At 70.9% G+C, this 52,969-nt stretch carries 60 protein-coding genes and 1 pseudogene (2 of these 61 cut by a window edge); 34 read left to right on the forward strand and 27 right to left on the reverse strand.

Features of this window, described 5'->3' with window-relative positions; translation table 11 throughout:
* From sdhA to VFE82_RS17995, 4 genes are all read right to left on the reverse strand, one after another.
* Positions 1-1,789 carry the 5' portion of a succinate dehydrogenase flavoprotein subunit gene (gene sdhA / locus VFE82_RS17980; RefSeq protein ID WP_325001707.1) on the reverse strand. Its footprint begins 20 nt before the window's first position, so the window shows 1,789 of its 1,809 coding nt (coding positions 1-1,789); its start codon is at positions 1,787-1,789; the stop codon falls past the left edge of the window.
* Between the two features lie 13 nt (positions 1,790-1,802).
* A complete protein-coding gene (gene sdhD, locus VFE82_RS17985) occupies positions 1,803-2,189 on the reverse strand; it encodes a succinate dehydrogenase, hydrophobic membrane anchor protein (RefSeq protein ID WP_325001708.1) in 387 nt (128 codons plus the stop codon).
* An 18-nt stretch (positions 2,190-2,207) separates the two neighbouring features.
* Positions 2,208-2,639 carry a succinate dehydrogenase, cytochrome b556 subunit gene (gene sdhC / locus VFE82_RS17990; RefSeq protein WP_325001709.1) on the reverse strand — a complete coding sequence of 144 codons (432 nt, stop codon included), beginning with the start codon at positions 2,637-2,639 and terminating at the stop codon, positions 2,208-2,210.
* Between the two features lie 132 nt (positions 2,640-2,771).
* Positions 2,772-3,554 carry a GntR family transcriptional regulator gene (locus VFE82_RS17995; RefSeq protein ID WP_325001711.1) on the reverse strand — a complete coding sequence of 261 codons (783 nt, stop codon included), beginning with the start codon at positions 3,552-3,554 and terminating at the stop codon, positions 2,772-2,774.
* A gap of 186 nt (positions 3,555-3,740) precedes the next feature.
* On the opposite strand from VFE82_RS17995, the gene VFE82_RS18000 reads away from it, so the two are divergent.
* The 4 genes from VFE82_RS18000 to acnB are packed head-to-tail and all read left to right on the forward strand — an operon-like array spanning position 3,741 to position 9,090.
* The gene (locus VFE82_RS18000) at positions 3,741-4,727 is read left to right on the forward strand and encodes a malate dehydrogenase (RefSeq protein WP_325001712.1); all 987 of its coding nucleotides are present in this window, start codon (positions 3,741-3,743) and stop codon (positions 4,725-4,727) included.
* A 13-nt stretch (positions 4,728-4,740) separates the two neighbouring features.
* Positions 4,741-5,727 (forward strand): HpcH/HpaI aldolase/citrate lyase family protein, encoded by a 987-nt coding sequence (locus VFE82_RS18005; protein WP_325001713.1) that lies wholly within the window; start codon positions 4,741-4,743, stop codon positions 5,725-5,727.
* Between the two features lie 17 nt (positions 5,728-5,744).
* Positions 5,745-6,470, forward strand: coding sequence for a hypothetical protein (locus VFE82_RS18010; RefSeq protein WP_325001714.1), 726 nt, complete (start codon positions 5,745-5,747; stop codon positions 6,468-6,470).
* Positions 6,471-6,504: 34 nt separating this feature from the next.
* Positions 6,505-9,090: a bifunctional aconitate hydratase 2/2-methylisocitrate dehydratase gene (gene acnB, locus VFE82_RS18015; protein ID WP_325001715.1), complete on the forward strand. Its 2,586-nt coding sequence runs from the start codon at positions 6,505-6,507 to the stop codon at positions 9,088-9,090.
* Between the two features lie 86 nt (positions 9,091-9,176).
* Here acnB and VFE82_RS18020 read toward each other — a convergent pair whose 3' ends face one another.
* Positions 9,177-9,674 (reverse strand): pyridoxamine 5'-phosphate oxidase family protein, encoded by a 498-nt coding sequence (locus VFE82_RS18020; RefSeq protein WP_325001716.1) that lies wholly within the window; start codon positions 9,672-9,674, stop codon positions 9,177-9,179.
* 159 nt (positions 9,675-9,833) lie between these two features.
* On the opposite strand from VFE82_RS18020, the gene sbmA reads away from it, so the two are divergent.
* Together sbmA and VFE82_RS18030 are read left to right on the forward strand one after the other, a co-directional pair.
* Positions 9,834-10,844 carry a peptide antibiotic transporter SbmA gene (gene sbmA / locus VFE82_RS18025; protein ID WP_325001717.1) on the forward strand — a complete coding sequence of 337 codons (1,011 nt, stop codon included), beginning with the start codon at positions 9,834-9,836 and terminating at the stop codon, positions 10,842-10,844.
* Positions 10,845-10,940: 96 nt separating this feature from the next.
* Complete coding sequence (locus VFE82_RS18030) at positions 10,941-11,420, forward strand: hypothetical protein (protein ID WP_325001718.1); 480 nt, start codon at positions 10,941-10,943, stop codon at positions 11,418-11,420.
* Here VFE82_RS18030 and VFE82_RS18035 read toward each other — a convergent pair.
* The gene (locus tag VFE82_RS18035; protein ID WP_325001719.1) at positions 11,417-12,244 is read right to left on the reverse strand and encodes a helix-turn-helix transcriptional regulator; all 828 of its coding nucleotides are present in this window, start codon (positions 12,242-12,244) and stop codon (positions 11,417-11,419) included. The genes VFE82_RS18030 and VFE82_RS18035 overlap by 4 nt on opposite strands.
* Before the next feature lie 108 nt (positions 12,245-12,352).
* Here VFE82_RS18035 and VFE82_RS18040 point away from each other — a divergent pair, with 108 nt between their 5' ends.
* The 4 genes from VFE82_RS18040 (at position 12,353) to VFE82_RS18055 (ending at position 18,197) form a co-directional block, all read left to right on the forward strand.
* Complete coding sequence (locus VFE82_RS18040; RefSeq protein ID WP_325001720.1) at positions 12,353-12,763, forward strand: hypothetical protein; 411 nt, start codon at positions 12,353-12,355, stop codon at positions 12,761-12,763.
* A gap of 111 nt (positions 12,764-12,874) precedes the next feature.
* Positions 12,875-13,957 (forward strand): 3-phosphoserine/phosphohydroxythreonine transaminase, encoded by a 1,083-nt coding sequence (serC, locus tag VFE82_RS18045; RefSeq protein WP_325001721.1) that lies wholly within the window; start codon positions 12,875-12,877, stop codon positions 13,955-13,957.
* 123 nt (positions 13,958-14,080) lie between these two features.
* Entirely contained in the window at positions 14,081-16,951 is a 2,871-nt protein-coding gene (locus VFE82_RS18050; protein ID WP_325001722.1) for an aconitate hydratase, read from the forward strand.
* 70 nt (positions 16,952-17,021) lie between these two features.
* On the forward strand, positions 17,022-18,197 hold the full coding sequence (locus tag VFE82_RS18055) for an FAD-dependent monooxygenase (RefSeq protein ID WP_325001723.1): 1,176 nt from the start codon (positions 17,022-17,024) through the stop codon (positions 18,195-18,197).
* A gap of 9 nt (positions 18,198-18,206) precedes the next feature.
* Here the strand turns inward: VFE82_RS18055 and kynA are convergent, their stop codons facing one another.
* From kynA to VFE82_RS18085, 6 genes are all read right to left on the reverse strand, one after another.
* Positions 18,207-19,052: a tryptophan 2,3-dioxygenase gene (gene kynA / locus VFE82_RS18060; protein WP_325001724.1), complete on the reverse strand. Its 846-nt coding sequence runs from the start codon at positions 19,050-19,052 to the stop codon at positions 18,207-18,209.
* Complete coding sequence (gene kynU / locus VFE82_RS18065) at positions 19,049-20,311, reverse strand: kynureninase (RefSeq protein WP_325001725.1); 1,263 nt, start codon at positions 20,309-20,311, stop codon at positions 19,049-19,051. Before kynU ends, kynA begins: the two co-directional genes overlap by 4 nt.
* Positions 20,308-20,958 (reverse strand): arylformamidase, encoded by a 651-nt coding sequence (kynB, locus tag VFE82_RS18070; RefSeq protein WP_325001726.1) that lies wholly within the window; start codon positions 20,956-20,958, stop codon positions 20,308-20,310. The genes kynU and kynB overlap by 4 nt, the downstream gene beginning before the upstream one ends.
* A 64-nt stretch (positions 20,959-21,022) precedes the next feature.
* The gene (locus tag VFE82_RS18075) at positions 21,023-21,400 is read right to left on the reverse strand and encodes a YkgJ family cysteine cluster protein (protein ID WP_325001727.1); all 378 of its coding nucleotides are present in this window, start codon (positions 21,398-21,400) and stop codon (positions 21,023-21,025) included.
* A gap of 138 nt (positions 21,401-21,538) precedes the next feature.
* Positions 21,539-22,459: an ornithine carbamoyltransferase gene (gene argF / locus VFE82_RS18080; RefSeq protein WP_325001728.1), complete on the reverse strand. Its 921-nt coding sequence runs from the start codon at positions 22,457-22,459 to the stop codon at positions 21,539-21,541.
* 2 nt (positions 22,460-22,461) lie between these two features.
* On the reverse strand, positions 22,462-23,655 hold the full coding sequence (locus VFE82_RS18085) for an aspartate aminotransferase family protein (protein WP_325001729.1): 1,194 nt from the start codon (positions 23,653-23,655) through the stop codon (positions 22,462-22,464).
* Positions 23,656-23,902: 247 nt separating this feature from the next.
* Between VFE82_RS18085 and VFE82_RS18090 the strand changes: the two genes are divergently transcribed.
* A complete protein-coding gene (locus tag VFE82_RS18090; protein ID WP_325001730.1) occupies positions 23,903-24,235 on the forward strand; it encodes a DUF3579 domain-containing protein in 333 nt (110 codons plus the stop codon).
* Between the two features lie 219 nt (positions 24,236-24,454).
* Here VFE82_RS18090 and rpsT read toward each other — a convergent pair whose 3' ends face one another.
* Positions 24,455-24,763 (reverse strand): 30S ribosomal protein S20, encoded by a 309-nt coding sequence (gene rpsT / locus VFE82_RS18095; protein WP_325001731.1) that lies wholly within the window; start codon positions 24,761-24,763, stop codon positions 24,455-24,457.
* A 97-nt stretch (positions 24,764-24,860) separates the two neighbouring features.
* On the opposite strand from rpsT, the gene murJ reads away from it, so the two are divergent.
* Together murJ and VFE82_RS18105 are read left to right on the forward strand one after the other, a co-directional pair.
* Positions 24,861-26,426, forward strand: coding sequence for a murein biosynthesis integral membrane protein MurJ (murJ, locus tag VFE82_RS18100; protein WP_325001732.1), 1,566 nt, complete (start codon positions 24,861-24,863; stop codon positions 26,424-26,426).
* A gap of 56 nt (positions 26,427-26,482) precedes the next feature.
* Positions 26,483-27,337, forward strand: coding sequence for a SirB1 family protein (locus VFE82_RS18105; RefSeq protein ID WP_325001733.1), 855 nt, complete (start codon positions 26,483-26,485; stop codon positions 27,335-27,337).
* 19 nt (positions 27,338-27,356) lie between these two features.
* Here VFE82_RS18105 and VFE82_RS18110 read toward each other — a convergent pair whose 3' ends face one another.
* Positions 27,357-28,217 (reverse strand): ParA family protein, encoded by an 861-nt coding sequence (locus VFE82_RS18110; RefSeq protein WP_325001734.1) that lies wholly within the window; start codon positions 28,215-28,217, stop codon positions 27,357-27,359.
* A gap of 556 nt (positions 28,218-28,773) precedes the next feature.
* Positions 28,774-29,805 carry a phosphoribosylformylglycinamidine cyclo-ligase gene (gene purM / locus VFE82_RS18115; RefSeq protein WP_325001735.1) on the reverse strand — a complete coding sequence of 344 codons (1,032 nt, stop codon included), beginning with the start codon at positions 29,803-29,805 and terminating at the stop codon, positions 28,774-28,776.
* Positions 29,806-29,904: 99 nt separating this feature from the next.
* Between purM and VFE82_RS18120 the strand changes: the two genes are divergently transcribed.
* The 7 genes from VFE82_RS18120 to atpE are packed head-to-tail and all read left to right on the forward strand — an operon-like array spanning position 29,905 to position 35,183.
* Positions 29,905-30,978 carry an AI-2E family transporter gene (locus tag VFE82_RS18120; RefSeq protein ID WP_325001736.1) on the forward strand — a complete coding sequence of 358 codons (1,074 nt, stop codon included), beginning with the start codon at positions 29,905-29,907 and terminating at the stop codon, positions 30,976-30,978.
* The gene (gene hda / locus VFE82_RS18125) at positions 30,975-31,649 is read left to right on the forward strand and encodes a DnaA regulatory inactivator Hda (protein ID WP_325001737.1); all 675 of its coding nucleotides are present in this window, start codon (positions 30,975-30,977) and stop codon (positions 31,647-31,649) included. Before VFE82_RS18120 ends, hda begins: the two co-directional genes overlap by 4 nt.
* Positions 31,646-32,332: an HAD family hydrolase gene (locus VFE82_RS18130; RefSeq protein ID WP_325001738.1), complete on the forward strand. Its 687-nt coding sequence runs from the start codon at positions 31,646-31,648 to the stop codon at positions 32,330-32,332. The genes hda and VFE82_RS18130 overlap by 4 nt, the downstream gene beginning before the upstream one ends.
* Positions 32,329-33,936, forward strand: coding sequence for a polynucleotide adenylyltransferase PcnB (pcnB, locus tag VFE82_RS18135; RefSeq protein ID WP_325001739.1), 1,608 nt, complete (start codon positions 32,329-32,331; stop codon positions 33,934-33,936). The genes VFE82_RS18130 and pcnB overlap by 4 nt, the downstream gene beginning before the upstream one ends.
* Positions 33,937-33,973: 37 nt before the next feature.
* Positions 33,974-34,438 carry a glutaredoxin domain-containing protein gene (locus VFE82_RS18140; RefSeq protein WP_325001740.1) on the forward strand — a complete coding sequence of 155 codons (465 nt, stop codon included), beginning with the start codon at positions 33,974-33,976 and terminating at the stop codon, positions 34,436-34,438.
* Entirely contained in the window at positions 34,435-34,902 is a 468-nt protein-coding gene (gene folK / locus VFE82_RS18145; protein WP_325001741.1) for a 2-amino-4-hydroxy-6-hydroxymethyldihydropteridine diphosphokinase, read from the forward strand. The genes VFE82_RS18140 and folK overlap by 4 nt, the downstream gene beginning before the upstream one ends.
* Before the next feature lie 38 nt (positions 34,903-34,940).
* Entirely contained in the window at positions 34,941-35,183 is a 243-nt protein-coding gene (gene atpE / locus VFE82_RS18150) for a F0F1 ATP synthase subunit C (protein ID WP_325001742.1), read from the forward strand.
* A 13-nt stretch (positions 35,184-35,196) separates the two neighbouring features.
* On the opposite strand, the gene VFE82_RS18155 is transcribed toward atpE, so the two are convergent.
* Positions 35,197-36,477 carry a cytochrome c gene (locus VFE82_RS18155; RefSeq protein WP_325001743.1) on the reverse strand — a complete coding sequence of 427 codons (1,281 nt, stop codon included), beginning with the start codon at positions 36,475-36,477 and terminating at the stop codon, positions 35,197-35,199.
* On the reverse strand, positions 36,474-37,106 hold the full coding sequence (locus VFE82_RS18160; protein WP_414708785.1) for a c-type cytochrome: 633 nt from the start codon (positions 37,104-37,106) through the stop codon (positions 36,474-36,476). Before VFE82_RS18160 ends, VFE82_RS18155 begins: the two co-directional genes overlap by 4 nt.
* A 195-nt stretch (positions 37,107-37,301) precedes the next feature.
* Here VFE82_RS18160 and VFE82_RS18165 point away from each other — a divergent pair, with 195 nt between their 5' ends.
* Positions 37,302-37,481, forward strand: a complete 180-nt coding sequence (locus tag VFE82_RS18165) for a hypothetical protein (RefSeq protein ID WP_325001744.1) — start codon at positions 37,302-37,304, stop codon at positions 37,479-37,481.
* Here VFE82_RS18165 and VFE82_RS18170 read toward each other — a convergent pair.
* Positions 37,460-37,795 (reverse strand): 2Fe-2S iron-sulfur cluster-binding protein, encoded by a 336-nt coding sequence (locus tag VFE82_RS18170; protein WP_325001745.1) that lies wholly within the window; start codon positions 37,793-37,795, stop codon positions 37,460-37,462. The two genes, VFE82_RS18165 and VFE82_RS18170, sit on opposite strands and share 22 nt — an antisense overlap.
* 42 nt (positions 37,796-37,837) lie before the next feature.
* Here VFE82_RS18170 and VFE82_RS18175 point away from each other — a divergent pair, with 42 nt between their 5' ends.
* The 3 genes from VFE82_RS18175 to VFE82_RS18185 all read left to right on the forward strand — a co-directional run bounded on the left by VFE82_RS18175 (position 37,838) and on the right by VFE82_RS18185 (position 39,401).
* Positions 37,838-38,752 carry a DUF808 domain-containing protein gene (locus tag VFE82_RS18175; protein WP_325001746.1) on the forward strand — a complete coding sequence of 305 codons (915 nt, stop codon included), beginning with the start codon at positions 37,838-37,840 and terminating at the stop codon, positions 38,750-38,752.
* 75 nt (positions 38,753-38,827) lie between these two features.
* The gene (locus VFE82_RS18180; RefSeq protein WP_325001747.1) at positions 38,828-39,109 is read left to right on the forward strand and encodes a hypothetical protein; all 282 of its coding nucleotides are present in this window, start codon (positions 38,828-38,830) and stop codon (positions 39,107-39,109) included.
* A gap of 106 nt (positions 39,110-39,215) precedes the next feature.
* Entirely contained in the window at positions 39,216-39,401 is a 186-nt protein-coding gene (locus VFE82_RS18185) for a hypothetical protein (protein WP_325001748.1), read from the forward strand.
* A 202-nt stretch (positions 39,402-39,603) separates the two neighbouring features.
* Here VFE82_RS18185 and VFE82_RS18190 read toward each other — a convergent pair whose 3' ends face one another.
* Complete coding sequence (locus VFE82_RS18190; protein ID WP_325001749.1) at positions 39,604-40,035, reverse strand: hypothetical protein; 432 nt, start codon at positions 40,033-40,035, stop codon at positions 39,604-39,606.
* 124 nt (positions 40,036-40,159) lie between these two features.
* Here VFE82_RS18190 and VFE82_RS18195 point away from each other — a divergent pair, with 124 nt between their 5' ends.
* Positions 40,160-40,987, forward strand: coding sequence for a hypothetical protein (locus tag VFE82_RS18195; RefSeq protein WP_325001750.1), 828 nt, complete (start codon positions 40,160-40,162; stop codon positions 40,985-40,987).
* Positions 40,988-41,133: 146 nt separating this feature from the next.
* On the forward strand, positions 41,134-41,766 hold the full coding sequence (locus VFE82_RS18200) for a L,D-transpeptidase (protein WP_325001751.1): 633 nt from the start codon (positions 41,134-41,136) through the stop codon (positions 41,764-41,766).
* Between the two features lie 18 nt (positions 41,767-41,784).
* Here VFE82_RS18200 and VFE82_RS18205 read toward each other — a convergent pair whose 3' ends face one another.
* From VFE82_RS18205 to VFE82_RS18215, 3 genes are all read right to left on the reverse strand, one after another.
* Positions 41,785-42,228 carry a DUF4864 domain-containing protein gene (locus VFE82_RS18205; RefSeq protein WP_325001752.1) on the reverse strand — a complete coding sequence of 148 codons (444 nt, stop codon included), beginning with the start codon at positions 42,226-42,228 and terminating at the stop codon, positions 41,785-41,787.
* Positions 42,229-42,560: 332 nt separating this feature from the next.
* Entirely contained in the window at positions 42,561-43,577 is a 1,017-nt protein-coding gene (locus tag VFE82_RS18210; RefSeq protein WP_325001753.1) for a PA2778 family cysteine peptidase, read from the reverse strand.
* Between the two features lie 16 nt (positions 43,578-43,593).
* Positions 43,594-43,935: a PA2779 family protein gene (locus tag VFE82_RS18215; protein ID WP_325001754.1), complete on the reverse strand. Its 342-nt coding sequence runs from the start codon at positions 43,933-43,935 to the stop codon at positions 43,594-43,596.
* Between the two features lie 231 nt (positions 43,936-44,166).
* On the opposite strand from VFE82_RS18215, the gene VFE82_RS18220 reads away from it, so the two are divergent.
* Positions 44,167-44,343 carry a hypothetical protein gene (locus VFE82_RS18220; RefSeq protein ID WP_325001967.1) on the forward strand — a complete coding sequence of 59 codons (177 nt, stop codon included), beginning with the start codon at positions 44,167-44,169 and terminating at the stop codon, positions 44,341-44,343.
* Positions 44,344-44,358: 15 nt separating this feature from the next.
* Here VFE82_RS18220 and VFE82_RS18225 read toward each other — a convergent pair.
* Together VFE82_RS18225 and VFE82_RS18230 are read right to left on the reverse strand one after the other, a co-directional pair.
* A pseudogene (locus tag VFE82_RS18225) lies at positions 44,359-44,520 on the reverse strand (TIGR00266 family protein); the annotation flags it as partial.
* Positions 44,521-44,744: 224 nt separating this feature from the next.
* Positions 44,745-45,110, reverse strand: coding sequence for an HPF/RaiA family ribosome-associated protein (locus tag VFE82_RS18230; protein WP_325001755.1), 366 nt, complete (start codon positions 45,108-45,110; stop codon positions 44,745-44,747).
* 105 nt (positions 45,111-45,215) lie between these two features.
* Between VFE82_RS18230 and VFE82_RS18235 the strand changes: the two genes are divergently transcribed.
* From VFE82_RS18235 to VFE82_RS18250, 4 genes are all read left to right on the forward strand, one after another.
* Entirely contained in the window at positions 45,216-45,887 is a 672-nt protein-coding gene (locus tag VFE82_RS18235; protein ID WP_325001756.1) for an alpha/beta hydrolase, read from the forward strand.
* Between the two features lie 131 nt (positions 45,888-46,018).
* On the forward strand, positions 46,019-47,572 hold the full coding sequence (gshA, locus tag VFE82_RS18240; protein ID WP_325001757.1) for a glutamate--cysteine ligase: 1,554 nt from the start codon (positions 46,019-46,021) through the stop codon (positions 47,570-47,572).
* A gap of 116 nt (positions 47,573-47,688) precedes the next feature.
* A complete protein-coding gene (locus tag VFE82_RS18245) occupies positions 47,689-48,189 on the forward strand; it encodes a hypothetical protein (RefSeq protein ID WP_325001758.1) in 501 nt (166 codons plus the stop codon).
* Positions 48,190-48,334: 145 nt separating this feature from the next.
* The gene (locus VFE82_RS18250; protein ID WP_325001759.1) at positions 48,335-49,237 is read left to right on the forward strand and encodes an SDR family NAD(P)-dependent oxidoreductase; all 903 of its coding nucleotides are present in this window, start codon (positions 48,335-48,337) and stop codon (positions 49,235-49,237) included.
* A gap of 3 nt (positions 49,238-49,240) precedes the next feature.
* Here VFE82_RS18250 and VFE82_RS18255 read toward each other — a convergent pair whose 3' ends face one another.
* The 3 genes from VFE82_RS18255 to VFE82_RS18265 form a co-directional block, all read right to left on the reverse strand.
* Positions 49,241-49,564, reverse strand: coding sequence for a hypothetical protein (locus VFE82_RS18255; RefSeq protein WP_325001760.1), 324 nt, complete (start codon positions 49,562-49,564; stop codon positions 49,241-49,243).
* A gap of 121 nt (positions 49,565-49,685) precedes the next feature.
* On the reverse strand, positions 49,686-50,630 hold the full coding sequence (locus VFE82_RS18260) for a DMT family transporter (RefSeq protein WP_325001761.1): 945 nt from the start codon (positions 50,628-50,630) through the stop codon (positions 49,686-49,688).
* A 33-nt stretch (positions 50,631-50,663) separates the two neighbouring features.
* Positions 50,664-51,143 carry a hypothetical protein gene (locus tag VFE82_RS18265; RefSeq protein ID WP_325001762.1) on the reverse strand — a complete coding sequence of 160 codons (480 nt, stop codon included), beginning with the start codon at positions 51,141-51,143 and terminating at the stop codon, positions 50,664-50,666.
* 234 nt (positions 51,144-51,377) lie between these two features.
* On the opposite strand from VFE82_RS18265, the gene VFE82_RS18270 reads away from it, so the two are divergent.
* The 3 genes from VFE82_RS18270 to VFE82_RS18280 all read left to right on the forward strand — a co-directional run.
* Positions 51,378-51,944 (forward strand): DUF4142 domain-containing protein, encoded by a 567-nt coding sequence (locus VFE82_RS18270; RefSeq protein WP_325001763.1) that lies wholly within the window; start codon positions 51,378-51,380, stop codon positions 51,942-51,944.
* Between the two features lie 128 nt (positions 51,945-52,072).
* Positions 52,073-52,270, forward strand: coding sequence for a hypothetical protein (locus tag VFE82_RS18275; protein WP_325001764.1), 198 nt, complete (start codon positions 52,073-52,075; stop codon positions 52,268-52,270).
* Positions 52,271-52,416: 146 nt separating this feature from the next.
* Positions 52,417-52,969 carry the 5' portion of a tyrosine-protein phosphatase gene (locus VFE82_RS18280; protein WP_325001765.1) on the forward strand. 194 nt of this gene lie beyond the right edge of the window, so only the first 553 of its 747 coding nucleotides appear in the window; its start codon is at positions 52,417-52,419; its stop codon lies beyond the right edge, outside the window.

The raw sequence follows: 52,969 nt of genomic DNA on the forward strand, positions 1-52,969 counted from the left end.
GCGGCACCGACTCGACCGTCATCGGCTTGAGGTTGACCGGCTTGTAGGTCAGGCTGTTGCTGCGGCTGTGCCACAGCGTGTGCTTCATCCAGTTGGCGTCGTCGCGGCCGAGCGGCGCCACCGGATCGTCGGCCGGCTTCTCGTAGTCGCTCACGGTGTGGGCGCCACGGCATTCCTTGCGCGCAGCGGCCGACACCATGGTGGCCTGGGCGCATTCGATCAGGTTCTCGACTTCCAGCGCCTCGATGCGGGCGGTGTTGAAGACCATCGACTTGTCCTTGAGCGCGATGCCCTTGACCCGGTCGCGGATGGCGGCGATCTTGCTCACGCCTTCGTCCATGCTGGCCTGGGTGCGGAACACGCCCGCGTGCTTCTGCATGGTCGCGCGGATGTCGTTGGCGACGTCCTGGGCGTACTCGCCGTTGCTGGCGGCATCCAGGCGGGCCAGCCGCTCCAGCGTCTGGTCGGCGGCATTGGCCGGCAGCGCCTTGTGGCTCTTGGTGCGGCTGGCGAAGTCGACGATGTGGTTGCCGGCCGCGCGGCCGAACACCAGCAGGTCGAGCAGCGAGTTGGTGCCCAGACGGTTGGCGCCGTGCACGCTCACGCAGGAGCACTCGCCCACCGCGTAGAGGCCGTTGACGACCTGCGCATGGCTGTCGGCCGTCTGCACCACGACCTGGCCATGGACGTTGGTCGGGATGCCGCCCATCTGGTAGTGGATGGTCGGCACCACCGGGATCGGCTCCTTGGTGATGTCGACGTTGGCGAAGTTCACGCCGATCTCGTAGACCGAGGGCAGGCGCTTGTGGATCGTGTCGGCGCCCAGGTGGTCGAGCTTGAGCAGCACGTAGTCCTTGTTCGGACCGCAGCCGCGACCTTCCTTGATCTCCTGGTCCATCGAGCGGGAGACGAAGTCGCGCGGCGCCAGGTCCTTGAGCGTCGGGGCGTAGCGCTCCATGAAACGCTCGCCGTTGCTGTTCAGCAGGATCGCGCCTTCGCCGCGGCAGCCCTCGGTCAGCAGCACGCCGGCACCGGCCACGCCGGTGGGGTGGAACTGCCAGAACTCCATGTCCTCGAGCGGGATGCCCGCGCGCGCCGCCATGCCCAGGCCGTCGCCGGTGTTGATGAAGGCGTTGGTGGAGGCGGCGAAGATGCGGCCCGCACCGCCGGTGGCCAGCAGCGTGGTCTTGGCTTCCAGGATGTGCAGGTCGCCGGTTTCCATCTCGATCGCGGTGACGCCGACCACGTCGCCCTCGGCGTCGCGGATCAGGTCGAGCGCCATCCACTCGACGAAGAAGCTGGTGCGCGCCTTGACGTTCTGCTGGTACAGGGTGTGCAGCATCGCGTGGCCGGTGCGGTCGGCCGCCGCGCAGGCGCGCTGGACCGGCTTCTCGCCGTAGTTGGCCGTGTGGCCACCGAAGGGGCGCTGGTAGATGGTGCCGTCGGGGTTGCGGTCGAACGGCATGCCCATGTGCTCGAGGTCGTACACGACCTTCGGCGCTTCACGGCACATGAACTCGATCGCGTCCTGGTCGCCGAGCCAGTCGGAGCCCTTGACGGTGTCGTAGAAATGGTAGTGCCAGTTGTCCTCGGACATGTTGCCGAGCGAGGCGCCGATGCCGCCCTGCGCCGCCACGGTGTGCGAGCGGGTGGGGAAGACCTTCGAGAGCACGGCCACGTTCAGGCCGGCGCGCGCCAGCTGGAGCGAGGCCCGCATGCCGGAGCCGCCCGCGCCGACGATGACGACGTCGAAGCGGCGCCGCGTGATGTTCTTGCTGCTGTATGCCATTGCGATCAGATCCTCAAACCCGCCAGAGCACCTGGACGGCCCAGCCGGCGCACCCGGTGAGCCAGACGATGACGAACACCTGCAGCGCGAGCCGCAGGAAGACCGGCTTGACGTAGTCCATCAGGACGTCGCGCATGCCGACCCAGACGTGCCAGAGCAGGCCTGCGATGACGGAGAAGGTCAGCACCTTCATCCACTGGGCGGCGAAGATGCCGGCCCACTTGTCGTAGCCGATCGGGCCGCGGCTGAAGATCACCTGCACCAGGACCACCACCGTGAACAGGGCCATCAGCACGGCGGTGACCCGCTGGCTGAGCCAGTCGCGCATGCCGTAGTGGGCGCCGACGACGGTGCGGTTGGACCCGTAGCTGACCGGGCCTTGTCTTTTGGGAACGCTCATCGTGATGCTCTCGTCGAATCAGTACAGGCCGAACAGCTTGGCGCCCAGCACCACCGTCAGGACGATGGCCAGCGTGAGCGTGACCTTCGCCGACTTGCCGCCGAACTGCTTGTTGGTCGCGGTGTGGCTGACGTCCATCCAGAGGTGTCGCACGCCGGCGATGAAGTGGTGCAGGTAGGCCCAGATGAGGGCCAGTGCCACCAGCTTGATGAACCAGCCCGGAACAAAACCAAGGCCGCTGTTGAAAGCGGCCCTGAAGCGTGCGAAGGAGAGTTCGGAGGAGACGGAGGTGTCGAACATCCAGATGATGAACGGCATCAGCACGAACATCAGGACGCCGCTCACGCGGTGCAGGATGGAGACCCAGCCGGGCGCCGGCAGGCGGTAGGTGGGAAGGTCCCTCAGGGCATTGATGTTGCGGAATTCCGGCCGCTTCTGGGCTGTGTGCATGGGGTGGTGGCTTTCCTCTGGATGGCTGCCCGCGGACGGCTGGTGCGCACGCGGGCAACCCAAAATTCTATCGCGATGCAACAACCTGACACGCAGGTTGCAAGGTACCCGACAGCCGTGCCGGGGTGCGGGTCAGCTCAGTTCGTTGCGGTAGTGGCGCTTGTCCGTCCGGTAGAGGCCGCGCCGCAGTTCCATCGGCACGTCGTTGTAGGTGAAGGCCAGGCGCTCGACGCTGAGCAGCGGGGAGCCCGCCGGCACGGCCAGCAGTCGTGCCTGGCCCGGGTCGGCGGCGACCGCCCGCAGCTTCTCCTCGGCGCGCACCATGCGCACGCCGAACTCGAGCTCGAACATCGCGTAGGTGGCGCCCTGGTAGCCGGCCATCTGCTCGGCGGTCAATCCCTTGAACGCGGTGCCCGGCAGCCACAGGTCCTCCAGGATGGTGGGCTCGCCCGCGAACGCCAGCACGCGCCGGACCTGGACCACGGCGTCGCCCGGGCGCAGGCGCAGCGTCCGCGCGACCTCGGCCGGCGCGCGGACACGCCGGCACTCCAGGATGTTGCGTTCGGCGGGGTCGGCTGTCTCCCGGTCGCCGGTGTCGGGCACGAGCTTGAGGAACCGGTACTGCACGTGCTGCTCGGCGTGCGTGGCGACGAAGGTCCCCTTGCCCTGCCGGCGCACCAGCAGGTTCTCCGCGGCCAGTTCGTCGATGGCCTTGCGCACCGTGCCCTGGCTCACGCGGAACCGCGCGGCCAGGTCGATCTCGCTCGGGATGGCCTCGCCTGGCTTCCATTCGCCAGCCTCCAGGCTCTGCAGGATCAGGCCCTTGATCTGCTGGTACAGCGGGCTGAACGCCGGGGCCGCGGGGGCTTGCGCCTCGGCGGCGGGCGTGTCGTCCGGCAGGGGAGTGGAGGGCATGGCGGGTGTCGCGGAACTGCGCCATCATATCTTATATAAGACATAAGACAAATTGACCGGCGCTTGCGTTCGCGGGTACACTCCGCGCCTGTCCCGCGAGGGCCTCGCCCCGGTTCTGCCGCGCTCCGACGCCGGCCCGCCCCCAGGCTTCCGCGCCGTTTCGCAACCTTCTTTCGGAGATTTCCCATGAGCAAGAAGCCCGTCCGCGTCGCCGTCACCGGCGCCGCCGGCCAGATCGGTTACGCCCTCCTGTTCCGCATCGCCTCCGGCGAGATGCTGGGCAAGGACCAGCCGGTGATCCTGCAGCTGCTGGAGATCCCCGACGAGAAGGCGCAGAAGGCCCTCAAGGGCGTGATGATGGAGCTGGAGGACTGCGCGTTCCCGCTGCTGGCCGGCATGGAAGCCCACAGCGACCCGATGACGGCCTTCAAGGACACCGACTACGCACTGCTCGTCGGCGCCCGCCCGCGCGGCCCGGGCATGGAGCGTGCCGACCTGCTGGCTGCCAATGCGCAGATCTTCACTGCCCAGGGCAAGGCCCTGGACAAGGTGGCCAGCCGCAACGTCAAGGTGCTGGTGGTCGGCAATCCGGCCAACACCAACGCCTACATCGCCATGAAGAGCGCGCCCAGCCTGCCGCGCGAGAACTTCACCGCCATGCTGCGCCTGGACCACAACCGCGCCGCCTCGCAGATCGCCGCCAAGACCGGCACCAAGGTCGGCGACATCGAGAAGCTGACCGTGTGGGGCAACCACTCGCCCACCATGTATGCCGACTACCGCTTCGCCACCGTGGGCGGCAAGGCCGTCAAGGACCTGATCAACGACCAGGTCTGGAATGCCGACGTGTTCCTGCCCACCGTGGGCAAGCGCGGCGCCGCCATCATCGAGGCGCGCGGCCTGTCGTCGGCCGCCTCGGCCGCCAACGCGGCGATCGACCACATGCGCGACTGGGCCCTGGGCTCCAACGGCAAGTGGGTCACCATGGGCGTGCCCTCCAACGGCGAGTACGGCATCCCGAAGGACGTGATGTTCGGCTTCCCGGTGACCACCAAGGACGGCAAGTACGAGATCGTCAAGGGCCTGGAGATCGACGCATTCAGCCAGGAGCGCATCAACAAGACCCTGAAGGAACTGCAGGACGAGCAGGCGGGCGTCGCCCACCTGCTGTGATCCCGCCGGCGCAGTGAAGCAGCACCCGCGAGCCATTCTCCTCGGCGCCCAGGCGCGCACCGGCATCCTGCCGGTGTGCGACCACTACTCCGGGGTGGAGGCGCGGATGCGCAAGAGCCTGCAGCTGCAGGCCGAGATGACGCAGGAGTTCGGCGCCTGCGTCTTCGACGTCACCCTCGATTGTGAGGACGGTGCGCCGGTTGGCGGCGAGGCGGCGCATGCCGACCTGGTCACGGAACTGGCGCTGCAGGCGCCCGCCGCCGCCCGTGTCGCCGTGCGCGTGCATCCGGTCGACCACCCGGTGTTCGATGCGGATGTGCAGTCCATCGTCGGCCGCGCCGGTGGCCGGCTGTGCCACGTGATGATTCCCAAGGTCGAGTCGGTCCGCGACGTCGAGGCAGCCGTCCGCGCCATCGATGCCGCCGGTGCCACGGCGCTGCCGCTGCACGTGCTGATCGAGTCACCGGCGGCCGTGCACCGCGCCTTCGACATCGCCGCGCACCCGCGCGTGCAGTCCCTCAGCTTCGGCCTGATGGACTTCGTTTCCGCCCATGCAGGCGCCATCCCGGAAGCGGGCATGGGCGTGCAGGGCCAGTTCACGCATCCCCTGGTGGTGCGCGCCAAGCTCGAGATCGCTTCGGCCTGCCACGCGCATGGCAAGGTGCCGTCGCATTGCGTCGTCACCGAGTTCAAGGACCGCGCCGCGATGGCTGCGGCCGCGCGCCGGGCCGCAGCCGAGTTCGGCTACACCCGGATGTGGAGCATCCACCCCGACCAGATCCGGCCCATCCTCGAGGCGCTGTCGCCCACGCAGGGCGAGATCGAGCAGGCGACGCGCCTGCTCGAAGCCGCCGAGCGCGCCGACTGGGCCCCCATCAGTTTCGAAGGCAAGTTGCACGATCGCGCGAGCTACCGGTTCTTCTGGCAGGTGCTCGAGCGCGCCCACCAGACCGGCAGCCGCCTTCCCGCCGAGGCGCAAGCCTGGTTCCCGTCCCACTAAGCAGTACCCGAGACGACATGCAGATCCGAATCGCCGCCACCCTGTTCGCCGCAACCCTCGTCGCCGTGGCTCCCCTGAGCCATGCGCAGACGGCCCCCAAGGCCAAGCCGGCGCAGCCGGCGACCGCCAAGGCGGGTGCCAAGGCCGCCGGCAGCAAGCTAGCCCCCTCCGCCCGCAAGGCCGTGGAGGAGGTGACGCCCATCGACGACGATCCGGCCGTCCAGCTCACCGACGCCGACCTCGAGGTCGCCAAGCAGGTGTTCGTGGGCGAGATCAAGTGCGAGCTGGGCGCCTCGGTGCGCGTGCGTGCCGCGCGCCGCACCGGCCTGTTCGTGGTCACCACCCGCAACTACCGGTTCCTGATGCACCCGGTGGAAAGCCGCACCGGCGCGATCCGCCTGGAGGACGCCAAGCGTGGCGCCATGTGGCTGCAGCTGGGCAACAAGTCGATGCTCATGAGCCAGAAACTGGGCCAGCGCCTGGCCGACGAGTGCCAGAGCCCGGAGCAGCTCACCTTCGCGGAAGAACTGAAGAAGAATCCGCGGCCCAGCATTCTGGAGCCCATGGCGGCCACGGGCGGCGGCATGAACGCCGGCGCGCGCGCAGACGTCAGCCCCGCAGGCCCGCAGGGCGGCACCACGCCCTCCGGCGCCCCCATGGCCGGCCAGCCGTCCACGCCATCGGCACCCGGCGCAGCGGCCGCGCAGCCGGGCGCACCCGCGGCCGCGCCGGCCCAGAACTGACACCAACAACACACGCACCCTGTACGGAGAACCCATGTTGCAAGCCTACGTGTCCCACGTCGCCGAACGCGCCGCGCTCGGCATTCCGCCGCTGCCGCTGACCGCGCAGCAGACGGGCGAGCTGATCGAGCTGCTGAAGAATCCCTCGACGCAAGAGGCCGACTTCCTGCTGGACCTGATCACGAACCGCGTGCCCGCTGGCGTGGACGATGCCGCCAAGGTCAAGGCCAGCTACCTGGCCGCCGTGGCGCACGGCACCGAGAAGTGCATGATCATCAGCCGCGCCAAGGCGACCGAGCTGCTGGGCACCATGCTGGGCGGCTACAACATCAGCCCGCTGGTCGACCTGCTGGACGACGCCGAGGTGGGTGGCACGGCCGCCGACGCGCTGAAGAAGACGCTGCTGATGTTCGACCAGTTCCACGATGTCAAGGAAAAGGCCGACAAGGGCAATGTCAACGCCAAGGCCGTGCTCCAGAGCTGGGCCGACGCCGAGTGGTTCACCACCCGGCCAGAGGTGCCCCAGAGCATGACCCTGACCGTCTTCAAGGTCACCGGCGAGACCAACACCGACGACCTGTCGCCGGCGCCCGATGCCTGGAGCCGCCCCGACATCCCGCTGCACGCCCTGGCGATGCTGAAGAACCCGCGCCCGGGCATCGTGCCGGACGAGGAAGGCAAGCGCGGCCCGATGAAGCTGCTGCAGGAGCTCAAGGCCAAGGGCCAGCTGATCGCCTACGTGGGCGACGTCGTGGGCACCGGCTCCTCGCGCAAGTCGGCCACCAACAGCGTGCTGTGGTGGACGGGCGAGGACATCCCGTTCGTGCCGAACAAGAAGTTCGGCGGCGTGTGCCTGGGCGGCAAGATCGCGCCGATCTTCTACAACACCATGGAAGACGCGGGCGCGCTGCCGATCGAGCTGGATGTGTCGCAGATGGAGATGGGCGACACCATCGAGCTGCGGCCGTACGAGGGCAAGGCCCTGAAGAACGGCCAGGTGATCGCGACGTTCCAGGTCAAGAGCGACGTGCTGTTCGACGAGGTGCGCGCCGGCGGCCGCATCCCGCTGATCGTGGGCCGGGGCCTGACGGCCAAGGCCCGCGAGGCGCTGGGCCTGGCGCCCTCGACCCTGTTCCGCCTGCCCAAGGCGCCCCAGGACAGCGGCAAGGGCTACTCGCTGGCCCAGAAGATGGTGGGCCGCGCCTGCGGCATGCCGGAAGGGCAGGGCATCCGCCCGGGCACCTACTGCGAGCCGAAGATGACCTCGGTCGGGTCCCAGGACACCACCGGCCCGATGACGCGGGACGAGTTGAAGGACCTGGCCTGCCTGGGCTTCTCGGCCGACCTGGTGATGCAGTCGTTCTGCCACACCGCGGCGTACCCGAAGCCGGTCGACGTGAAGATGCACCACGAGCTGCCCGACTTCATCTCCACCCGCGGCGGCGTCTCGCTGCGCCCGGGCGACGGCGTGATCCACAGCTGGCTCAACCGCTTCCTGCTGCCCGACACGGTGGGCACGGGCGGCGATTCGCACACCCGCTTCCCGATCGGCATCAGCTTCCCCGCGGGCTCCGGGCTGGTGGCCTTCGCGGCCGCCACCGGCGTGATGCCGCTGGACATGCCCGAGAGCGTGCTGGTGCGCTTCAAGGGCCAGATGCAGCCCGGCGTCACCCTGCGTGACCTGGTCAACGCGATCCCGCTGTACGCGATCAAGCAGGGCCTGCTGACGGTGGCCAAGGCCGGCAAGACGAACATCTTCTCCGGCCGCATCCTGGAGATCGAGGGTCTGCCCGACCTGAAGGTGGAACAGGCGTTCGAGCTGTCCGACGCCTCTGCCGAGCGCTCGGCCGCGGCCTGCACGGTGCACCTGAACAAGGAGCCGATCATCGAGTACATCAACAGCAACATCACCCTGATGCGCTGGATGATCGCCAACGGCTACGCCGACGGCCGCACGCTGGCCCGCCGCATCGCCGCCCAGGAAGCCTGGCTGAAGAATCCGCAGCTGCTCAAGGCCGACGCGGACGCCGAGTACGCGGCCGTGATCGAGATCGACCTGGCCGAGATCACCGAGCCCATCGTGGCCTGCCCGAACGACCCGGACGACGTCAAGACGCTGTCCGACGTGGCCGGCGCCAAGATCGACGAGGTGTTCATCGGCTCGTGCATGACCAACATCGGCCACTTCCGCGCGGCATCCAAGCTGCTCGAGGGCAAGCGCGACATCCCGGTCAAGCTGTGGGTCGCCCCGCCGACCAAGATGGACCAGAAGCAGCTGACCGAGGAAGGCCACTACGGCGTGCTGGGCACCGCCGGTGCCCGCATGGAGATGCCCGGCTGCTCGCTGTGCATGGGCAACCAGGCGCAGGTGCGCGAAGGCGCCACGGTGATGTCGACCTCGACCCGCAACTTCCCCAACCGGCTGGGCAAGAACACCAACGTCTACCTGGGCAGCGCCGAGCTGGCCGCCATCTGCTCGCGGCTGGGCAGGATCCCGACCCGCGAGGAGTACATGGCCGACATCGGCGTGATCAACGCCAACGGCGACAAGATCTACCAGTACATGAACTTCGACCGCATCGACGACTTCCGCAAGGTCGCCGACACCGTGGCGGCATAAGCCGCACGACAACCGGTCCGGCTCGGCGCCGGGCAATGACAAACGGCCCCGAGGGGCCGTTTTGTCATGGTGGGCGGCCAGTCGCCTCAGACCGCCACTTCCTTGTGCTCGCCCATCTTGGGACGCTCGCCGCTGACGGCCGCCGCCGCCATCTTGAACAGCTGCGTGGGCTTGCTTTCCTTCACGTCCCAGTACTCGGCGTGGGTGATCTGCACCTCGACCAGCTCCAGGTCCGGATCGGTCGGGCCGCCTGGAAACCAGGCCTTGGCCATCGGGTTGAACAGGCGCTGGATGGCCTCCTGGTCGTCGCTGATGCGCGCCGTGCCGCTGATCGACACCCAGATGTCCTTGTGCGGATCGGCGTACGAGACGTTCACGTTGCCGTCCTGGCGCAGCCGCTGGCCCACTTCGGTGCTCTTGCTCACGAAGAAGTACAGCACGCTCTTCTGGCCCAGCTCCTTGTTCTGCGTGGTCAGCGGGTGGGCATGCAGACCGCCTTCCGGGTGCCGGTGGGTCAGCATGCCGAAACGGATGTCCTTGATCATTTCCCAGAGCCGCTCGTGGGGGGTCTTGTCCTTGCTCATGCGTGTCCTTTCGCCGGTTTGTTGACGTTGCATTGATCGTGGGCGCAACCCCGGCTGGACGCCGTCGGAAGCGGGCGCCGCGTCCTGTGCGGCTGCTCCGACAGGCTGGCGCGGCCGGTGCGGCGGTTTAGCATCGGCCACCCCATTCCGAGGCCTCGCATGTTCAAGTCCTTCTTCCTGTCCCGGCGCTGGTGGCCCTGGTCGCTCCTGGGCACGGCCGTGATCCTGTTCGCCACCTGGTACCGGGTGCAGCTGGACGTGCAGATCAACGAATGGTTCGGCAGCTTCTACGACTTGCTGCAGAAGGCGCTGGGCAAGCCCGGCGCGATCACCACGGATGCCTACTGGGCGCAGCTGGCCACCTTCCTGCGCATCGCCATGGTCTACGTGACCATCGCGGTGGTGCTCGACTTCTTCGTCAAGCACTACATCTTCCGCTGGCGCCAGGCGATGAACGACCACTACATGGCGCACTGGCACAAGGTGCGCCACATCGAGGGCGCGGCGCAGCGCGTGCAGGAGGACACCATGCGCTTCGCCAGCATCATGGAAGGGCTGGGCATCGACTTCATGCGCAGCCTGATGGTGCTGGCCGCCTTCCTGCCCCTCCTGGCCGGGCTGTCGGGCAAGATCACCGCGCTGCCCTTGATCGGGGCGGTGCCCTACTCGCTGGTCTGGGTGGCGGTGGGATGGGCCCTGGCCGGAACCTTGCTGCTGGCGCTGGTGGGCATCAAGCTGCCCGGCCTGCAGTTCCAGAACCAGCGGGTGGAAGCGGCCTACCGCAAGGAGCTGGTCTACGGCGAGGACGATCCCGCCAAGGCCACGCCGCCGGTGGCGCAGCGGTTGTTCGCCGACGTGCGGACCAACTACTTCCGGCTGTTCTTCCACTACCTGTACTTCGACGTGGTGAAGTGGGCCTACATCCAGGCCGGCGTGATGGTGCCCTACATCGCCCTCGGGCCGACCATCGTCTCCGGCGTCGTCACGCTGGGCGTGATGCAGCAGATCGTGCGTGCCTTCGGCCGCGTGGTGGAGGCGTTCCAGTTCCTGGTGCTCAGCTGGAGCACGGTGGTGGAACTGATGTCGGTCTTCAAGCGCCTGCGCGCGTTCGAGCGGCAGATCAGGACGGGGCCGGAGGCTTCGACGCGGCCGGCGCCCTCGGCCGGCTGAAGAGCGCCGCCGGGGCACCGATGAGGGAAGCCCCTAGCTGGTGACTGGACGGTCGGGCCGATCATGGCAGCGTTCGACCCAGCAGGAAGGCCCGCCATGAAACTCATCAAGACCGACGTCGGACAACGCGTGATGAAGGACCGCTCGGTGCCGCTGTCGCCGCGGCAGCGCGCCGCGTTCATCCTGTTCGACGGCCGCCACTCCGTCGACGAGGTGCTCGCAGCGGCCGGTGCGGCCGGGGTGAACCGCGAGGACATCGACCACCTCGTCCAGCTCGGGTTGCTGCAGGCCACCAAGGACGCTGCGCCGGCCGCGGTTGCCCCGTCGCCCACCCGGGACGCACCTGACGCCCCGAGACCGGCCGGCGGTCCCACGGCGTCGGCGCAGCAGCGCTACCAGGATGCCTACCTGGTCGCCACCCGGCTGACCGCCTCGCTGGGACTGCGCGGCTTCCGCCTCAACCTGGCGGTGGAGCAGGCGGCCGACCTCCAGGGCCTGCGCGAGCTCGCGCCGCGCATCCGCGAAGCCGTGGGCGACAAGGCATTCCGGGATTTCGAGCGGGCGCTCAACGGCTAGTCCGCCGGCGCGAGTCGCCGCAAGGCCTCGGCCGTCCCGGTGTCCGCCGGGAAGAAGGTCTCCAGCGTCAGCTCCTGCACGGTGACGTCGACCGCGCTGCCGAACACCGTGGTGGTGCTGATGAAGCTGAGCACCTGGCCGTCGGTTATCCGCAGCCGCAGCGGCAGCGCGATGCCCACGTGCTCGCCCTCCAGCTGGGTCGCGTGCGCACCCTCGTGCACCGGGTAGCTGCGCAGGTCCTCCAGCAGCGACGCCAGTGCCGCATCACCGGTCGCCTGGACCTGCTGCTGCAGCCGCTCGAACAGGTGCTCCCGCCACTGCCCGAGGTTGACGATGCGCGGCGAGAGACCCTGCGGATGCAGGCTCAGCCGCAACACGTTGACGGGTGCCTGCAGGAGCGACGCATCCGCGCCGGCCATCAGGTGCGGCAGCATGCGGTTGGCCGCCACCAGGTTCCAGTGGCGGTCGACCGCGAGGGCCGGGCAGGGCTCGTGCGCCCGCAGGATCCGCTCAACGGCCTCCCGGGCCGCTGCGAGTTCCGGCGCATCCAGCGGCCGCTCGCGGTACATCGGTGCATAGCCGGCGGCCACCAGCATCGCGTTGCGTTCGCGCAGCGGCACCTGCAGGCGCTCGGCCAGCCGCAGCACCATCTCGCGGCTGGGCTGGGACCTGCCGGTTTCCACGTAGCTCAGGTGACGGGTGGACACGTCCGCCTCGTGCGCCAGGCCCTGCTGGCTGAGGCGGCGGCGCTCGCGCCAGTGGCGCAGGTGCGCACCGAAAGGCTGCGGGGCAGCGCGCGGAGCGGAATGGGGGGCCAGGCTCATGCGGCGATCCTAAGACCGCCGGCGCCGCGGTTCCATGACCTGGGACGTCATCGACGGTGGCGGCCGCGCCGACCACCATCGCAGCTCCACCACCCACCAGGAGTCACCATGTCCTTCCTCGCTTCCCCCACCTTCCTGCGCCGCGTGCTCTGGGCCGATGCGGCGTCCTGTCTGGCCAGCGGCGCCGTGCAGCTCGCCGCGCTGGAGGCGCTGCCGGCGCTGCTCGGGCTGCCGCGCGCGCTGCTGCTGGAAAGCGGCCTGTTCCTGCTGGCCTATGCGCTGGTGGTGGGCTGGGTGGCGACCCGGCCGCAGCCGCCGCGGGCGCTGGTCGCGCTGTTCGCCATCGGCAATGCCGGCTGGGCGGTTGGCTGTGCGCTGGCGGTGGCCTGGCTGGCGCCGACCGCACTGGGGGTCGCCTGGGTGGCGATGCAGGCCGCCACGGTGCTGGTGCTGGCCGACCTGCAGTGGCTCGGACTGCGGCGCAGTGCCGCGGGCCGGGAGACCGCGCACGCGGCCTGAGCCGCGCGGCGGCACGGCCGCCGCCGGCAGCCGGCAGGGGCGGGCGCCCGCCGGCTTCTTGTATGCTGTCCGGCTCCCATCCCCAGCATCCGAGAAGGTACCGTTCCAGCCATGACCCGCGTGTTCAACTTCAGCGCCGGCCCCGCCGTCCTGCCCGAAGCCGTGCTGCGGCAGGCCGCCCAGGAGATGCTCGACTGGAACGGCAGCGGCATGTCGGTCATGGAGATGAGCCACCGGGGCAAGGAGTTCACCGGCATCCACGCCGAGGCCGAGGGGGCCCTGCGCGAGCTGCTGGCCATCCCCGGCAACTACCGGGTGCTGTTCATGCAGGGCGGCGCGATCGGCGAGAACGCGATTGTGCCGATGAACCTCATCGGCCGCACGGGGCGCGCGGACTACGTGGACACCGGCGAGTGGTCGCAGCGCTCCATCCAGGAGGCGCGCACCTACGGCACCATCCAGGTGGCCGCCAGCGGCAAGGCCAGCGGCCACACCGCGATCCCACCCCAGGCGCAGTGGACGCTCGACCCCCAGGCCGCCTACGTGCACATCTGCTCGAACGAGACCATCGGTGGCGTGCAGTACCACTGGCTGCCCGACACCGGCACGGTGCCGCTGGTGGCCGACATGTCCTCCGACATCCTGTCGCGCCGCATCGACGTCAGCCGCTACGGCCTGATCTATGCGGGCGCCCAGAAGAACATGGGCCCCTCGGGCGTGACGGTGGTCATCGTGCGCGACGACCTGCTCGGCCACGCGCTGCCGATCACGCCGTCGGCCTTCAACTACCAGCTGCAGGCCGAGCACGACTCGATGTACAACACGCCGCCCACCTACTCGATCTACATCGCAGGCCTGGTGTGCAAGCACATCCGGGCGAACGGCGGGCTCGAGGCGATGGAGGAGCACAACCGCGCCAAGGCGAAGCTCCTCTACGACTGCATCGACGGCAGCAGCTTCTACCGCAACCCCGTCGCGCCGGCGGACCGCTCGCTGATGAACGTGCCGTTCAAGCTGAAGGACGAGTCGCTCAACGACGCGTTCCTGAAGGGCGCCCAGGAGCGCGGCATGGTCCAGCTCAAGGGCCACCGCCTGGTCGGTGGCATGCGGGCGTCGATCTACAACGCCATGCCGCTGGAGGGCGTGAAGGCGCTGGTCGCGTACATGCAGGATTTCGAGCGCCGCCACGGCTGACGTCGGCCCCGGCAGGGGGAGCAACCTGCCTGCTGGCGTGAGGATTTGCACGGCGGCGTCGCATGGCGGCCGCGCAGGCGGCACAATGCTTGCCGCCATACAAGACTCATCTCAGGAGGATCGATGCCCCACGCGTTCGCCCGAACCCTCAAGAGTTTCAAGACCGGCTCCCGCGGGACGGGCAGCTTCTACTCGTTGCCTGCACTGGCTGAGGAGTTCCCCAACGTCAACCGCCTGCCGGTGTCCATGCGCATCGTGCTGGAGTCGGTGCTGCGCAACTGCGACGGCCTGAAGGTCACGCCGGAACACGTCCGGCAGGTGGCCAACTGGGCGCCCAATGCCGAGCGCACCGAGGAGATTCCGTTCGTCGTCGCGCGGGTGGTGCTGCAGGATTTCACGGGGGTGCCGCTGCTGGCCGACCTGGCCGCCATGCGCAGCGCGGCGGCGCGGCTGGGCAAGGAGCCGGGGCGGATCGAGCCGCTGGTGCCGGTGGACCTGGTGGTCGACCACTCCATCATGGTGGACCACTACGGCACCAAGGATGCGCTCGACCTGAACATGAAGCTCGAGTTCAAGCGCAACCGCGAGCGTTACGAGTTCATGAAGTGGGGCATGCAGGCGTTCAAGACGTTCGGCGTCGTCCCGCCCGGCTTCGGCATCGTCCACCAGGTGAACCTCGAGTACCTGGCCCGCGGCGTCCACAGCACGCCCGACGCGCTCTACTACCCCGACACGCTGGTCGGCACCGACAGCCACACCACCATGATCAACGGCATCGGCGTCGTGGGCTGGGGCGTCGGCGGCATCGAGGCCGAGGCCGCCATGCTCGGCCAGCCGGTGTACATGCTCACGCCCGACGTGGTGGGCTTCGAGCTCACCGGACGGCTGCGCGAGGGCTGCACCGCCACCGACCTGGTGCTCACCATCACCGAGATCCTGCGCAAGCACAAGGTCGTGGGCAAGTTCGTCGAGTTCTTCGGCGAGGGCACGCGCACGCTGGCCGTTCCCGACCGCGGCACGATCGGCAACATGGCTCCCGAGTACGGCGCCACCATGGGCTTCTTCCCGGTCGACGACAAGACCATCGAGTACTTCCGCGGCACCGGGCGCAGCAAGGAGGAGATCGACGCGTTTGAGGCCTACTTCCGTGCCCAGGGCCTGTTCGGCGTGCCGCTCGCGGGCGAGGTCGACTACTCGCAGGTGGTGAAGCTGGACCTGGGCGACGTGACGCCCAGCCTGTCGGGCCCGAAGCGGCCGCAGGACCGCATCGAGCTGGGCAAGGTGGCGGCACAGTTCGCCAGCCTGTACTCCAAGCCGCAGGCCGAGAACGGCTTCAACCGGCCGTCCGAAACCCTGCAGAGCCGCCACCTGCTGCATGCGGGCGGCGAGACGCCGGATCCGAAGGTGCCGTCGAACCCACCGGTCAAGGCCGCCGCGCTGGTGTCCGAGACCGAGATGGAATACAACAAGCCGACCCTGGCGTCGGCCCAGCACGAAGCCGCCGCGGCGCCGGCGGCGCCGGCCAACGTGACGATCGGCAACGGTGACGTGCTGATCGCCGCCATCACCAGCTGCACCAACACCTCCAACCCCGGCGTGCTGCTGGCCGCCGGCCTGCTGGCCAAGAAGGCGGTGGAGGCCGGCCTGACGGTGCAGCCGCACATCAAGACGTCGCTGGCGCCCGGCTCGCGCATCGTCACCGAGTACCTGGGCAAGGCCAAGCTGCTGCCCTACCTCGAGAAGCTCGGGTTCACCGTGGCGGGCTACGGCTGCACCACCTGCATCGGCAACTCCGGCGACCTCGCGCCGGAGATCAACGAGGCGATCGCCAAGAGCGACCTCGTCTGCGCCGCCGTGCTCTCGGGCAACCGCAATTTCGAGGCGCGCATCCACCCGAACATCAAGGCCAACTTCCTCGCCAGCCCGCCGCTGGTGGTGGCCTACGCGCTGGCCGGCACCGTGCTGAAGGACCTGATGACCGAGCCGGTCGGCAAGGGCCATGGCGGCAAGGATGTCTGGCTGGGCGACATCTGGCCCAGCAGTGACGAGATCCACCAGCTGATGAAGTATGCGATGGACGGCAAGGCCTATCGCGAGAACTACGCCAAGGTGAAGGAGGAGCCGGGTGACCTGTGGAAGGACATCCGGGGCGTCGCCGGCGAGACCTATGCCTGGCCCGCCAGCACCTACATCGCCGAGCCGCCGCTGTTCCAGCAGTTCGACCCGGCGCCGCCGGCCAACGACTCCCGGGCCAACGTGGACGTGCGCGAGGCGCGCATCATGGCCCTGTTCGGCGACTCCATCACCACCGACCACATCTCGCCGGCCGGCTCGATCAAGGAGAGCTCGCCGGCCGGCCAGTGGCTGCTGGCGCACGGCGTGATGAAGCCCGACTTCAACAGCTACGGCGCGCGCCGCGGCAACCACGACGTGATGATGCGCGGCACCTTCGCCAACGTGCGCATCAAGAACCTGATGATCCCCGCCGGGCCGGACGGCTCGCGCGAGGAGGGCGGGCTGACCATCTACCGCGACGCGCAGGGCCGGGCCGAGAAGATGTTCATCTTCGACGCCGCGATGAAGTACATCGCCGAGGGCCGCGCGACCGTGATCTTCGCCGGCGAGGAGTACGGCACCGGCTCCTCGCGCGACTGGGCGGCCAAGGGCACGCAGTTGCTGGGCATCAAGGCGGTGATCGCGCGCAGTTTCGAGCGCATCCACCGCAGCAACCTGGTGGGCATGGGCGTGCTGCCGCTGCAGTTCAAGGGCGACGACACCTGGCAGTCTCTGGAGCTGGACGGCTCCGAGCTGGTGGACGTGATCCCCGACCCGCAGCTGCGCCCGCAGAGCGATGCGCGGGTGGTGGTCACCCGCCGCGATGGTTCGCGCCGCGAGATCACGGTGACGCTGCGCATCGACACCGCCATCGAGGTGCAGTACTACCGCCACGGCGGCATCCTGCCGTTCGTGCTGCGGCAGTTGCTCGCCGCATGACGCGGCTGGCCCGCACCGGGGCCATGCCGATGCGTCCGCGAGCCGGCGCTCCACGCCGGCCGCCGCCGGCGTGAGCCGCGAGCTGCTCATCGCGGGCGGGGGCATCGCCGGTCTCGCCGCCGCGATCGGTGCCCGCCGAGCCGGCTGGGAGGCCCGCCTGTTCGAGCAGGCCAGCGCATTTTCCGAGGTGGGTGCAGGCCTGCAGCTCGGCCCGAACGCCACCCGCCTGCTGCGCGAGTGGGGCGTCCTGCAGCAGGCGCAGCTGCAAGCCTTCGCGCCATCGCTGCTGCGCGTGCGCGACGCGGTGGATGGGCGTGAGCTCGGCGTGCTGCCGTTGGGCGAGCAGGCCGAGCAGCGCTACGGCTCCCCCTACCTGACCGTGCACCGGGCCGACCTCCACGGTGCCTTGCTGCGGCAGGCCTGTGACGCCGGCGTGCGACTGCACGAGGGCGTGCGCATCGCGTCCGCCCGGGTGGATGGCACCACGGTGCTGGCCCGCACGGGGACCGGCGCCGAGGTGGAGGCGGAGGCGCTCGCCGTGGCCGACGGCGTCTGGAGCGAGCTGCGTCAGCAGCTCGTGGGTGACGGCCCGGCGCCCGCCACCGGCCACGTCGCCTACCGTGCCCTGCTGCCGCGGGAGGACGCGCCCCCCCAGCTGAAGGTGGGCGAGGTGCAGGCCTGGCTCGGCCCCCGGATGCACCTGGTGACCTATCCGGTGCGCGCAGGCAGCGCCGTCAACGTGGTGGGCTTCGTCGAAGGTCGCGTGGCCGGCGCCGGCTGGGACCATGCCGCGCAGGCGGATGCCTTGCGCGAGACGGCCGCCGGCCTCTGCCGCGCGCTGCAGGCGGTGGTGGAGGCCGTGCCCGAGTGGCGGCTGTGGCCGGTCCATGACCGTGCGCCCCTGCAGGGGCCCGGGCAGATGGCGCGGGGCCGGGCCGCATTGCTGGGCGACGCGGCCCATCCCATGCGGCCCTACCTGGCCCAGGGCGCGGGCATGGCACTGGAGGATGCCGCCGGCCTGCAGCGGGTGCTGCAGCCCTGCGACGACCGCGTGCTCGATGTGCCGACCGCGCTGCGCCGCTTCGCCTTGAACCGCTGGGAGCGCTGCGCGCGCGTGCAGCAGCGCTCGCGGCGCAACGGGCGGATCTTCCACGCCGACGGCCTGGTGCGCCTCGGTCGCAACCTTGCGCTGCGCGCCGGGGGCGAGTCGCTGCTCGACCTGCCCTGGCTGTACCGCGGCGGCTGAGCGCGCTGTCTACAGGTCGGTGCGCAGGCGCCAGATCTCCGGGAACAGCACCACGTCGAGCATCCTGCGCAGGTAGGACACGCCGCCGGTGCCGCCGGTGCCCCGCTTGAAGCCGATGACGCGCTCGACCGTGGTGACGTGCCGGAACCGCCACAGCCGGAACGCGTCTTCCAGGTCCGTCAGCTCCTCCCCGAGCTGGTACAGCTCCCAGTGGCGCTGCGGATCGCGGTACACCGACAGCCAGGCCTGCTCGACCTGCACATTCTCGACGTAGGGCTGGGCCCAGTCCCGGTCGGTGTGCGACGCTGGCACGGGCAGCCCGCGGCGCGCCAGCAGCCGCAGCGCCTCGTCGTACAGCGACGGCGCCTCGTGCGCGGCGCGCACCTGCGCCAGCAGGTCGGGCCTGTGCTCGTGGGGCTTGAGCATGGCCGCGTTCTTGTTGCCCAGGGCGAACTCGATGCAGCGGTACTGCGCGCTCTGGAAGCCGCTCGAATTCGCCAGGTACGGGCGGATGGCGCTGTACTCGGCCGGGGTCATCGTGGCCAGCACGTCCCAGGCGTGCACCAGCTGCTCCAGGATGCGCGACACGCGCGCCAGCATCTTGAACGCGCTGCCCAGCTCGTCACGGGCGACGCAGCCGATGGCGGCGTGCAGCTCGTGCAGCATCAGCTTCATCCACAGCTCGCTGGTCTGGTGCTGGATGATGAACAGCATCTCGTTGTGGTCGGGCGAGAGCGGCTTCTGCGCGTGCAGGATCGCATCCAGCTGCAGGTAGTCGCCATAGCTCATCGAGCGGCTGAAATCCAGCTGCGGGTTCTCGGCACGGACCAGGTCCTCGGGGCGTTGCTGCGTCATGTGACCGCCTGCCTGCGGTTGAATTCGGGCCGCTGCCATTCACCGGTGTCCAGCACCTGGCGCAGCCGGTCCACGGCGTGCCAGACGTCCTCGAAGCCGATGTAGAGCGGGGTGAAGCCGAAACGCAGGATGTTGGGCCCTCGGAAGTCGCCCACCACGCCGCGGGCGATCAGTGCCTGCACCATGGCGTAGCTGCCGGCCGGCCGCGACAGGCACACCTGCGAGCCGCGGCGCGCGTGCTCGCGCGGCGTGACCAGGGTGAAGCCGGCGTCGCCGCACCGCGCCTCGACCAGCGCGATGAACAGGTCGGTGAGCGCGAGCGACTTGGCGCGCAGCGCCGGCATGCCGCCTGGCGGGCGCGCCGCCTCGAGGGTGTCGAGCCCGCAATCGAGCGCCACCAGGCTGAGCACCGGCTGCGTCCCGCACAGGTAGCGCCCGATGCCGGGGGCGGGGCGGTACTGCGGCGTGAACTCGAAGGGCGCCGCGTGTCCCCACCAGCCGGCCAGCGGCTGCCGGAACCGGTCGGCGTGGCGCGGATGCACCCAGGCGAAGGCAGGGCAGCCCGGGCCTCCGTTCAGGTACTTGTAGCCGCAGCCGACGGCGAAGTCGGCACCGGCCCCGTGCAGGTCGACGGGCACGGCGCCGGCGCTGTGGGCGAGGTCCCAGATCGCCAGCGCGCCTGCCTCGTGCGCCTGCCGCGTGACCGCAGCCATGTCGTGCATGGCACCGGTGCGGTAGTTCACGTGCGTCAGCAGCAGCACGGCCACGTCGGCGGTGAGCGCGGCGCCGAGATCGCCGGCGTCATCCAGGAGCTGCAGCACCATCCCGCGCTCCTCGCACAGCGCCTGCGCGATGTACAGGTCGGTCGGGAAGTTGCTGCGCTCGCTCAGGACGACGCGGCGGGCCGGCGCGTCCTGCGCCTGGATGGAAAGGGCGGCGCTGAGCACCTTGTACAGGTTGACCGAGGTGGTGTCGGTGGCGACGACCTCGCCCGCGCCGGCGCCGATCCAGCCCGCGATGCGGTCGCCGACGCGCCGGGGCAGCTCGAACCAGCCGGCGTCGTTCCACGACCGGATCAGGCCCTCGCCCCATTCCTGCTCGACCGCCTTCGCCACGCGGGCCGGGGTGGCGCGCGGCAGCGGGCCGAGCGAGTTGCCGTCCAGATAGATGAGGCCTGCCGGCAGGGTGAACAGGTCGCGCAAGGGGCGCAGCGGGTCGGCGGCATCGCGCGCCCGGCAGTCTTCCAGGGTGAGGGTCATGGTGTCAGGGTCGGCGATCCGGGCAACTCGCGCAGCACCGCGCGCACCGGCGACGCGTCGGCGGTCATCAGTTTCAGCGGCAGGGCGATCAGTTCGTAATCGCCTTCCGGCACGTCGTCGAGCACCAGGTTCTCGAGCACGCGCAGGCCGCGACGCCGGATCACCTGGTGGCTGGGCAGCTCCTTGCTCGCTGCAGGATCGATGCTGGCGGTGTCGATCCCCACCAGCCGCACGCCCTGGTCGGCCAGGCGCTCGATGGCGTCGGGCGCGAACGCGGCCAGGTCGGGATCCCAGCGGTTGACCGGCATGCGCTCGTAGGTCCGCACCAGCACGCGTGCCGGCAGCCCCTGCGCCGCGTGGGCGAGGTGGTCCCAGGTGACGAGCGGCCCGCGCCCGATCGCGTGGACCACGCGGCAGGGGCCGAGGAAGGCGCCGAGGTCCAGGGATCCGATGGCAGCGCCGTCCGGGTCGTAGTGCAGGGGCGCGTCGGCGTGCGCGCCGAGGTGCGGCGAGAGCGTGAGACTGCTCACGTTCACCGGGCAGCCCGGGGCGATCCGGGCGGCCCAGGCCTGGCTGTAGGGGGTGTCGCCGGGGAAGACCGGCGTGCCGGCGAGAACCGGCGGCGAAATGTCCCAGAGGCGCAGCATGCGCGCAGTGTGGACCGGCCGGCGGCGGCGTGGTGTCGGTTCAGACCAACACGTCGGCAACTTCTCAGGCCGTGCCGGGTGGCAGCGGCAGCAGACCGTGGCGGGCGCGCGCCCGCTCGCAGCCCTGGCTACCCGGCTCGAGTTCGCGGCAGGGGTTGGGCCGCCATTCGTAGATGCCGCAGGCCGCGCGCCGGCCGACCTGGCCGGTCAAGGCCGCGCAGCGGGTGGGCACGTGGTCGGTGCCGCGCATCCGCACGATCGTCTCGGTGACTTCCACCACCAGGCCGGAGGGCACCATGCCGCCATGCGCGTCGAGCTCCTCCACGGCGAAGTCGACCCGGTAGCTGGCGCAGCAGGCGCCGCACGCCAGGCAGGGATGGGGCGCGTGGCTGCGGTCAACGCCTGCGCTGGCAGCCCCGTCATGGGGTGGCTGTGCATCCATCCAGTGTGACTTCGTTGGCCAGCCTGAGCCGCACACGGCGGGCGGTTCGATCACGGCTGGTCCAGCTGGGTGTCGTTCCGCTGACCGGCGGGCACGTGCCTGCGTGAGCAGCGTGCCCGCGCGCTGCAGCCATGTCGGTCAGCCCGTCACCTTGCCCAGCAGCAGGTACTCCATCAAGGCCTTCTGCACGTGCATGCGGTTCTCGGCCTCGTCCCACACCACCGACTGCGGCCCGTCGATCACGTCGGCGGTCACCTCCTCGCCGCGGTGGGCGGGCAGGCAGTGCATGAACAGGGCGTCGGGCTTGGCCGCGCGCATCATGTCCTCGTCGACGCACCAGTCGGCGAAGGCCTTGCGACGCTCCTCGTTCTCGGCCTCGTAGCCCATGCTGGTCCAGACGTCGGTGGTCACCAGGTCGGCGCCGCGGCAGGCGTCCATCGGATCGCGGAAGACCTTGTAGCTGTCGCGGCTGCGCACGCCGGCCACTGCCTGGTCGACCTCGTAGCCGCTGGGCGTGCTCACGTGCACCGTGAAGCCCAGCAGTTCCGCGGCCTGCAGCCAGGTGTTGGCCATGTTGTTGCCGTCGCCCACCCAGGCCACCACCTTGCCGCGGATCGAGCCGCGGTGCTCCTGGTAGGTGAAGATGTCGGCCAGGATCTGGCACGGGTGGAATTCGTTGGTCAGGCCGTTGATCACGGGCACCCGCGAGTGGGCGGCGAACCGTTCGATCTTGTCCTGCCCGAAGGTGCGGATCATCACCAGGTCGACCATGCGGCTGATGACCTTGGCGCTGTCCTCGATCGGCTCGGCGCGACCCAGCTGGCTGTCGCCGGTGGTCAGGTGCACCACGCTGCCGCCCAGCTGGTACATGCCCGCCTCGAAGCTCACGCGGGTGCGGGTCGAGGCCTTCTCGAAGATCATCGCCAGCGTCCGGTCTGCCAGCGGGTGGTATTTCTCGTAGGCCTTGAACTTGCGCTTGATGATGGTCGCGCGCTCGAACAGCCAGTCGTGCTCGTCGGCCGTGAGGTCGGCGAACTGCAGGAAGTGCCGGATCGCCATGCTCACTCCGACAGGACGGCCCGCACCAGCGGCGCCAGGATCGCCACGCACTCGTCGGCTTCGGCGCGGGAGAAGATCAGCGGCGGCAGCAGCCGCACCACGGTGTCGGCCGTGACGCTGATCAGAAGGCCGGCATCGGCCGCCTGGTTCACCAGCACTCCGCAGGGCTTGGCCAGCTCCATGCCGATCATCAGGCCCTGGCCGCGGATGTCGCGCACACCCGGCAGGCTGCCCAGCTCGCGCACCAGCAGTCCCTTGAGGTAGTCGCCGACCTCGCTCGCATGGGCCAGCAGACCGTCCTCTTCCATGATGCGGATGGTCTCGACGCCGGCGCGCATCGCCAGCGGATTGCCACCGAAGGTGGTGCCGTGGTTGCCGGGCTGGAAGATGTTCGCCGCGCGCGGTCCGGCGACGACGGCGCCGATCGGCACGCCCGAGCCCAGTCCCTTGGCCAGCGGCATCACGTCCGGCCGGATGCCGGCCCACTGGTGCGCGAACCACTTGCCGGTGCGGCCCATGCCGCACTGCACCTCGTCGATCATGAGCAGCCAGTCGCGTTCGTCGCACAGGCGCCGCACCTGCTGCAGGTACTCGGCGCGCATCGGGTTGATGCCGCCTTCGCCCTGGATGGTCTCGAAGAACACGGCCACCACGTCCGGGTTGCCCTCGGTGGCCGCCTTCAGCGCCCCGATGTCGTTCAGCGGCACCCGGATGAAGCCCTCGACCAGCGGGCCGAAGCCTTTCTGCACCTTCTCGTTGCCCGTGGCCGAGAGGGTGGCGATGCTGCGGCCGTGGAAGGCCTTCTCGTACACCACGATCTGCGGCCGCTCGATGCCCTTGTCGTGGCCGAACTTGCGGGCCAGCTTGATCGCCGCCTCGTTGGCCTCGAGGCCCGTGCTGCAGAAGAACACGTTGCTCATGCCGGACAGCTCGACCAGCTTCGTGGCCAGGCGCTCCTGGTTGGGCACGTGGTAGTAGTTGCTCGAGTGGATCAGCTTGGCGACCTGGTCCTGCAGGGCCGGCACCAGCTTGGGGTGGTTGTGCCCGAGGGTGTTCACCGCGATCCCGGCCAGCGCGTCGAGGTAGGCCTTGCCGTTGACGTCCCAGACGCGCGCGCCCTGGCCGTGCGACAGCGCGATCGGCACCCGGCCGTAGGTGTTCATCGTGTGCGGCGAGGCGGCCTCGATCAGAGCCATTGCGTCGTTCTCCAGTGGGGCGCCGAGGCGGCGCTGCAAAAAAAATCGCCCAACGCGTGAGCCGTTGAGGCCCGATTTTAGGCACACCGCGCAGGCGTTCTGGTTGACGATTGCGCATCACAGCGATGCGTCCCGGCCGCGTCCGGGGCCGTGCTGCCAGCCGGTCGAAGTCTTATATAAGATAGAATAGTTGTGCATTGCAGCACGGGCGATCCCCGGCTGCCTCCCGCCGCCCCGCCACCCGCCGATGGTCTCTTCCGCCGCCAAAGAAATCCTCATCCAGGGCATCACCCGGGACGGTCGCACGTTCCGTCCGAGCGACTGGGCGGAGCGGCTGGCCGGTGTGATGAGCAGCTTCCGGCCCGGCGGCGCCCGCCCGGGCAGCCACCTGAGCTACTCGCCGTGGTGCGTGCCCCGGGTCATCGACGGGGTCAAGACGGTGGTCGTGCACAGCGACCTGCGCTCCCACGAACCGATGGCCTGGGACTTCGTCATGAACTTCGCCAAGGACAACGACCTGCAGGTGCAGGAGGTGCCGTCCTCGAGCCCCGCCCAGGGGGACGCGCCGGATCGCGGGTGAGTGGGCCCTTGCGGGGGCGTTCCTGGCGCTGATCGCAAGGCGCTGACGCGGTGCCGCTGGGGATGCGCGGCGACCGCGTCGCGATGTGATGTCCGTTGCTCCTGCCCTCGGTGTCCGGGCATGAAAAAACCGCCCGAAGGCGGTTCTTCACTTTGCTGGCAGCGCACCCGGTTCAAACGGCGGGCTTCGCAAGGAAGCCCGGGCGGGTGACCCGTGGGGTCAGGCGGCGGCTTGCGCCGGGGCCAGGGCCTTGACCTTGGCGGACAGGCGGCTCTTGTCGCGAGCTGCCTTGTTCTTGTGGAAGATGCCCTTGTCGGCGACGGTGTCGACGATGCTCTGGGCCTTGGCGAAGAGTTCGGTGGCCTTGGTCTTGTCGCCAGCGGCGACGGCCTTCTCCACGTTCTTCACCGCGGTGCGGTACTTGGAGCGAAGGGACGTGTTCGCTGCGTTGAGCTTGACGTCCTGGCGGGCGCGTTTACGGCCCGACGCGAGGCGGGGGTTCTTTTTCTTGGGCTTGGCGGATGCCATGTGTGTGTTCCTTGGTGTCTGAGGATGATGCCAGCAAAGCCCTCCATTGTAGGCGATCGCGCCGGAGCGCGTCCGAACGCGCCGTACACTCGAACCGGTGAGCCTGTTCAAAGCCGCTTCCACCGTTTCCCTGCTGACCCTGGCCTCCCGCGTCACCGGGCTCCTGCGCGACCTGCTGATGGCGGCCTTCTTCGGGGCCAGTGCCCTGACCGACGCCTTCAACGTCGCCTTCCGCATCCCCAACCTGTTCCGGCGTCTGTTCGGCGAAGGCGCGTTCAGCCAGGCCTTCGTGCCGGCGCTGGCGCACACCCGCGAGCAGCAGGGCGAGGAGGTCACGCGCGCGCTGATCGACCACGTCGCCACCGTGCTGGCCTGGGTGCTGCTGGCCACCTGCGCGCTCGGCGTGGTGGCCGCGCCCCTGCTCGTCTATGGGCTGGCCAGCGGGCTCGAGAAGGAGCCGCGCGCGTTCGAGGCTGCGGTGCTGATGACGCGCTGGATGTTCCCCTACATCGGCTTCATGTCCCTGGTGGCACTGTCGGCCGGCATCCTCAACACCTGGCGGCGCTTCGCCGTCCCGGCGGCCACGCCGGTGCTGCTCAACCTGGCGATGATCGTGGCGGCCTGGGTGGGAGCCCCCTGGTTCCAGTCGATCGGCGTCGAGCCGATCTACGCGATGGCCGCCGGCGTCATGCTGGGCGGGGTGCTGCAGCTGGCCGTGCAGGTGCCGGTGCTGCGCCGGCTCGGCCTGCTGCCGCGCATCGGCCTGACCTGGAGCCGCCTGCGCCTGGCGTGGCACGACCAAGGCGTGCGCCACATCGTCTCCATGATGGGCCCGGCCCTCCTGGGCGTCAGCGTCGCCCAGATCTCGCTTCTCATCAACACGCAGATCGCGTCGCACCTGCCCTCGGGCAGCGTGACCTGGCTCTTCTATGCCGACCGCCTGATGGAGTTCCCGACCGCGATGCTGGGCGTCGCGCTGGGGGTGGTGCTCATGCCCCAGCTGGCGGCCGCCCGCGGCGCCGGCGACGCCAAGCGCTACTCGAACATGCTGGACTGGGGCCTGCGGCTGGTGGTGCTGCTGGCGACGCCGGCATCGGTCGCGCTGCTCGTCTTTTCGCAGCCGCTGGTCGCCACGCTGTTCCACTACGGCGCGTTCCGCGACACCGACGTGCAGCAGGTCTCGCTGGCACTCGCCGGCTACGGCGCCGGGCTGCTCGGCCTGGTCGGCATCAAGGTCGTGGCGCCGGGCTACTACGCGAACCAGGACATGCGCACGCCGGTGCGCATCGCGGTGGCGGTCCTGATCATCACGCAGCTGATGAACATCGCCTTCGTGCCGCTGTTCCGGCACGCGGGCCTGGCCCTGTCGATCGGGGCGGGAGCGCTGCTCAACGCCGGCTGGCTCGCGTTCGGCCTGCAACGCCGCGGCAGCTGGACCCCCAATCCGGGCTGGCCGCGCTTCCTGCTGCAGGTGCTGGCCGGCACGGCCTTGCTGGCCGTGTTCCTGATCTGGAGTTCGGCGCACTTCGACTGGGTGGCTTTGCGCTCGCAGCCCGCGCTGCGCGTCGGGCTCCTGGGGGGGGTGCTGGTGGCTGCTGCGGGCATCTACTTCGCGGCGCTCTGGGCCGCGGGCGTGCAACTGAGGCAATTTGTCACGCGCTGACCAGGGGTCCCGGCCCCTGCCTTGACGCTGCCCGGCGGCTCCATTACAACGGACCGATGGCGCTCAACTTCGAAGTCCCCTCGCCGCTGGAATACTTCCGGTCGCTGGTGCAGGACGACGACCATTTCCCGCTGCTCGAGGCGGCCGCCAGCATCGCCCAGGACGAGTACCCGGACCTGGACGTGCAGCAGGTGCTCGGCGACGTCGACCAGCTCCTGGCCCGCCTGCGGCGCCGCCTGCCGGCCGACGCGGCGCCCCTGCAGCGGCTGCGCGCGCTGAACCAGTTCTTCTTCCGCGACCTCTCGTTCGGCGGCAACGTCAACGACTACTGCGATCCGGACAACAGCTACCTCAACGTCGTGCTGCGCACCCGCCGCGGCATCCAGATCTCGCTGGCGGTGCTGTGGATCGAACTGGCCCAGGGTCTCGGGCTGCACGCGCGCGGCGTGTGCTTCCCGGGGCACTTCATGGTCAAGGTCAACCTGCCAAAGGGGCAGGTGGTCATCGACCCGTTCACCGGGCAGTCGCTCTCGCGCGAGGAACTGTCCGAGCGGCTGGAGCCCTACAAGCGCCGCAGCGGCCTGGTCGACGATTTCGAGGTGCCGCTGGGGCTGTACCTGCAGGCGGCGCCGCCGCGCGACATCATCGCGCGCATGTTGCGCAACCTGAAGGAGATCCACCGGGCGCAGGAAGACTGGCAACGTCTCATTGCCGTGCAGGACCGCCTGCTGGTCCTGTTGCCCGAGGCCTGGGCGGAGTACCGCGACCGGGGGCTCGCGCATGCCGAGCAGGGGCACGCGGCCCTGGCGGTGCTCGACCTCGAGACGTACCTGATCCATGCCCAGGATTCCCTCGACATCGACGTGATCGCCGACCGCGTGGCCGACCTGCGCCGAGCACGCAACCGCTAGGCCCGGCGCCGGTCGGCGCTCAGGCCGTGCGGCGCAGGAAGTGGGGCACCTGCTGCCCCAGCTCCGCTGGCGGGATCAGCGATTCGGCAGGCGGCGTGCCCTGCCGCGCGGCGGTGCGCGACTCCAGCAGCGTCAGCCGGCTGCCGGGCACCAGCGATTCCTGCGATGGCCGCAGGCGCGCGGCGCGCTGCCCGGCCGACGCGGCATGGTCCCGCAGCACATCCTTCGGTGGCGCCGGGGTCGCCACCGGCGGCGCCAGCACCGGCTCCAGCCAGCGCAGGATCGGCTCCCACTGCGTCAGGTCGGTGGCCGCCTGCGAGGGTGGCAGGTCGAAGATGGTGAGCCCGCGCTCCAGGCATTTCACGTACAGCTGGGTCTCGCGCAGGGTGCCGACCATCGGCACGCCCACCTCGTCGGCCCAGCCCTGGAGCACCTCGCCGGCGCGGGTGCGACCGTCCACCCGCATGCCGATGGAAGCCAGCACGCAGCGCCCGCCGGACACCCGCGGCAGGGTCATCAGCTCGGCATGGCAGGCGGCGGCCGATTCGCGGTCGAACACCGAATGGCACACCGGCATGAGGATCACGTCGGCCGCCATCACCAGGCGCGCCAGTTCGAAGCCGTGCAGCCCCCCGGGCGTGTCCAGGATGGCGTGGGTGATGCCGGTGGGGACCCGCAGCACGTTCTGGTCGATCGCCCAGGGGGCGATGCCGGGCAGCTTGGGATCGCGCCGGCGCAGCCACGTGCGCGAGGACTGCTGGCGGTCGACGTCGCCCAGCATCACGGCGTGGCCCTGGCGGGCGCACCAGGCGGCCAGGTGGGCGGCCAGCGTGCTCTTGCCGCTGCCGCCCTTGCGGTTGACGACAGCGATGACGGGCATGCGGGCGTGGGCAGGGGGGAAAGCCGCAGTCTGTGACAAAGCCGCCGCCCGGTCCAGCCGGGACCGCCCTATTCGCTCGCGCTTTTGTAGCGACGCAACGGTCTGGCGTGAACCAGGCCACGGCCGGCCGGTCTCATGCGGCCTGCGCGCGCGGCGCCCGCACCAGCGGGCCCTGGTCCGCCGCCGGCGGTCCAGGGCGTCATCCAGCCTGCCGAACGGAGCCGCACCGGCGGCAAAGACGACGTTCACCGCGATCAGGACGGCCGGCGCCCAGGCGACCGGCTTGGCAGCGCGCCGGGCGGTTGCCCAGCACGCGAGCGACTTGCGGCGGCGAGCGCGCCGGACAGCGCGCCGGAGAGAATGCGCAGGAGCAGCGCCGTGGCCTCGGCCCGCCCCTCGACCAGCATGTGGTGCCCAGGGCGGGGACCATGAAGACCGTCAGCGGGCTGCGGATCCTCTCCGAGGAACCGTCCGTCAAAGGGCTGACGAACCCGAGCGTCCAGATCGCGGCCGGCATCCGCGCCGGTTGGCGCCGCCGTGCCCGGGCATCGCCTGCTCAGCGGACCTCCACCGGGGCGCCGGTGCCGCGCGGCGCGATGACGCCGATCTCGTGCACCGCCTCGCCCTGCTCGCGCAGCGTCCGGGCGGTGGCCTGCGCATGCTCGGCGGCCACCACGACCACCATGCCGATGCCGTTGTTGAAGGTCCGGTTCATCTCGTGGTCGCCGATACCGGCGGTCTGCTGCAGCCAGGCGAACAGCTCGGTGCGCGGCCAGCTGCCGGCGCGCAGGTGGGCGGCCGTGCCCTCGGGCAGCACCCGCGGGATGTTCTCGAGCAGGCCGCCGCCGGTGATGTGGGCCAGCGCCTTGATCGGGTGCTGCGCCAGCGCGGCCAGGACCGGCTTGACGTACAGCCGCGTGGGTGCCATCACGGCTTCGCGGAACGGCCGGCCATCCAGCGTGGCGGGCAGCGCGCCGGCCGCGCGTTCGATGCACTTGCGCACCAGCGAGAACCCGTTGGAGTGCACGCCGCTGGACGCCAGGCCCAGCACGACGTCGCCGGGCCGCACGTCGGCGCCGGTGAGGATCCTGGATTTCTCGACGGCCCCCACCGCGAAGCCGGCGAGGTCGTACTCGCCGGCCGGGTACATGCCCGGCATCTCGGCCGTCTCGCCGCCGATCAGCGCGCAGCCGGACAGCTCGCAGCCCCGGGCGATGCCGCCGACGACGCGGGCGGCGGTGTCCACGTCCAGCTTGCCGCAGGCGAAGTAGTCCAGGAAGAACAGCGGCTCGGCGCCCTGCACCAGCACGTCGTTGACGCTCATGGCGACCAGGTCGATGCCCACCGTGTCGTGCATGCCCCATTCGAAAGCGAGCTTGAGCTTGGTGCCCACGCCGTCCGTGCCGCTCACCAGGACCGGCTCCTTGTAGCGCTTGGGGACCTCGAACAGCGCACCGAATCCGCCGATGCCGGCCAGGACGCCTTCGCGCATCGTCCGCTTGGCCAGCGGCTTGATGCGCTCGACCAGCGCGTCGCCGGCGTCGATGTCGACGCCCGCATCCTTGTACGAGAGGGGAGATTGGCTCATGGGCGGGGGAGGGCAAGGGCACTGCAGAGCGCCCGATAGAATTTGCGGGATTTTACCGGCCGGCCCGAAGCCGCCTCCGCGCCCCCCGGCGCCACCCGAATGCAATTCACCTCTGCCCAGAAACGAGCCGCCGCCTGGACGCTGATCGCGCTGCTGGCCGTGCTGGTGCTGCGGGCGCTCGGCCCGGTGCTCACGCCGTTCGTCATCGGCGCGGTGCTGGCCTACGCGCTGACCCCGCTGGTCGACCGCCTGGACGAGGCCGGCCGCGGCCGCGTGCCGCGGGTCGCGGCGGTCGTGCTGGTGGAGCTGCTGTTCGTGCTTGCGCTCGTGTCGCTGGCGCTGATGGTCGTGCCGATCCTGGCCAAGGAGATCCCGCTGATGCGCGCCCAGCTGCCGGTGCTGTTTGACTGGCTGGACGCCACCCTGCGGCCCTGGCTGGCGCAGTTCGGCATCCACGTCGCGCTGGACGTCGACAGCCTCAAGGGGCAGGCACTGCGCTACCTGCACGGGAATTACGAGGGCGCCGTGGCCCGGCTGCTGTCCTCGCTGAAGATCGGGGGCAGCGTGGCGTTCACGCTGCTGTTCAACGCCGTGCTCATTCCCGTGGCGCTCTTCTACCTTCTGCTCGACTGGGACCGCTTCGTGCACCGCGTGCTGGAACTGGTGCCCCCGCGCAACCGCCCCGCCGTCGACTCGTTCACCGGCGAGGCCGACCAGGTGCTGGGCCAGTACCTGCGCGGCCAGCTGCTGGTGATGCTGACCATGGCCGTGTTCTATTCCACCGGGCTGGCGCTGTTCGGGCTGGACCTGGCGCTGCCGATCGGCCTGTTCACGGGGCTGGCCATGTTCGTGCCTTACCTGGGTTTCGGCATCGGCCTGGTGCTGGCGCTGCTGGCCGGGCTGCTGCAGTTCGCCTCGGTCAAGGCGCTGGTGATGGTGGCGGTGGTCTACGGGGCCGGCCAGGTCATCGAGGGTTTCTATTTCACGCCGCGCCTGGTGGGCGAGCGCATCGGCCTGCATCCGCTGGCGGTGATCTTCGCGCTGCTCGCGTTCGCCCAGGTGTTCGGCTTCGTCGGCGTGCTCGTCGCGCTGCCGGCCAGCGCGGTGCTGCTGGTGGCGATCCGGCGGATGCGCGCCGGCTACATGGGCAGCAGGTTGTACCAGGGCGGATGAAACAGCTCACCCTTCCGATCGCGATGGCGCGCGCGCCGACGCTCGACGCGTTCTGCGCCGGGCCGAACGAGCCGGCGCTGGCCCACCTGCGGCTGTGGACGGGCAGCCCCACGCGCTCGCCGGTCCCGACCTACCTGTGGGGTGGCGCGGCCAGCGGCAAGACGCACCTGCTGCAGGCGGTGCAGGCCTCGCTGCGGGAGCAGGGTGCCTCGGTCGGCTGGCTCGACGCCGGCATGGCCGAGCCGCCGGAGTTCGACGAGCGCTGGGCTGTCGTGCTGATGGACGACGTCCATCTCTACACCGCGGTTCAGCAGCACGCTGCCTTCAACTGGTTCGTCAACGCGCAGGCGCTCCAGCGCGGGGTGCTGTCGGCGGGTCTGCTGCCGCCAGCCGACCTGCAGCTGCGCGAGGACCTGCGCACCCGCCTGGGATGGGGCCATGTGTTCCACCTGCAGGTGCTGTCCGAACCCGAGCGCCGCTCGGTCCTGCGCCAGGCGGCCGACGCCCGGGGCGTCTTCCTGGGCGACGACGTGATGGACTTCATGCTGTCGCGGTTCTCGCGCGACCTCGGCAGCCTGATGCAGCTGCTGGAGCAGCTGGACGCCTATGCCTTGCAGACCAAGCGCGCCGTGACCATCCCGCTGATCCGATCGATGCTGGAGAACGAGTGAGCAAGAAGACCCGGCTGGCGCTGTTCGACCTCGACCACACGCTGCTGCCGATCGACTCCGACTATTCCTGGGGCGTGTTCACCCAGGAGATCGGCTGGACCGACCCGGTCGTGTTCAAGCGGCGGAACGACGAGTTCTATGAGCACTACAAGGCGGGCACGCTGGATGTGCACGACTACGTGCGCTTCGCCACCGAGGCGATCCGGCTGCGCGGCCGGGAGGCGTCGCAGCGGGCGCGCGAGCGGTTCCTGCGCGAGGTGATCGGGCCGGCCGTGCGGCCCGAGGCGCTGGCACTCGTGCGCGCCCACCAGGCCGCCGGCGACCACACCGTGATCGTCACGGCCACCAACGAGTTCGTCACCGAGCCGATCGCCCGGCTGTTCGGCGTGCAGGACCTGGTCGCGGTGCGGCTGGCCACCGGCGCGGACGGCTGGATCACCGGCGAGATCGAGGGCGTGCCGTCGATGCGCGGCGGCAAGGTGGCACGGATGGACCAGTGGCTGCGCGAACGCGGCCTCGGCTGGGACAGCGTCGAGACCACCTTCTATTCCGATTCCACCAACGACCTGCCGCTGCTCGAGCGGGTCGACCAGCCGGTGGCCACCAACCCCGACGAGCGCCTGCGCGCCATCGCGGCCCAGCGCGGCTGGCGCATACTGGACCTGTTTTCCCCCATCCCATGATCAAGACATTCATCGACCGCCTGCTGGGCGCCGGCGGCGGCCGCAAGCCGAGGTTCGGCAAGCGCCAGGAGATCGGCCCGCAGGAGCACAACATCGATCCGTCGCTGGTCGACGAGCGGGCGCTCAACGTGGTGCACACCCTCAAGGAAGCCGGCTACGAGGCCTACATCGTCGGCGGCGCCGTGCGCGACCTGCTGCTGGGCCTGCGACCCAAGGACTTCGACGTGGCGACCAACGCCACGCCGGAGCAGGTCAAGAGCCTGTTCCGGCGCGCCTTCATCATCGGCCGGCGCTTCCGCATCGTGCACGTCGTGTACGGGCGCGGCCGTGAACACGAGGTGATCGAGGTCTCGACCTTCCGCGCCTACATGGACAACGCCGCGGCCGAGGCGGTGGCCGGCAACGAGAAGACCAGCAAGAGCGAGCTGGCGGGCATGAAGCACGCCGTGGACGCGAGCGGCCGGGTGCTGCGCGACAACGTCTGGGGCCCGCAGGAGGAAGACGCCACCCGGCGCGACTTCACCATCAACGCGATGTACTACGACCCGGAGACGCGCACCCTGGTCGACTACCACGGCGGCATGAAGGACGCGGGCCGCAAGCTGCTGCGGATGATCGGCGACCCGGCCACCCGCTACCGCGAGGATCCGGTGCGCATCATCCGGGCCGTGCGCTTCGCGGCCAAGCTGAGCGCGCTCGGCTTCAAGCTCGAGACCAAGACCGGCGCGGCGGTCAAGCCGAGCCTCGGGCTGCTCGCCGACGTGCCGCAGAGCCGGCTGTTCGACGAGATGCTCAAGCTGCTGCAGACCGGCCACTCGGTGGCCACCATCGAGCAGTTGAAGTCGCTGGGGCTGTCCACCGGCATCTACCCGCTCCTGGACCTGATCGTCGAGCGCGCCGACCAGCCGTTCGTGCGCGCCGCCCTGCAGGACACCGACCGCCGGGTCGCCGAGGACAAGCCGGTCGCGCCCAGCTTCCTGCTGGCCTGCGTGCTGTGGTCCGACGTGCGGGACGGCTGGGCCGCGCGCCTGGCCCAGAAGCAGCACCCCTTCCCCGCGCTCCAGGACGCGATCGACGACGTGTTCAACGCGCGCATCGGCGACGTGTCGGGCCGCGGCAAGCTCGGCGCCGATATGCGCGAGATCTGGATGATGCAGCCGCGCTTCGAGAAGCGCACCGGCAACACGCCGTTCAGCCTGGTCGAGCAGCCACGCTTTCGCGCCGGGTTCGACTTCATGCGGCTGCGCGCCGACGCCGGCGAGATCGACGTGGTGCTGGCCGACTGGTGGCAGGAGTTCAGCCAGGCCAGCGACCAGGTCCGCGAAGACCTGGTGGCGCAAGTGCGCGAGGAGCAGCACAAGGGCCAGCGCCGGGTGCGCGTGGTGCGCCCGCAGGACAAGGCCGGTGCGGCCGAGCGGCCGGCGACCGCCGGCGAGGTGCTGGCCGAGCCGGGGCGGGCGCGCAGCCAGCAGCCCGCCGACGAAGGGGCCGACGCGGAGGAGGGCGCCGCCACCGATGCACCGCGCAAGCGCCGCCGGCGGCGCCGCAAGCCCGGCGGCGGTGCCGGCGCCGTCGGCGATGGCGCCGCCACCGGCGAGGGCTGACGTGCGGCGGTGGGGTGTCCTGGCTTTCCTGGCCTGCATGCTTGCGGCCGGGGCCGCGCTGGCACAGGGGCGTGACACCGTCTACCGCTCGGTCGGCCCCGACGGACGCATCACCTACAGCCAGGTGCCGCCGGCCGAAGGCCGCACCGACCGCAAGCTGGAGTTCGAGCACCTGCCGGCCACGCCGCTGCCGGCCTACCTCCGGGCATTCCGCGACGACCTGGCGCGCGGCCCGGCCGTGCCTCGGGCCTCGGCCACGGCGGGCCTGCAGCTGTTCAGCGCCAGCTGGTGCGTGTACTGCCGGCAGGCCAAGGCGTGGCTCGCCGCCCGCGGCGTCGGCTACCAGGAACTGGACATCGACAGCCCCGGCGGCATGGCCGAATTCGTCCGCGCCGGCGGCAAGGGCGGCGTGCCGCTGCTGGTGGGCGCGCAGGTGCGGCTGCAGGGCTTTTCCGAGTCGGCGTACGGCGCGGCCTTGGGCGCGCCGCCGGGCGGCCGATGAAGGAGCCCGTCACCGCCTACGTGGGCCTGGGCGCCAACCTGGGGGATGCGGCAGCGACCGTGCTTGGCGCGGTCGAGGCCCTGGCCGCCTTGCCCAGGACCACACTGGTGGCACGCTCGTCGCTGTATCGCACGGCGCCGGTGCAGGCGAGCGGTCCCGACTTCGTGAACGCGGTCGCGGCCCTGCACACCCGCCTGGATGCGCCCGGACTGCTGGCCGCGCTCCAGGGCATCGAGGCGGCGGCCGGGCGTGAACGGCCGTACCGCAACGCGCCGCGCACGCTCGATCTGGACCTGCTGCTGTACGGCCAGGGCCGCATCGACAGTGCAAGGCTCACCGTGCCGCATCCGCGCATGTCCGAGCGTGCCTTCGTGCTGGTGCCGCTGGCCGAGATCGCGCCGCAGCTGGTGCCGGCCGGTGCGCTCGCCGCCATGACCTCCCAGGTCGTTGCCCGCATGCCGTGACCGCGTGACCATGGGGCCTCGCAACACGGGAGGTTCCCATGACGGACAACGGACTCATCGCACTGGCCTGCGGGCTGATCATCGGTCTGGGCGCCATCGGCGCCTGCCTCGGGATCGCGACCATGGGCGGCCGCTTCATCGAGGGCGCCGTGCGCCAGCCGGAGCTGATGGAGCCGCTGCAGACCAAGATGTTCCTGCTGGCCGGCCTGATCGATGCCAACTTCCTGATCGGCGTCGGCGTGGCGATGATGCTGGTCTTCGCCAACCCGTTCGGCCTCTGACGCCGGCGGCCGGTCAGCGGCCCGCGCCTCCGCGCTGGCGGGCGACGTCCAGCTCGCTCACCGGCGCGGCCTGGTTGCCCCAGGAGGTGCGCACGAAGGTGAGCACCGCGGCCACGTCCGCGTCGTTCAGGAGGGTCACGTACGGCGGCATGCCGAATGGCCGCGGATTGCCCTGGGTGGCCGGCGGGAAGCCGCCGCCGAGCACCACCTGCACCAGGTTCGCCGTCACGGGCAGGGTCACGGCACGGTTCCCCGCGAGCGCCGGATAGGCCCCGCGCACGCCCTCGCCGCGCGCACCGTGGCATTGGGCGCAGTGCTCGCCATAGAGGCCGCGGCCGCGCTCGACCACACGGGCGGTCGGCGGCGCCGGGGCCGGTGCCGGCGGGGCGGCGGGATGCGCGGCCGGCAGCGTCTGCAGGAACGCGGCCATCGCGAGCGCGTCCTCCTGCGAGAGGTGCTGGGTGCTGGACTGCACCACCTCCGCCATCGGCCCGAGGACCGTTGCGCTGCCTGCGATGCCGCTGCGCAGCAGGCGCGCCGTCTCCTCCAGCGGCCACCGCCCGACGCCCGCCTCGGCATCGGACGCCAGCGAAGGCGCGTACCAGTTCTGCATCGGGATCAGCCCGCCGGAGAGGTCCATCATGTCGCTGCTGGCGCCGAGCGCGTTGCGCGCGGTGTGGCACGCCGAGCAGTGGCCGAGCCCGCGCACCAGGTAGGCGCCGCGGTTCCATTGCGCCGACTGCTGCGGCTGCGGCTGGTACACGCCGGGTCGGAAGAAGAGGGCCCGCCAGACCGCCAGCGCCGGCTGCGTGCTGTACGGCCAGCGCAGCGCGTGCGGACGGTTGGGGCGGTTCGAGGCCGGCAGGCTGCGCAGGTACGCGTGCATGGCGTCGGCGTCGGCGCGGGTGACTTCGGTGTAGTTCGGGTAGGGGAACGCCGGATAGAGCAGGCGGCCGTCGCGCGACCGGCCATGGTGCAGCGCCCGCCAGAAGTCATCGCTGCTCCAGCGTCCCAGGCCGTGGTCGGCGTCGGGCGTGAGGTTGGTCGAGTAGACGGTGCCGAACGGGGTGTCGATGGCGCGGCCGCCGGCCCAGGGCGCACCACCCCGGTCGGTGTGGCAGGCCATGCAGTTGCCCACGCGGACCAGGTAGGCGCCACGTTCCACCGACACCGGCGCGGCCGCCGTGGACGGATCGGCGCGGCCGCCGTCGTCATCGCCGCCGTCGTTGGCGAACAGGATCCATGCGACGGCGGCCAGCAGCAGCGCGGCGACCGCGAGCAGGGCGCGCTTCATGGCTGCTGCCTTCCGGCCGGCAGCGAGGCGCTGCCGCAGGCCAGTGGCGGCGGCGCCGCCAGGCGGGCGGCGGCATGGGTGTCGGCCGGCAGCGGCTGCGAGGCCAGCCAGGTCGCGACGGCGGTGAGGTCCTCCGGGGCGAGTGCCTTGGCGACCTGCGCCATGCAGTCGGGCGCATGGGCGCGCCGCTGGCCGGTGCGCCACGCGCCGAGCTGCGCGTTGAGGTAGTCCCGCGGCAGTCCGAGCAGCCCGGGCGTGTTCGGCTGCACGCCGGTGAGCGCAGTGCCGTGGCAGCTGGCGCAGGCCGGCACCTGGCTGGCCGCGTCCCCCTGCAGCGCGAGCCGGCGGCCGCGCTCCAGCAGGTCCGGCGTGGCACGGGGCGCCGGCGGCGGGGCATACGGCAGCTCCAGCGCGGCGAAGTGCTGCGCAATCTCGAGCAGGTACGCGTCGGAGAGCGGGTCCAGCAGGCGCGTCATGGCGCCGTAGTGGCGCCGCCCGTCACGGAAATTGAGCAGCTGGTTGTACAGGTAGCCGGCCGGCTTGCCCGCGATGCGCGGGTAGTAGCCGTCCGGCCCGGCCCGACCCTGCGCGCCGTGGCACACGGTGCAGGCGAGCGTGCGCTGGGCCATGGTGTCTTCGAAGGGCGCGGCCTGCGCGGCGGCGCCGAGCAGCAGCGCGGCGGAAAGAAGGATGAGTCGCAGTGGTTTCACGATCGGCTGCGATCATGCACCACGCGCCGGGCCGCGGAGCGCCACGCGCCGCAGTCCTACAGCCGGGCGCGGGGCCGGTTCCTAGAGTGGGGTGAACGATCGTCGAGTCCTGCCATGAACAAGCCCGCTTCCGCTCCCGATGTGATGCCTCCCCACGAGCTGCCGCCGCCCGATCCCGACGAGGAGCTCGAAGGCACCAACGCGACCATCCACCATCCCGATCCCGAGGCCGAGCAGCATCGCGCGCGCGATGACAAGAAGCCGCGCGGCCCCTACGTGACGGGCAACATCTGAGCGTCCGCCGTCCCGCCGGCCTCGACCACCAGATCGCTGCGCGGGCAGGCGACGCACGGCAGGATCCAGCCTTGCGCCTTCTCGTCGGCCAGCAGGCCGGGCCACTCGATGCGGTAGGCCACGCGGCCGTCCAGCAGCCGGCGGATGCAGGTGCGGCAGGTGCCGTTGCGGCAGCTGCTCGCCCACGCCAGGCCGGCGGCCTCGGCCGCCTCCAGCAGCGACCGGCCGGACGGCGCGGCGAAGCGCGCGCCGCCGGCGCTGATCGTCACGTGCCAGCAGGCAGCCGGTGCGGGCGGGGTATTCTCGTCGTGCATCGCGCCGCATCATAGGCAACCACACAGGAACCATTCACACCCATGGCCTCGAGCTTCTTCGCACTGCTGGACGACATCGCCACCCTGCTGGACGACGTGTCCGTGCTCACCAAGGTGGCCGCCAAGAAGACGGCCGGCGTCCTGGGCGACGACCTCGCCCTCAACGCCCAGCAGGTGGGTGGCGTGCGCGCCGAGCGCGAGCTGCCGGTCGTGCTGGCCGTCGCCAAGGGATCGGCGGTGAACAAGCTGATCCTGGTTCCGGCGGCGCTGGCGATCAGTGCGGTCGCACCCTGGGCGGTGCAGCCGTTGCTGATGCTCGGAGGCGCCTACCTGTGCTTCGAGGGATTCGAGAAGCTGGCCCACCGCTTCCTGCATCGGGGCGAGGAGGATGCGCGCGTGCACGAACTCGAACGCGCGCTGGCCGACCCGGCGGTGGACGTGCTCGCCCTGGAGAAGGAGAAGGTCAAGGGCGCCGTGCGCACCGACTTCATCCTGTCGGCGGAGATCGTCGTGATCGCGCTCGGCACCGTGGCGCAGGAGGCGCTGGCCACGCGCGTGGCGGTCCTGGCCGGCATCGCGGCCCTGATGACCGTCGGCGTGTACGGCCTGGTGGCCGCCATCGTGAAGCTGGACGACCTCGGGCTGTACCTCGCCCGCCGGCGGTCGACCGCGGCACAGGGCATCGGGCGCGCCATCCTGCGCGCGGCGCCCTGGCTGATGAAGGCGCTGTCGCTGGCCGGGACCGCCGCCATGTTCCTGGTGGGCGGCAGCATCCTGGCGCATGGCGTGCCGGCGGTCGGCCACTGGATCGAGCACCTGGGCGAGACGCTCCCCGCGCTGGCGGGCGTGGTCGTGCCGCTGCTGCTGCACGCGGCGGTGGGCCTGGTCGCCGGAGGGCTGGTGCTGGCGGCGGTGGAACTGGGTCGCCGCATGGTCGGCCGCCGCGCCACCGCCTGAGGCCGGCGTCCTACAGCCCGCCGCGCAGGCTGCTGGCGGTCCGCGGGCGGCCCGGCGTCTACCGTGCTGCCTGCCATGGATCTCTCCAACTGGATCGACCTCCTGCAATGGCCGGCGATGGCCGCCAGCCTGCTGGCCGCCTGGCTGGTGGCCTCCAACCGCAAGCAGCGCCGCAACATCGGCTTCTGGGTGTTCCTGGGCAGCAACGTGCTGTGGACCGCCTGGGGCTGGCATGACGGCGCCTGGGCGCTCATCGCCCTGCAGGTGGCCCTGGCCGCCTTGAACATCCGGGGCGTCTTCAAGACCGAACAACCCTCGTCGGCCGAGGCGGGCAGCACCGGCCAAGCTCAGGCGTAGGCCCCTTCCTACCCAGCCATGCGCCCGCGGCGGATGCCGCCGCATGGCTCAGCGTTGGATGATGGCTTCACATTGGATGGCGGCGCCGCCGCCGGAAGGGAAGCCGATGCCGAACCCGTTCTCGCCCCCCTGGTCGCTGCATGTTCCGCATGCCGCCCTGCTCGCCGACGCGCCGATGCTCGCGCATGACGAGGACCTGGCGCTCGGATGCGAATGCGCCAACCCCGCGTTGCAGCTGGAAGGTTGGGAGCCGGCACCGGCCACGCAGTCCGTCTCGCCAGGCTCGTGCTGAGCAGCAACTCGTGACAGCGACGGTCCTACAGCCCGTGCCGCTCTAAGCTCACTTCGATCTTCCAGGGGCTGGACCATTCTTTGGTCCAGCCGGCGCCCCAGCCGGCGTCGTTCACACCCTCATCCAATCAAGGAGTCAACATGAGCGCAATCAAGACGACCCTCACCGCCGCCGCGGCGGCCGTGGCCCTGGCCTTCGGTGGCTACGCAGTGGCCCAGTCCGGCGGAGCCGGTGGCGCCGGCGGCGCAGGCAGCGGCTCGGGCAGCGGCAGCGGCAGCGGCACTGGCACGACCGCCAGCCCGAGCAGCACCGCACCGAACGCCGGTGGCGGCACCGCCGGTTCCGGCGGCACGTCCTCCATGGGCGCTTCCGGCTCCTCGGGCGCGACCGGCTCCTCCGGCACCACCGGTTCTTCCGGTTCCACCAGCTCGCCGAGCGCCTCGGGCTCCACCGGCTCGTCGGGCTCTTCGATGGGCGCTTCGGGCTCCTCGGGCAGCACCGGTTCGTCGGGCTCCACCAGCTCGCCGAGCGCCTCGGGCTCCAGCGGTTCGTCGGGCTCCTCGATGGGCGCTTCGGGCTCGGGCTCTAGCGGTTCCACCACTGGCGGCAGCAGCAGCGACACGACGATGGGCACCGGCAGCTCCAGCGGCACCGGTGGCGCCCGCGCCGACCGCAACTGACCGGGCTTCGTTTCCAGCCACGGGGGCGGGCCTGCCAAGGGCCCGCCCTTTTTGTTTGTCCAGACCGAGAGCCTCGCCATGCAGCCCGACCCCTCGCGCCCCCATCGCCCCGACAGCCATCTTCCCGGCCGGCATGCGAGCGGCTGGCGGCGAGGTCCCGTGCTGCTGCTGGCCGCGGCGCTGGGGCTGGCGGGCTGGGGCCTGTGGACGCAGCGCCACCATCCGGCGGCCCAGGCGGTCGCCGCGGCGGTGGCCGGTGCACCGACGCCGGCTCCCGTGCCGGCCCCGCACGTGCCGCGTTTCGCGTCGTTCGGCCGGGAGGACCCGTCCCTCGACGTGCGGCACATCGCCGACTGGGCCGTGGATTCCGGCGACCCCCAGGGACGCTCGTTCGCCGTGGTGGACAAGAAGGAAGCCCGCGTGTGGCTGTTCGACCCGCGCGGCGAGCTGATCGCGGCCACGCCGGCCTTGATCGGCGCGGCGGTGGGCGATGATCCGGTCCCCGGGATCGGCGAGAAGCCGCTGGCCGAGATCCTTCCCGAGGAGAAGACCACGCCGGCCGGCCGCTTCGTGGCCGAACACGGCGTCAATGCCGGCGGCGAGGACGTCGTGTGGGTGTCCTATGACCTGGCGGTGTCGATGCACCGCGTCCGGCCCACCGTGAAATCGGAGCGTCGTCTGGAGCGCCTGGCGTCCCCGACCGCCGAGGACAACCGGATCTCCTTCGGGTGCATCAACCTGCCGGTCGCCTTCTATGAACAGGTGCTGCGGCCCACCGTGCAGCAGACCGGCGCCGTGGTCTACGTGCTGCCGGAGACGCGCAGCCCGCAGGCGCAGTTCGGCTCGTACGACGTGCACGACCCGTCGCATCTCGCGGTGGCATCACCGGTCGGCGCCGTGAAATAAACCACGCAGCCCAGCTCGAACCCATCCGCGGGAACGCTTTGCGCCTGCTCGCGCACGAAGCCTCGCTAGCATCCCCGCCCAAGATGAGCCGCCCGCGAGGCCGCGGCTCGCAACGTGCCCGCGGGCACGCGAGGACGGGGACGTGAATGCGATGGAACAACAAGGCCGCGCTGCTGTGCGCGGCATGGGCGATCACCTGTGGCGGCGCCCTGGCGGCGCAGGCGGATGCGGGATTCGAACGGCGGCGGCCGTCGACGGATGCACGCGGGATGGTGCAGTGGGTGCTGCAGACGCACGATGCCGGCGGCAAGCCTTTCCTGGTGGTCGACAAGAAGGACGCGAAGCTCTATCTGTTCGAGGCCGACGGACGCCTGCGGGCGGCCACGCCGGTGCTGCTGGGCGCGGCGCGGGGCGACGAGAGTGCCCCGGGCGTCGGTGACCGTGCGCAGAGCGGCAGCTTGCCCCTGGAGGAGCGCACGACGCCTGCCGGTCGATTCGAGACGCGTCCCGGGCGCAACCTGTCGGGCGAGGCGGTCGTGTGGTTCGACTATGACGCCGCACTCGCGATCCACCGCTTGCGCCCGGGCCGCTCGCACGCGATGCGGGCGGCGCGGCTGGAAGGCTCCAAGCCCGAGGAACGGCGGCTGTCGCTGGGCTGCGTGGTGGTGCCGGTGGACTTCTACCTGCAGCAGATCGAGCCGGTGCTGGGCCGGCGGGCGGGCGTGGTGTACGTGCTGCCCGAGACGCAGTCGGCGCGCGAGCTGTTCACGCAGCTGTGAGCGCCGCAGCGGCCGCCTTCAGATCACCTGCCAGCGGTTCTCGGCCACCACGCAGCCGCTGATCCGCCAGCTCTGGTCCGGCTGCTGCTCCAGCGCGAACAGCGCCAGCCACGACTTGTCGTCGTCGTCGCGGATCTCCACCATCTGCAGCACGCTGCCATCCTCGAGCTCGGGCTTGTGGAAGCTGACCGAATGAGGCCGGTACACCATGGGGTAGGCGCCGCGCACCATGGACAGGAAGCGGCGCGGATTGCCGATCGCCTCGCGCACCTCGGGCGTGGCGGTCTCGAACGCTCGCTCGGCATCGTCGTCCTGGAAGGCCGTCAGCTGCATGACGATGACTTCGCGCACCTTGGCAGCCTCGAGTTCGGAGACGGGCTCGGCGATCGCACGCATGTGGATGCTCAGCGCCCCCAGGGCTGCGGCCAGCAGCACGAAGAAGCGGACGGTATGCCTGTTCATTGCAAGACTCCCGCGGGAAAGAGGATGGTGTCCGCAGGGTAGGAGCCGCCCCTTGCCGCAGCTGTAGGCCGACCTCGCGGGGTTCCGTCGGACGTGGGTCGCCGGCGTGTGCGGCCCCTGTCGTGGTGCATTCCGGAACGACAACGGCCCGCCGTGGCCGCTGGACAATGTTCGTTCGTTTCGCGTTCCTGAAGAAAGCGCGGAGGACCGATCCCTGTCTCGTAGCGCGGCACCCGGCGGGCACGACTGAAGTCTGGTGGGCGGGTGGCGCCGCGGCCGCAAGCAGGCGGCGCATGCCGGTGTAGGTGGGCGCCCGCCGCGCCCGCAAGCGTCTACCGACCGGCGCCCTGCGCGCGGCTTTCGAGCCGTTCGACGATGAGGTCGTGCGTCGCACGGATCTCGGAGGCGAACGGATTGCGCGGATCGCCGCCGGCCTGTTCGATCAACGCCAGCGCCTCCTGCTGCCGGCCCATGTCGGACAGCACCTGGGCAAGGTTGTTGGCGACGATCGACGAGGCCGGATGGCGCCGACGGGCCTCGCGCAGGACGTCCGCCGCGTGCTCGAGGTCGCCAGCCGAATGCAGCTGGTTGGCCAGGCCGACGGCGCCGGCCAGGTTCTCGGGCCAGCGCTTCAGGGCGTTGCGCAAGGCCATCGTGGCCGAGCGGGGATCGGCCACCCGCCCCATGGCGAGGACTGCGTTCAGCCACGCGTCCTCGGTGGCGGTGGCCGGAATGCGGTCGGGCGGCATCACCACCATGGCCCAGTAGCCGCTGGCCATCCAGCTGCGCTCGAAGGCCGTGAACGGCATCTCGCGCCGCGCCTGCGTCCCCGAGCGCAGCAGCACGGTGCCGCTGGGGTAGTCGAAGCCCGTGACCACCGCGTAGTGCCAGCGGGTGCCGAACAGCCCGACGTCCTGCAGCACCACGACCGGGTTGCCGGCCGCGACCTCGCGCAGCAGGTCGCCGTAACGCGGCGAGAGCACGTACGACACGCGGCCATGGCGGCGCGCGGCTGCCAGCATCTCCAGCTGCAGGCTGCCGCGCCGCCCGGGCAGCCACACCTGGTCGACCAGCGGCGCCGGCGTGACGGCCACGCCGGTGAACGCGAGCGCCGTCGCCAGCGCCGCGGGGCCGCACTGGTAGTCGTTCTGCGGGAAGAAGGGGACGGCGTCGATCTCGCTGCTCTGTGGCACGCCCCAGGGCCAGTCGGAGCGCAGCGCCATGGTCTGCGGGACCATCTGGGCGCAGCCGGCCAGCAGCACGGCGATGGTGGCCAGCAGCGCACGCAGGCCCACCCGTGGCCAGCGTGCGGGCCCGTCGGCAACGGCGGCGCGAAGGCCGGTGGTCATCCGGCGCCGGGGCGGCTCAGCGCCGGAAGGCGAAGTACCAGACGGCGGCCGCGACGACGATGACGGCCACCAGCGCGCCGCCGTCGGCGCCCGCCGGCGCCTGCCGGATGTCCTCGGCCAGACGTCCGACTTCCTGGTCGTTCATGGCCGCGACACGCTCCCGCGCTTGCTGCGGGTCGACGCCCATGGCCTGGAGGCGCGAAGCAGTGTCGGCGCGCGCGAGCACGTCCAGCACCAGCGTGCGGTCGGTCTGCGGGGCGGCTTGCTCCGCACCGATCATTCCCGCGCCTGCACCGTGGACCGATAGCGCGAACATGGACACGACGAGGGTGCGGCAGGTCATCTTCTTCAGGTTCATCTCGGCTCCTTGTGGATCGCGCGCCAGTCGAGCGCGGGCGCCGGATCAATATACGCGGGAGCGTGCCGGTCGTGGGCCGTTCGCGCCATGGTCGGGTTCCATTCGTGCGGCTGCGTTCGATTGCGTGCGGCACGGCAGGGCCGCCCTTGGCCGACCGCGCCCGCGGTTCCGTTCCTACGCCACCCGTCCGGCGTCCGCCGTACGGTGGTCGCTTCTGTCAAGGAGGCGACCATGCACTCCCGTCTGTGGCCCCTGCTGCTGGTGGCGTCGCTGCTGTGCGCATGCAGCACGCGGGCGCCGCGCGATCCGTTCGAAGCGCTGGAGGGCGGGTTCGCCTCGCCCGACGGCGCCGCTTTCATGGGCTACCACGGCCCGGTCGAGCAACAGACCGGCAGCCGCGGCGACTGAACCTTCATTCGCGTCGCCTCCCGGGAAGCCGCCCAGCACGGAGCCCTCGTCGTGCGAGCCGCCTCGCTGCGGGTCCGCGGCGAACACGCGCGACGCAAGGCGCGAGAACGGCAGGCTCTGCAGCCGCACGATGCCCAGTCCCCGCCGGCGGGCGAAGAACAGCCCCGCGCCGCCGAACGGAAACCGGTCGACAGCTTCTGCTGCCGGCGATGCCGAGCGACACGCCACGGGCACTGCGGTCGCCGCAGAGCGGATGGCCGTCGACGAGGCAGGATGGCCGGCAGCGGACACGGGCGGGCGGCCCGGCGGGACCCTGCCGCGCGCTGCGCGGGATCGGCGGCGGCGCAAGGCGCGACCGCATGACGTGCACTGCGGACCGCTTGCGCGGCCCGCGCGTGCGGTCACTCCTCGATGGCGTTCACGTCGCGGCGGATCGTGTCGCGGTCGCGGTGCTGGTGGCGATCGAGCTTGCCCAGGGTGTGGTCCAGCAGGTGGATCAGGCGCTGGGTCGCGCCGCGGAAAGCCTCGTCCTGCGACGGTGCGTGGTGGGTGGCCGCCACCGGGTCACGGCCGGAGATGCGCGCCTCGAGCATGCAGCGCTTGTCCTCCGCGCCGCTCTTGCCGCTGTTGGTGTCCCGCAGCTGCACCTCGACGCGCGTGATGTCCTGGCGGAAGCGCGCCAGCGCCTCGTTCAGGTAATCCGTCGCCCAGCGCTCCAGCGTGTCCTTGTTCTCGATGCCATTGCTCGTGTTCACCTGCACCTGCATTGCACTGTTCCTTTTCCATCTCGTCCAGCCAGTTTGGTGCAGCCCCCATCGATGGGGTGTAGGACAATGGCGAGCCTCGCGTCAGCGCCTTCTTCAGCCTTCCGTATGACCCTGCTGGACACCATCGAGATCGAGACCGCGCCGCAACCCGGCGCCACCATCATCGTGCTGCACGGCCTGGGCGCCGACGGCAACGACTTCGTGCCTGTCGCCAGCGAGCTCGACCTCTCGGCCGTCGGGCCGGTGCGCTTCCTGTTCCCGCACGCGCCGGTGATGCCGGTCACCGTCAACAACGGCTACCGCATGCGGGCGTGGTACGACATCCTGGGCACCGAGCTGGTCCGCCGCGAGGACGAGGCCGGCCTGCGCCGCTCGATGGCGGCCGTCGAGCAACTGCTGGCGCGCGAGCAGGAGCGCGGGGTGCCGGCCTCGCGCACGGTGCTGGCGGGCTTCTCGCAGGGCTGCGCGATGGCGCTGATGACCGGCCTGCGGCACCGCGAACGCCTGGCCGGCATCGCAGGGCTGTCCGGCTATCTGCCGCTGGCCGCCACGACGGCCGCCGAACGCAGCGATGCCAACGCGCTGACGCCCGTGTTCATGGCGCATGGCACCGCCGACAACGTCGTGCCGATCGCGCGCGGCCGCGACTCGCGCGAGCTGCTGCGGGCGCTGGGACAGGACGTGCAGTGGCACGAGTACGCGATGGCGCACTCGGTCTGCATGGAGGAGATCCAGGACCTGAACGCCTGGTTGCTGCGGGTGCTGGCGCGGCCCTGAGCCGCCGCTGCGGCCCCGGCCGCGATCCCACGCGGGCGGAGCCCGGCGCGAAAGCGCGGATGCCCGGCAGGGCTTATCCAAAGGTGTTACCGTCCGCGTCCCCGAGTGCACAGGGCGAGACGACCCCATTCATGAGCCGACTGCAAGACGCCCTCCACAGCATGTCCGCCGAGCGGCTGAAGGCCATCCGCCGCGGCATCGAGAAGGAAAGCCTGCGTGCCACCGCGGACGGCGCCCTGGCGCTCACGCCGCACCCGGCGGTGCTCGGCTCCGCACTCACCCATCCGCACATCACCACCGACTACAGCGAGTCGCAGCTGGAGCTCATCACCGGCGTGCACGCCACGCCGGAGACCTGCCTGGAGGAGCTGCTGCGGATCCACCAGGCCACGGTGCGGGCGCTGGGCGACGAGATGCTCTGGGTGTCCAGCATGCCGTGCCTGCTGCCGGCCGACGAGACCATCCCGATCGGCCGCTACGGCGCCTCCAACGTGGGCCGAGCCAAGAGCGTCTACCGCATGGGCCTGGCGCACCGCTACGGCCGTCGCATGCAGACCATCTCGGGCATCCACTACAACTGGTCGATGCCGGGGGTGGACAGCAACGAGTACTTCGCCCTGATCCGCAATTTCCGCCGCCACGCGTTCCTGCTGCTGTACCTTTTCGGCGCGTCGCCCGCGCTGTGCTCGTCCTTCGTGGCCGGCCGCCAGCACGAGTTGCACACCCTGGCCGACGGCACGATGTACATGCCGCACGGCACGTCCCTGCGGATGGGGCGCCTGGGCTACCAGAGCGACGCCCAGGCCAGCCTGGCGGTCAGCTACAACGGCCTGGACGGCTACGCGGCGTCCCTGCAGGAGGCGCTCACCCGGCCGTATCCCGCCTACGAGGCGGTGGGCATCGTCAACCCGGGCGGCGAGTACAACCAGCTGGCGACCAGCCTGCTGCAGATCGAGAACGAGTTCTACGGGACCATCCGCCCCAAGCGCGTGATCTTCCCCGGCGAGAGGCCGCTGCATGCGCTGCGCGAGCGCGGCGTCGAATACGTCGAGGTGCGCCTGCTCGACCTCGACCCGTTCGTGCCGATCGGCATCAAGCCGCAGACCCTGCGCTTCCTGGACGTGTTCCTGCTGCACTGCCTGCTGGCCGACAGCCCCGAGGACACGCCCGCCGAGATCGCCCAGATCGCGCGCAACCAGCACCGCACCGCGGCCTTCGGCCGGGAGCCCGGGCTGATGCTGGAGCGCGGACGTGGCGAGGTTCCGCTGGTGGAGTGGGCGGCCGAACTGCTGGACAGCTTTGCGCCCGCCGCGGTCGCCCTCGACGCCGTGCACGGCACCAGCGACCATGCCGACGCGGTGCGTTCGGCGCGCGCCATGCTGGAGGCGCCGGCCATGCTGCCCTCCAGCCGCGTGCTCGAGGTCATGGAGCGTGACCACGGCAACTCGTTCATCGATTTCATCCGGTCGCAGTCGCTGCAGTCGCGCGCCAAGCTGCTGGCGCTGCCGTTCAGCACGGCGCAACAGGCCCGCTTCGACGCGCTCGCCGAGGAGTCGCTGCAGGCGCAGAAGGACATCGAGGCGGCCGACACGATGCCCTTCGAGGTCTACCGCCAGCAGTACATCTCGCCGCACCGGCTCGGGCTCGGGCGGGCCGCCGTTGCGCCGGCGCTGGCCGACGTCTGAGAAATCCGGGAATTCCGCACGCGATGCGGCACTTCGGCCGCGCACCGCCGAGCAGTGGTCAACGTCGGGTTCAAAGTCCTCGTTGTGAACATCTCTCACAGGAGGAGAAAACCGACATGACCGCGTTCCCCACATCCCTGTCCTTGCGCGTGCTGGGCGGCCTGCTGGCCTGCACCATCACCGCAGTGCCCGCCCTGGCCGAGAAGCCCGAATGGGCCGGCGGCGGCAAGGGCCACGGCAAGAAGCACGAGGACGGCGGCAAGCACGAGGCCAAGGGCGGCCGCCACGAGGTCCGCGTGGGCGCGTACTTCAGCGACCACGACCGCGAGGCGGCGCGGGCCTCGTACGGCCAGCGCGATGGCAGCGGCAAGGGCTGCCCTCCTGGCCTGGCCAAGAAGAACAACGGCTGCATGCCGCCGGGCCAGGCGAAGAAGTACGCGCTGGGCCGGCCGCTGCCGCCCGAGGTGGTGATCTACCCGGTGCCCCGGCAGGTGCTGGTCACGCTGCCGCCGGCCCCGGCCGGGCACAAGTACGTGCGCGTGGCGGCCGACGTGCTGCTGATCGCCGTCGGCTCCTCGATGGTGATCGACGCGATCGCCGACCTCGGCCGGCTCTGAAGCGCCGCCCGCGACGGGGAGGAAGCCGGGTCCGCCCGGCTTTTTTCATGGCGCCGCACCGGCCCCCGTGGCATCCCCTGTCGCTCTCGCGCCGCTGCGTCGCGGGTTGCTCGGCTACAGTGCTGCGCGCAAAGGAGAGACACACATGGCATTGGATTTCAGCGGCCGCGTGGCCATCGTCACGGGCGCCGGCGGTGGCCTCGGCCGGGAGCATGCGCTTGCCCTGGCGGCACGCGGCGCCCGCGTGCTGGTCAACGATCTCGGGGGTGCGGTCGACGGTTCGGGCGGCTCCGCCAGCGCGGCGCAGAAGGTGGTCGACGAAATCCGGGCCGCGGGTGGCGAAGCGATCGCCAACGGCGCGTCCGTGACCGATGCCGACGCGGTGCAGGCGATGGTCCGGCAGGCCGTCGACACGTGGGGCCGGGTGGACATCCTGGTCAACAACGCCGGCATCCTGCGCGACAAGACCTTCGCCAAGATGGAACTGGAGGACTTCCGGCTGGTGCTCGAGGTCCACCTCATGGGCGCGGTGCACTGCACCAAGGCGGCCTGGCCGCACATGATGGCGGCGCGCTACGGCCGCGTGGTGATGACGACCTCGTCGAGTGGCCTGTACGGCAACTTCGGGCAGAGCAACTACGGTGCTGCCAAGCTGGCGCTGGTCGGCCTGATGCAGACCCTGGCGCTGGAGGGTGAGAAGCACGGGATCCGCGTCAACTGCCTGGCCCCCACGGCCACCACCCGGATGACCGAGCACCTGTTTCCCGAGGACATGCGCGCGGCGTTCGGCCCACGGGCGGTGGTGCCGGCGATGCTGGTGCTGGCCTCGCAGGACGCGCCCACTCGCACGGTGCTGTGCGCGGGGGCGGGCGGCTTCGAGGCGGCGCACATCACGCTCACCCGGGGCGCCTTCGTCGGCACCGGCGCCGGTGCCGACGAGCAGCTGGCCGCACGGCTGGCGCAGGTGCTCGACCGGGCCGGCGAGGTGGTGCCGGGCAGCGGCTCGGCGCAGGGTGCCAACGAGCTGCGGCTGGCGCGCGGAGGCTGACCGCTACAGCGGCCCGGGCAGGGCCTTGAAGCCGATCCACGCTGCACCGATCACTGCGTTGATCGGCACCGCCAGCGCGCTGGGCACGTAGAACAGCATGGACAGCGTCGGCGCGTCGAGCGCCAGTTCGACCACGCCGCCCAGCGCGTAGAAGAGCAGGCCCCACCACATCCAGCGCCACATGTAGGTGGGCAGCCAGCGCGCCTGCTCGCGGTTGTAGCGCCAGGCCGCGGATCGCTCGAACACGTTGCCGCGCGTGACATCGCGGAACAACCACCCGAAGAAGAAGTAGCGGTACAGGAGGGTGCTGAAGGCCATGGCTTGCACGTCGGTCCGTTGGCGGTCGAACCAATGTGCCACCAGTGTTCGGCCGGGTCGAGGGGGTGCCTGTAGGAACCCGCCCACAGCTGCCGTACGGCGGCGGCGGGTCGCCGGCAGCGCCCGCGGTTCAGAGCGAGGCGACCATCGCCAGCAGGCCGGCCGTCACCAGCAGGAGGCCGGCCTGTTCGAGTGGCACCAGCTTCTCGCTCAACAGGCGCCGCGACACCAGGTAGCTGAACACGACCTCGGCCAGCCCCAGGGTGCGCACGTTCGCCGCGGTGGTGAGGGCGAAGGCGGTGAACCATCCGAGCGAGGCGAGGGCGCCGGCCAGGCCTGCGAGGATCGAGGCGCGCCAGGCGGTCGCCGTGGCGCGCAGCGCCTGGGGCGAGCGCACGGCCAGCCAGCCCCCCAGCACCACTGTCTGCGCGGCCTGGGCCCACAGCACGCCCCAGGCGCCGGACACCCAGGCCGACGCATCCGGCAGCGCCAGCGCCGCGCCGCGGTAGCCGACGGCCGAGAGCGCGAACCCTGCGCCGGAGGCCAGCCCCCACAGCGCGGCCGAGCCGGCCCAGTCGCGGCCGGTCGTGGCGCCGGGTTTCTGCGGCAGCGAGAGCAGCACGACGCCGGTCGTGGCCAGGGCCATCGCCAGCAAGGTCCAGCCGCCCGGGAGCTCGCGCAGAAACAGGGTGGCGAACACGGCGACCTGGAGCGCGTCGGTCTTCGAGTACGCCACCCCCACCACGAAGTTGCGCTGCTTCATGGCGGCCAGCAGGCAGGCCGTGGCGGCGAGCTGGCTGGCCGCACCGAGCATCAGCCACGCGAAGTAGGAACCGCTGAACGCGGGGACCGCGGGCCGACCGGGCAGCGCGTGCAGGACCAGCACCCAGGCGGCGGCAAACGGCAGCCCGTACAGGAAGCGGGCCAGGGTCGCGCCCAGCGTGCCGGCCTGTGCGACCAGCGAGCGCTGCGCCGCGTTGCGTGCGGTCTGTGCGAAGGCGGCCCACAGGACGATGGGCACCCAGAGCCACTCGATGGCGGGAACGGGAATGGGAATGGGGGTGGACGGCGGCATGCTCGGCCGCATCATCCCCGATCCCGGCGCGTCTCAGCCGGAGCAGGTGGTGCCGTCGCTGCGCCGGAACGACTGCCCGCGCACCAGCTTCAGCGGGCCGTCGCCGTCGGTGACCCGCAGTTCCTCGCCGCGCTTTTCCAGCACCAGCGCGCCGACCTTGGTCGACTGCGTGCGCAGCACGTTGCCTTCGATGCGGCCTTCGATGGTGCGCGCGCGGCCGCGGCGCACCAGTTCGCCCTCGACGTCCTGCTGCCGCTGCGTCAGGTGCAGGCTGAACTCGTGCAGGCGGCCGGCGCCGCACCACAGGCCGCCGACCTGCACGGGCATGTGGTCGCCGGCGGGCGCGGTGGTCGCCGCGGGTGCGGTCGGTGCCGTCGGCGCCGCAGGTGCGGCGGGTGCCGCGGGTGGAACGCTGGTGTCCGGTGCTGGCGCGGTGCCGTCCGGGTCCTGGGCGGCCAGGGCAAGCGCGGCCGCACACAGCACGAGACAAGCAGGAACGAGGCGGCGGAACATGGCGGAACGATAGCAGGCCCCTGCGCTGCTGAGGCGCACGGTGGTCCGAGCGGGCCAGTGCACGCCCGCTCGCCGGCCCAGCTCTGCATTCCGGCACCCTGCGGTGGACCCACTGCGGTTGGTATCCGCTGCGGCTCGTGCCGCACGGAGGGCGGCGCGCAGGCCGTGGGCCGAGGCCTGCGGCAGGGCACGCGGCTTGCCCCATCCGGTGGTCACCCACCCCCAGGAGTTGCCATGTCCCGCGTGCCCCACTTCATCGTCCGTGCCGTCCTGGCCGCCGCCGTCGCCGGCGGCGTTGCCACCCTCAGCGGATGCGCAGGCATGTCCCACACCACGGCAGGCGCCTCTGCGGCGACCCGACTGTCCGCGGAGGACCACGTGTTCGCCATGCAGGCCGCCGGCGGCGGGCAGTACGAGGTGCTCGCAGGGCAGCTCGCCATCCAGCGGGCTGCCAACGCCGACGTCCGCGGCTTCGGCCAGATGCTGGTGGACCACCACACCGCCGCCAACGCCGAGCTGGCCTCGCTGCTGCAGGCGCGGGGGCTGGTGCCGCCGTCCTCGCTGCCCTCGCAGTACGCGGCCAAGCTCGCGCGCCTGAACGCCGCCCCGGCCGCCGCCTTCGATGCGCAGTTCGTCCGCACCGCCGGCCTGGAGGACCACCAGGTGCAGATCGGCCTGTTCGAGCAGGCCAGCCGCGAGGTGCGCGACCCCGCGCTCAAGGCCTGGTTCGTGCGGACGCTGCCGACCCTGCGCAGCCACCTGCAGGCGGCGCAGGTGCTGGCCGGGTCCCTCGCCGGCTAGCGCGGTGGGCGGGCGCGTCCTACAGCCGCGGGCCGCCCCAACCGACAGACGATGCGTCCTCGCTGCCTAGATTCAGGATCGCGGCCCGTGCACGGTGCGCGGCCCGTCCACAACGCAAGGAGCAAGCTATGGCATCTTCGAAGTCGTCGTCCGGCAGCAGCAAGAGCAGCGGCAACGCCGGCAGCCGCGGCAGCCGCGGGCAGGCCAACAGCGGCGCCGTGACCCGCAGCGAGGCGGGCAGCAAGGGCGCCAAGGTCAGCAACCAGAACAGCAAGGCCCAGAGCGAACGTGCCCTGGGCAACAGCAACCGCAGCAAGAGCAAGTAGGCGCTGCGGGCCGCCCGACGCCCGGCGCCGCCGGGCGTTGCTTTTTGCGCGGTCGGCACCGGCGCGCGTGCGGCGGCTGAGTCTTTGTTCACGCGGTTGCGCCATGCCTCGCGCGGGACCGCCGGGCCCGCGCGACAATCCCGGCGATGGCCGTCCCGCCCCTGTCGATCACCAACCCGTCCAACTTCCGCGACCTGGCCGCGAACGTCCGCAGCGTGCGCGTGCGGCCGCACCGGCTGTTCCGCTCCGACCATCTGGGCGCGCTCGACGCCGACGACGTGCGGCAGATCCGCGCGCTCGGCGTGCGCCGGGTCCTCGACTTCCGTGGCGTGCACGAGCGCACGTCGGCGATGTGCGCGCTGCCGGACGTGGCGGTGCATTCGCTCGCCATCGAGCCCACCATCGTGCAGGTGCTGGCCGAACTCACGGCGGCGGGCCACCGGCTGGGCGAGGCCGACGTGGTGCGGCACATGCAGGACACCTACCGCGGGTTCGTGCGCCGCAGCTCGCCGCAGTTCGCCCGGTTCTTCGCACTGCTGCTCGCATCGGACGATCCCACCGTCTTCCACTGCACGGCCGGCAAGGACCGCACCGGTTTCGCGGCGGCCCTGGTGCTGCACGCCCTGGGGGCCGGGCCGGACGAGGTCATGCACGACTACCTGTTGACCAACGAGCGCCTCAAGCCCCCCGCGTTCGTGT

Source organism: Ramlibacter sp., from assembly GCF_035655895.1.
Classification (GTDB): Bacteria; Pseudomonadota; Gammaproteobacteria; order Burkholderiales; family Burkholderiaceae_C; genus Ramlibacter.

Bases quoted from the DNA above. Each gene is read 5' to 3' on its own strand.
- atpE (WP_325001742.1), top strand. From the start codon at position 34,941: ATGACGGACAACGGACTCATCGCACTGGCCTGCGGGCTGATCATCGGT.
- VFE82_RS18020 (WP_325001716.1), bottom strand. From the start codon at position 9,674: ATGAGCAAGGACAAGACCCCCCACGAGCGGCTCTGGGAAATGATCAAG.
- VFE82_RS18110 (WP_325001734.1), bottom strand. From the start codon at position 28,217: ATGCCCGTCATCGCTGTCGTCAACCGCAAGGGCGGCAGCGGCAAGAGC.
- purM (WP_325001735.1), bottom strand. From the start codon at position 29,805: ATGAGCCAATCTCCCCTCTCGTACAAGGATGCGGGCGTCGACATCGAC.
- kynU (WP_325001725.1), bottom strand. From the start codon at position 20,311: ATGACCCTCACCCTGGAAGACTGCCGGGCGCGCGATGCCGCCGACCCG.
- VFE82_RS18270 (WP_325001763.1), top strand. From the start codon at position 51,378: ATGTCCCGCGTGCCCCACTTCATCGTCCGTGCCGTCCTGGCCGCCGCC.
- acnB (WP_325001715.1), top strand. From the start codon at position 6,505: ATGTTGCAAGCCTACGTGTCCCACGTCGCCGAACGCGCCGCGCTCGGC.
- VFE82_RS18275 (WP_325001764.1), top strand. From the start codon at position 52,073: ATGGCATCTTCGAAGTCGTCGTCCGGCAGCAGCAAGAGCAGCGGCAAC.
- VFE82_RS18105 (WP_325001733.1), top strand. From the start codon at position 26,483: ATGGCGCTCAACTTCGAAGTCCCCTCGCCGCTGGAATACTTCCGGTCG.
- sdhD (WP_325001708.1), bottom strand. From the start codon at position 2,189: ATGAGCGTTCCCAAAAGACAAGGCCCGGTCAGCTACGGGTCCAACCGC.
- VFE82_RS18155 (WP_325001743.1), bottom strand. From the start codon at position 36,477: ATGAAGCGCGCCCTGCTCGCGGTCGCCGCGCTGCTGCTGGCCGCCGTC.
- folK (WP_325001741.1), top strand. From the start codon at position 34,435: ATGAAGGAGCCCGTCACCGCCTACGTGGGCCTGGGCGCCAACCTGGGG.
- VFE82_RS18040 (WP_325001720.1), top strand. From the start codon at position 12,353: ATGTCCTTCCTCGCTTCCCCCACCTTCCTGCGCCGCGTGCTCTGGGCC.
- rpsT (WP_325001731.1), bottom strand. From the start codon at position 24,763: ATGGCATCCGCCAAGCCCAAGAAAAAGAACCCCCGCCTCGCGTCGGGC.
- VFE82_RS17995 (WP_325001711.1), bottom strand. From the start codon at position 3,554: ATGCCCTCCACTCCCCTGCCGGACGACACGCCCGCCGCCGAGGCGCAA.
- VFE82_RS18030 (WP_325001718.1), top strand. From the start codon at position 10,941: ATGAAACTCATCAAGACCGACGTCGGACAACGCGTGATGAAGGACCGC.
- VFE82_RS18035 (WP_325001719.1), bottom strand. From the start codon at position 12,244: ATGAGCCTGGCCCCCCATTCCGCTCCGCGCGCTGCCCCGCAGCCTTTC.
- kynB (WP_325001726.1), bottom strand. From the start codon at position 20,958: ATGCTGCGCCTCTGGGACATTTCGCCGCCGGTTCTCGCCGGCACGCCG.
- VFE82_RS18260 (WP_325001761.1), bottom strand. From the start codon at position 50,630: ATGCCGCCGTCCACCCCCATTCCCATTCCCGTTCCCGCCATCGAGTGG.
- VFE82_RS18165 (WP_325001744.1), top strand. From the start codon at position 37,302: ATGAACAAGCCCGCTTCCGCTCCCGATGTGATGCCTCCCCACGAGCTG.
- serC (WP_325001721.1), top strand. From the start codon at position 12,875: ATGACCCGCGTGTTCAACTTCAGCGCCGGCCCCGCCGTCCTGCCCGAA.
- VFE82_RS18235 (WP_325001756.1), top strand. From the start codon at position 45,216: ATGACCCTGCTGGACACCATCGAGATCGAGACCGCGCCGCAACCCGGC.
- sdhC (WP_325001709.1), bottom strand. From the start codon at position 2,639: ATGCACACAGCCCAGAAGCGGCCGGAATTCCGCAACATCAATGCCCTG.
- VFE82_RS18120 (WP_325001736.1), top strand. From the start codon at position 29,905: ATGCAATTCACCTCTGCCCAGAAACGAGCCGCCGCCTGGACGCTGATC.
- hda (WP_325001737.1), top strand. From the start codon at position 30,975: ATGAAACAGCTCACCCTTCCGATCGCGATGGCGCGCGCGCCGACGCTC.
- VFE82_RS18085 (WP_325001729.1), bottom strand. From the start codon at position 23,655: ATGGCTCTGATCGAGGCCGCCTCGCCGCACACGATGAACACCTACGGC.
- VFE82_RS18195 (WP_325001750.1), top strand. From the start codon at position 40,160: ATGCAGCCCGACCCCTCGCGCCCCCATCGCCCCGACAGCCATCTTCCC.
- VFE82_RS18050 (WP_325001722.1), top strand. From the start codon at position 14,081: ATGCCCCACGCGTTCGCCCGAACCCTCAAGAGTTTCAAGACCGGCTCC.
- VFE82_RS18220 (WP_325001967.1), top strand. From the start codon at position 44,167: ATGCACTCCCGTCTGTGGCCCCTGCTGCTGGTGGCGTCGCTGCTGTGC.
- VFE82_RS18010 (WP_325001714.1), top strand. From the start codon at position 5,745: ATGCAGATCCGAATCGCCGCCACCCTGTTCGCCGCAACCCTCGTCGCC.
- VFE82_RS18210 (WP_325001753.1), bottom strand. From the start codon at position 43,577: ATGACCACCGGCCTTCGCGCCGCCGTTGCCGACGGGCCCGCACGCTGG.
- VFE82_RS18140 (WP_325001740.1), top strand. From the start codon at position 33,974: ATGCTTGCGGCCGGGGCCGCGCTGGCACAGGGGCGTGACACCGTCTAC.
- VFE82_RS18245 (WP_325001758.1), top strand. From the start codon at position 47,689: ATGACCGCGTTCCCCACATCCCTGTCCTTGCGCGTGCTGGGCGGCCTG.
- pcnB (WP_325001739.1), top strand. From the start codon at position 32,329: ATGATCAAGACATTCATCGACCGCCTGCTGGGCGCCGGCGGCGGCCGC.
- VFE82_RS18000 (WP_325001712.1), top strand. From the start codon at position 3,741: ATGAGCAAGAAGCCCGTCCGCGTCGCCGTCACCGGCGCCGCCGGCCAG.
- VFE82_RS18170 (WP_325001745.1), bottom strand. From the start codon at position 37,795: ATGCACGACGAGAATACCCCGCCCGCACCGGCTGCCTGCTGGCACGTG.
- VFE82_RS18250 (WP_325001759.1), top strand. From the start codon at position 48,335: ATGGCATTGGATTTCAGCGGCCGCGTGGCCATCGTCACGGGCGCCGGC.
- VFE82_RS18160 (WP_414708785.1), bottom strand. From the start codon at position 37,106: ATGGCCCAGCGCACGCTCGCCTGCACCGTGTGCCACGGCGCGCAGGGT.
- sbmA (WP_325001717.1), top strand. From the start codon at position 9,834: ATGTTCAAGTCCTTCTTCCTGTCCCGGCGCTGGTGGCCCTGGTCGCTC.
- VFE82_RS18230 (WP_325001755.1), bottom strand. From the start codon at position 45,110: ATGCAGGTGCAGGTGAACACGAGCAATGGCATCGAGAACAAGGACACG.
- VFE82_RS18215 (WP_325001754.1), bottom strand. From the start codon at position 43,935: ATGAACCTGAAGAAGATGACCTGCCGCACCCTCGTCGTGTCCATGTTC.
- VFE82_RS18090 (WP_325001730.1), top strand. From the start codon at position 23,903: ATGGTCTCTTCCGCCGCCAAAGAAATCCTCATCCAGGGCATCACCCGG.
- VFE82_RS18205 (WP_325001752.1), bottom strand. From the start codon at position 42,228: ATGAACAGGCATACCGTCCGCTTCTTCGTGCTGCTGGCCGCAGCCCTG.
- VFE82_RS18180 (WP_325001747.1), top strand. From the start codon at position 38,828: ATGGATCTCTCCAACTGGATCGACCTCCTGCAATGGCCGGCGATGGCC.
- VFE82_RS18265 (WP_325001762.1), bottom strand. From the start codon at position 51,143: ATGTTCCGCCGCCTCGTTCCTGCTTGTCTCGTGCTGTGTGCGGCCGCG.
- VFE82_RS18200 (WP_325001751.1), top strand. From the start codon at position 41,134: ATGCGATGGAACAACAAGGCCGCGCTGCTGTGCGCGGCATGGGCGATC.
- VFE82_RS18175 (WP_325001746.1), top strand. From the start codon at position 37,838: ATGGCCTCGAGCTTCTTCGCACTGCTGGACGACATCGCCACCCTGCTG.
- argF (WP_325001728.1), bottom strand. From the start codon at position 22,459: ATGGCGATCCGGCACTTCCTGCAGTTCGCCGACCTCACGGCCGACGAG.
- VFE82_RS18185 (WP_325001748.1), top strand. From the start codon at position 39,216: ATGCCGAACCCGTTCTCGCCCCCCTGGTCGCTGCATGTTCCGCATGCC.
- kynA (WP_325001724.1), bottom strand. From the start codon at position 19,052: ATGACGCAGCAACGCCCCGAGGACCTGGTCCGTGCCGAGAACCCGCAG.
- VFE82_RS18075 (WP_325001727.1), bottom strand. From the start codon at position 21,400: ATGGATGCACAGCCACCCCATGACGGGGCTGCCAGCGCAGGCGTTGAC.
- gshA (WP_325001757.1), top strand. From the start codon at position 46,019: ATGAGCCGACTGCAAGACGCCCTCCACAGCATGTCCGCCGAGCGGCTG.